The 46,456-nt window shown below is 58.8% G+C and carries 43 protein-coding genes (1 of these 43 running past the window's edge); 24 read left to right on the forward strand and 19 right to left on the reverse strand.

What is annotated here, in order from left to right; translation table 11 throughout:
- From ACNA0J_RS06660 to ACNA0J_RS06705, 10 genes are all read left to right on the forward strand, one after another.
- Positions 1–693, forward strand: the 3' portion of a protein-coding gene (locus tag ACNA0J_RS06660; protein WP_415817650.1) for a LacI family DNA-binding transcriptional regulator. The gene continues 375 nt to the left of window position 1, outside the view; 693 of the gene's 1,068 nt are visible here — the last part of the coding sequence; the start codon falls outside the window, past its left edge; the stop codon is at positions 691–693.
- A 3-nt stretch (positions 694–696) separates the two neighbouring features.
- Positions 697–1,710 (forward strand): NAD(P)-dependent oxidoreductase, encoded by a 1,014-nt coding sequence (locus ACNA0J_RS06665; RefSeq protein WP_415817653.1) that lies wholly within the window; start codon positions 697–699, stop codon positions 1,708–1,710.
- Positions 1,711–1,727: 17 nt separating this feature from the next.
- A complete protein-coding gene (locus ACNA0J_RS06670) occupies positions 1,728–2,558 on the forward strand; it encodes an amidohydrolase family protein (protein WP_415817656.1) in 831 nt (276 codons plus the stop codon).
- Between the two features lie 19 nt (positions 2,559–2,577).
- The gene (locus ACNA0J_RS06675; protein ID WP_415817658.1) at positions 2,578–3,018 is read left to right on the forward strand and encodes a DUF6314 family protein; all 441 of its coding nucleotides are present in this window, start codon (positions 2,578–2,580) and stop codon (positions 3,016–3,018) included.
- 119 nt (positions 3,019–3,137) lie between these two features.
- Complete coding sequence (locus ACNA0J_RS06680; RefSeq protein ID WP_415817660.1) at positions 3,138–4,682, forward strand: acetolactate synthase large subunit; 1,545 nt, start codon at positions 3,138–3,140, stop codon at positions 4,680–4,682.
- A 63-nt stretch (positions 4,683–4,745) separates the two neighbouring features.
- The gene (locus ACNA0J_RS06685; RefSeq protein WP_415817662.1) at positions 4,746–5,726 is read left to right on the forward strand and encodes a Bug family tripartite tricarboxylate transporter substrate binding protein; all 981 of its coding nucleotides are present in this window, start codon (positions 4,746–4,748) and stop codon (positions 5,724–5,726) included.
- Between the two features lie 159 nt (positions 5,727–5,885).
- Positions 5,886–7,037, forward strand: coding sequence for a metallophosphoesterase (locus ACNA0J_RS06690; protein WP_415817664.1), 1,152 nt, complete (start codon positions 5,886–5,888; stop codon positions 7,035–7,037).
- A gap of 67 nt (positions 7,038–7,104) precedes the next feature.
- A complete protein-coding gene (locus ACNA0J_RS06695; protein ID WP_415817666.1) occupies positions 7,105–7,761 on the forward strand; it encodes a response regulator in 657 nt (218 codons plus the stop codon).
- Position 7,762: 1 nt separating this feature from the next.
- Complete coding sequence (locus ACNA0J_RS06700; RefSeq protein ID WP_415817668.1) at positions 7,763–9,169, forward strand: sensor histidine kinase; 1,407 nt, start codon at positions 7,763–7,765, stop codon at positions 9,167–9,169.
- Positions 9,170–9,310: 141 nt separating this feature from the next.
- Positions 9,311–9,736 (forward strand): YgiW/YdeI family stress tolerance OB fold protein, encoded by a 426-nt coding sequence (locus ACNA0J_RS06705; protein WP_415817670.1) that lies wholly within the window; start codon positions 9,311–9,313, stop codon positions 9,734–9,736.
- 84 nt (positions 9,737–9,820) lie between these two features.
- On the opposite strand, the gene ACNA0J_RS06710 is transcribed toward ACNA0J_RS06705, so the two are convergent.
- Positions 9,821–11,260 carry an NAD-dependent succinate-semialdehyde dehydrogenase gene (locus ACNA0J_RS06710; protein WP_415817672.1) on the reverse strand — a complete coding sequence of 480 codons (1,440 nt, stop codon included), beginning with the start codon at positions 11,258–11,260 and terminating at the stop codon, positions 9,821–9,823.
- Positions 11,261–11,548: 288 nt separating this feature from the next.
- A complete protein-coding gene (locus ACNA0J_RS06715) occupies positions 11,549–12,475 on the reverse strand; it encodes an AraC family transcriptional regulator (RefSeq protein WP_415817675.1) in 927 nt (308 codons plus the stop codon).
- A gap of 167 nt (positions 12,476–12,642) precedes the next feature.
- Between ACNA0J_RS06715 and ACNA0J_RS06720 the strand changes: the two genes are divergently transcribed.
- The 4 genes from ACNA0J_RS06720 to ACNA0J_RS06735 all read left to right on the forward strand — a co-directional run bounded on the left by ACNA0J_RS06720 (position 12,643) and on the right by ACNA0J_RS06735 (position 17,948).
- The gene (locus ACNA0J_RS06720) at positions 12,643–13,692 is read left to right on the forward strand and encodes an NAD(P)-dependent alcohol dehydrogenase (RefSeq protein ID WP_415817677.1); all 1,050 of its coding nucleotides are present in this window, start codon (positions 12,643–12,645) and stop codon (positions 13,690–13,692) included.
- A gap of 117 nt (positions 13,693–13,809) precedes the next feature.
- The gene (locus ACNA0J_RS06725) at positions 13,810–14,301 is read left to right on the forward strand and encodes a (2Fe-2S)-binding protein (RefSeq protein ID WP_415817679.1); all 492 of its coding nucleotides are present in this window, start codon (positions 13,810–13,812) and stop codon (positions 14,299–14,301) included.
- Positions 14,298–16,553: a xanthine dehydrogenase family protein molybdopterin-binding subunit gene (locus ACNA0J_RS06730; RefSeq protein WP_415817681.1), complete on the forward strand. Its 2,256-nt coding sequence runs from the start codon at positions 14,298–14,300 to the stop codon at positions 16,551–16,553. Before ACNA0J_RS06725 ends, ACNA0J_RS06730 begins: the two co-directional genes overlap by 4 nt.
- 33 nt (positions 16,554–16,586) lie before the next feature.
- Entirely contained in the window at positions 16,587–17,948 is a 1,362-nt protein-coding gene (locus ACNA0J_RS06735; RefSeq protein WP_415817683.1) for a c-type cytochrome, read from the forward strand.
- 22 nt (positions 17,949–17,970) lie between these two features.
- Here ACNA0J_RS06735 and ACNA0J_RS06740 read toward each other — a convergent pair whose 3' ends face one another.
- Entirely contained in the window at positions 17,971–18,639 is a 669-nt protein-coding gene (locus tag ACNA0J_RS06740; RefSeq protein WP_415817685.1) for a carboxymuconolactone decarboxylase family protein, read from the reverse strand.
- Between the two features lie 97 nt (positions 18,640–18,736).
- Positions 18,737–19,228 (reverse strand): (R)-mandelonitrile lyase, encoded by a 492-nt coding sequence (locus ACNA0J_RS06745; RefSeq protein WP_415817687.1) that lies wholly within the window; start codon positions 19,226–19,228, stop codon positions 18,737–18,739.
- A 189-nt stretch (positions 19,229–19,417) separates the two neighbouring features.
- On the opposite strand from ACNA0J_RS06745, the gene ACNA0J_RS06750 reads away from it, so the two are divergent.
- The gene (locus tag ACNA0J_RS06750) at positions 19,418–20,314 is read left to right on the forward strand and encodes a LysR family transcriptional regulator (RefSeq protein ID WP_415817689.1); all 897 of its coding nucleotides are present in this window, start codon (positions 19,418–19,420) and stop codon (positions 20,312–20,314) included.
- Positions 20,315–20,363: 49 nt separating this feature from the next.
- Here the strand turns inward: ACNA0J_RS06750 and ACNA0J_RS06755 are convergent, their stop codons facing one another.
- On the reverse strand, positions 20,364–21,650 hold the full coding sequence (locus ACNA0J_RS06755) for an MFS transporter (RefSeq protein WP_415817691.1): 1,287 nt from the start codon (positions 21,648–21,650) through the stop codon (positions 20,364–20,366).
- A 336-nt stretch (positions 21,651–21,986) separates the two neighbouring features.
- On the opposite strand from ACNA0J_RS06755, the gene frmR reads away from it, so the two are divergent.
- Positions 21,987–22,262: a formaldehyde-responsive transcriptional repressor FrmR gene (gene frmR / locus ACNA0J_RS06760; RefSeq protein ID WP_094822875.1), complete on the forward strand. Its 276-nt coding sequence runs from the start codon at positions 21,987–21,989 to the stop codon at positions 22,260–22,262.
- Positions 22,263–22,316: 54 nt separating this feature from the next.
- Positions 22,317–23,426, forward strand: a complete 1,110-nt coding sequence (locus ACNA0J_RS06765; protein ID WP_415817694.1) for an S-(hydroxymethyl)glutathione dehydrogenase/class III alcohol dehydrogenase — start codon at positions 22,317–22,319, stop codon at positions 23,424–23,426.
- Positions 23,427–23,501: 75 nt separating this feature from the next.
- Here ACNA0J_RS06765 and ACNA0J_RS06770 read toward each other — a convergent pair whose 3' ends face one another.
- Genes ACNA0J_RS06770 through ACNA0J_RS06800 form a run of 7 tightly spaced genes read right to left on the reverse strand, consistent with a single transcriptional unit; the run spans position 23,502 to position 31,229 of the window.
- Positions 23,502–24,224 carry a carboxymuconolactone decarboxylase family protein gene (locus ACNA0J_RS06770; protein WP_415817766.1) on the reverse strand — a complete coding sequence of 241 codons (723 nt, stop codon included), beginning with the start codon at positions 24,222–24,224 and terminating at the stop codon, positions 23,502–23,504.
- The gene (locus ACNA0J_RS06775; protein WP_415817696.1) at positions 24,221–25,399 is read right to left on the reverse strand and encodes an SDR family NAD(P)-dependent oxidoreductase; all 1,179 of its coding nucleotides are present in this window, start codon (positions 25,397–25,399) and stop codon (positions 24,221–24,223) included. The genes ACNA0J_RS06770 and ACNA0J_RS06775 overlap by 4 nt, the downstream gene beginning before the upstream one ends.
- A 1-nt stretch (position 25,400) precedes the next feature.
- The gene (locus ACNA0J_RS06780) at positions 25,401–26,159 is read right to left on the reverse strand and encodes an SDR family NAD(P)-dependent oxidoreductase (protein WP_415817698.1); all 759 of its coding nucleotides are present in this window, start codon (positions 26,157–26,159) and stop codon (positions 25,401–25,403) included.
- 9 nt (positions 26,160–26,168) lie between these two features.
- On the reverse strand, positions 26,169–27,113 hold the full coding sequence (locus ACNA0J_RS06785) for an acyl-CoA dehydrogenase family protein (protein ID WP_415817700.1): 945 nt from the start codon (positions 27,111–27,113) through the stop codon (positions 26,169–26,171).
- Entirely contained in the window at positions 27,110–28,315 is a 1,206-nt protein-coding gene (locus ACNA0J_RS06790; RefSeq protein WP_415817702.1) for an acyl-CoA dehydrogenase family protein, read from the reverse strand. Before ACNA0J_RS06790 ends, ACNA0J_RS06785 begins: the two co-directional genes overlap by 4 nt.
- Positions 28,316–28,323: 8 nt before the next feature.
- Positions 28,324–30,456: an acetate--CoA ligase family protein gene (locus tag ACNA0J_RS06795; protein WP_415817704.1), complete on the reverse strand. Its 2,133-nt coding sequence runs from the start codon at positions 30,454–30,456 to the stop codon at positions 28,324–28,326.
- 2 nt (positions 30,457–30,458) lie between these two features.
- Positions 30,459–31,229: an enoyl-CoA hydratase/isomerase family protein gene (locus ACNA0J_RS06800; protein ID WP_415817706.1), complete on the reverse strand. Its 771-nt coding sequence runs from the start codon at positions 31,227–31,229 to the stop codon at positions 30,459–30,461.
- Between the two features lie 276 nt (positions 31,230–31,505).
- Here ACNA0J_RS06800 and ACNA0J_RS06805 point away from each other — a divergent pair, with 276 nt between their 5' ends.
- On the forward strand, positions 31,506–32,384 hold the full coding sequence (locus ACNA0J_RS06805) for an SMP-30/gluconolactonase/LRE family protein (RefSeq protein WP_415817768.1): 879 nt from the start codon (positions 31,506–31,508) through the stop codon (positions 32,382–32,384).
- On the opposite strand, the gene ACNA0J_RS06810 is transcribed toward ACNA0J_RS06805, so the two are convergent.
- Complete coding sequence (locus ACNA0J_RS06810) at positions 32,381–33,328, reverse strand: LysR family transcriptional regulator (protein WP_415817770.1); 948 nt, start codon at positions 33,326–33,328, stop codon at positions 32,381–32,383. The two genes, ACNA0J_RS06805 and ACNA0J_RS06810, sit on opposite strands and share 4 nt — an antisense overlap.
- 109 nt (positions 33,329–33,437) lie before the next feature.
- Here ACNA0J_RS06810 and ACNA0J_RS06815 point away from each other — a divergent pair, with 109 nt between their 5' ends.
- Both ACNA0J_RS06815 and ACNA0J_RS06820 read left to right on the forward strand, forming a co-directional pair.
- Positions 33,438–34,502, forward strand: a complete 1,065-nt coding sequence (locus ACNA0J_RS06815; protein WP_415817708.1) for an LLM class flavin-dependent oxidoreductase — start codon at positions 33,438–33,440, stop codon at positions 34,500–34,502.
- A gap of 11 nt (positions 34,503–34,513) precedes the next feature.
- The gene (locus ACNA0J_RS06820; protein WP_415817710.1) at positions 34,514–35,311 is read left to right on the forward strand and encodes a flavin reductase family protein; all 798 of its coding nucleotides are present in this window, start codon (positions 34,514–34,516) and stop codon (positions 35,309–35,311) included.
- A gap of 95 nt (positions 35,312–35,406) precedes the next feature.
- Here the strand turns inward: ACNA0J_RS06820 and ACNA0J_RS06825 are convergent, their stop codons facing one another.
- The 5 genes from ACNA0J_RS06825 to ACNA0J_RS06845 all read right to left on the reverse strand — a co-directional run bounded on the left by ACNA0J_RS06825 (position 35,407) and on the right by ACNA0J_RS06845 (position 39,613).
- On the reverse strand, positions 35,407–36,081 hold the full coding sequence (locus ACNA0J_RS06825) for a tripartite tricarboxylate transporter substrate binding protein (protein ID WP_415817712.1): 675 nt from the start codon (positions 36,079–36,081) through the stop codon (positions 35,407–35,409).
- Positions 36,038–36,370 (reverse strand): Bug family tripartite tricarboxylate transporter substrate binding protein, encoded by a 333-nt coding sequence (locus ACNA0J_RS06830; protein WP_415817714.1) that lies wholly within the window; start codon positions 36,368–36,370, stop codon positions 36,038–36,040. Before ACNA0J_RS06830 ends, ACNA0J_RS06825 begins: the two co-directional genes overlap by 44 nt.
- Before the next feature lie 244 nt (positions 36,371–36,614).
- A complete protein-coding gene (locus tag ACNA0J_RS06835) occupies positions 36,615–37,556 on the reverse strand; it encodes a 2-hydroxyacid dehydrogenase (RefSeq protein WP_415817716.1) in 942 nt (313 codons plus the stop codon).
- Between the two features lie 165 nt (positions 37,557–37,721).
- Positions 37,722–38,627 (reverse strand): amidohydrolase family protein, encoded by a 906-nt coding sequence (locus ACNA0J_RS06840; RefSeq protein ID WP_415817718.1) that lies wholly within the window; start codon positions 38,625–38,627, stop codon positions 37,722–37,724.
- A gap of 20 nt (positions 38,628–38,647) precedes the next feature.
- On the reverse strand, positions 38,648–39,613 hold the full coding sequence (locus tag ACNA0J_RS06845; RefSeq protein WP_415817720.1) for a Bug family tripartite tricarboxylate transporter substrate binding protein: 966 nt from the start codon (positions 39,611–39,613) through the stop codon (positions 38,648–38,650).
- Positions 39,614–39,958: 345 nt separating this feature from the next.
- Between ACNA0J_RS06845 and ACNA0J_RS06850 the strand changes: the two genes are divergently transcribed.
- Positions 39,959–41,038, forward strand: a complete 1,080-nt coding sequence (locus ACNA0J_RS06850; protein ID WP_415817722.1) for a mannonate dehydratase — start codon at positions 39,959–39,961, stop codon at positions 41,036–41,038.
- A gap of 18 nt (positions 41,039–41,056) precedes the next feature.
- A complete protein-coding gene (gene araD, locus ACNA0J_RS06855) occupies positions 41,057–42,790 on the forward strand; it encodes an L-arabinonate dehydratase (RefSeq protein WP_415817724.1) in 1,734 nt (577 codons plus the stop codon).
- An 82-nt stretch (positions 42,791–42,872) separates the two neighbouring features.
- Here the strand turns inward: araD and ACNA0J_RS06860 are convergent, their stop codons facing one another.
- On the reverse strand, positions 42,873–43,877 hold the full coding sequence (locus tag ACNA0J_RS06860) for a LacI family DNA-binding transcriptional regulator (RefSeq protein ID WP_415817726.1): 1,005 nt from the start codon (positions 43,875–43,877) through the stop codon (positions 42,873–42,875).
- Between the two features lie 143 nt (positions 43,878–44,020).
- On the opposite strand from ACNA0J_RS06860, the gene ACNA0J_RS06865 reads away from it, so the two are divergent.
- Together ACNA0J_RS06865 and ACNA0J_RS06870 are read left to right on the forward strand one after the other, a co-directional pair.
- The gene (locus tag ACNA0J_RS06865; protein ID WP_415817728.1) at positions 44,021–45,001 is read left to right on the forward strand and encodes a Bug family tripartite tricarboxylate transporter substrate binding protein; all 981 of its coding nucleotides are present in this window, start codon (positions 44,021–44,023) and stop codon (positions 44,999–45,001) included.
- A 36-nt stretch (positions 45,002–45,037) separates the two neighbouring features.
- On the forward strand, positions 45,038–46,234 hold the full coding sequence (locus ACNA0J_RS06870) for an L-talarate/galactarate dehydratase (protein WP_415817730.1): 1,197 nt from the start codon (positions 45,038–45,040) through the stop codon (positions 46,232–46,234).
- Positions 46,235–46,456: the final 222 nt, after the last annotated feature.

Genomic DNA, 46,456 nt, shown 5'->3' on the forward strand with positions numbered 1-46,456 from the left:
TCACTGAATGACGAGCGGCATATTGAGGCTGCGATCGACAAGGGGCTGGCTGTCGTCAGCTACGACTTGGGAATAGATCCGTCAAAACCGGCCAAGCATGATCACGTATTGCCCGACAATCGCCTGGCAGGCCGGCTAGCCGCGAATCATCTGATCGCGCACGGCCACAAACGCATCGCTTTCGTTAAGCCCAAAGGGGCGACGATCAGCCGCAGAGAGAAAATCGAAGGCTTCCTGGGTGCTGTGGGCGAAGCCGGCCCAGAATATTCTGCCCAGGTTATTGATATCGATGGCGGTTCGAGATTCGGTGACAACGAGCTTGGACAGCTGGGCTTTGAGGCTGCACAGCAAATCGCCGCAATGGCACCGCGGCCGACCGGTATCGTGGCAGTCAATGACATGACCGCGATTGGCGTCATGGCGGGGCTGCGTCATTGCGGCTTGTCCATTCCCGAGGATGTGTCGGTAGTGGGGATGGACAATGTGACGGTCTCGGAATACGTGTGGCCCCCGCTGACCACGGTTGCAACGCCAGTCCAGGAGGTCGCGGAAACCATGGTTGAGCAAGCCATCGCGCGTGTAAATGAGCCCGGGACACCTCCGCGAGAATTCAGTTTTCCTCCGCGTCTGGTCGAGCGCCAATCCGTGTCTGAGCCCGGAAAACCTTTTCAACCCAACATTTCATCCGACTAAATCATGACGCGGATTTTTCTCACGCATAACCGCGCCGCGCTGCGCCATTACTACGGCGATCGTGCCTTTCAATTGCTGACGGCCTTGGGCGATGTGAGGTTTCACGACAGCGATGCCGAGACGACTCGGGACGATGTCATTCGCCAGGCCCGCGATTGCGATATTTTGGTGAGCTTTCGCGTTCCGGCTATTGATGCCGAGTTGATGCAGGCTTTGCCCAATCTGGCCGCAGTGTGCCGGGTCGCCGTGGATATCCGGAATATCGATCTCGAATGCGCGAATCGTCTCGGTATTCTGGTGACTCGTGCCACACCGGGTTTTGGTCCGTCGGTGGCGGAATGGATCATTGGCGTCATGATCAGCATGGCGCGCCATATCGACGCGGCATCGGCAGCGTACCGCGCTGGCCGTGAGCCTGTGCCGTTGATGGGACGAGAGCTGCGTGGTGCGACGCTAGGTATCATCGGCTACGGGACGATCGGCCAGTACTTGGCCAACCTGGCCAGCGGCTTCGGCATGAATGTTCTCGTTAATGATCCATACGCTGTTGTTGAGCCTGACTCGGATGTGCAGCCGCGTTCACTCGAAGACCTGCTGGCGCAGTCGGACTTTGTTGCGTGCTTGGCGCCGGCAACAGCGGAAACGGCCAATCTGATTAATCTATCCCGCTTTCAGCAGATGCAGCGGTCTGCCTACTTTATCAACGCGTCGCGAGCGGAATTGGTCAATGAACAGGACTTGCTGCAGGCTCTGGATGAGGGTCTGATCGCAGGATGTGCCCTGGACGTTGGGTCGTCCAAAGACCAAATGCCTCCCCTGAGGTTAGCCTCGCATCCCAGGGTCCTCGCCACACCTCACGTAGGGGGCCTGACGCCGGAAGCCTCGGAACACCAGGCGATGGATTCGGTACGGCAGGTGCAGGCCCTGATTTTGGGCCAGCTCCCCGAGCCCAGTATCAATGCCGCTCATGCCAGCCGAGCCCGTGACCGTTTTGGCTTGGTACTGCCGCAGACTTGATCACACAGGAGGATGCCATGATCCAGGCGCGCTGGCCGGTTCCCGTCGATGGCTGCGATTGTCATCAGCATATCTATGACTTGGATGCCTATCCATTGCCGCAGCTGTCTCCTGTTTCGCCGCCCAGGGCCAGTTGGGCTGATTATCTGGCTTTACGTGCGAAACTCGGTATCAGTCGCTGCGTGATTGTGCAGCCCATGGGCTACGGGTTTGACAATCGCTGTACGCTCGACGCGCTGAAGGCCGCTGCAGGATCGGCTCGCGCCATTGTTTCCATGCCGCCAGCGGCAACTGACGAGGCGCTGGCAGTGTTGGGGCAGGCCGGCGTGGTGGGCGTGCGGTTCCAGATGGTGCCCAATAGCGGCAACATCATGACATGGGACGATTTGTCGCCGATCGCACAACGTATTGCCCCATTGGGATGGAATATCAATCTGCAGTTGGACGGCCGCACGCTGCCTGATTACGAGGCGTTGATCGCCAGGCAGCCTTGCCGCATCGTGATTGATCATGTCGGAAAATTCCTGGAACCCGTGACTCCTCAGGACCCTGCCTTTGCCGCATTGAGACGGCTGTTGGACACCGGCAATGTCTGGGTCAAACTCTCGGCTATGTACGAAACATCGCGTACGGGCGCACCGGAATATCGTGACGTGGGTTTGTTGGCAGAAACGTTGGCCCACCATTATCCAGAGCGTTGTCTATGGGCCAGCAACTGGCCCCATCCCGGCCAGCTGCAACGTCCCGATGACCGGTCTCTGCTGGCCTTGCTGGATAGCTGGTGCCCGTCGCAAGCCGTGAGAGATCAGATTCTCGTACATAATCCGGCTAATCTATACAGGTTTTGATAGTCGGCAGACGGGCGTTATGGGTGTTTCCCAGTTATTGGACCAATTCGAAGGGCGCTGGCAACTCAGTCGCCGCATCGAGCAAGAGCACGCGACGATGCGAGGCAGCGCGACGTTTTCCCGGGCGGAGAATGACGTCCTGCTCTATCACGAAGAGGGCTTGTTGACCCTGCATAACGGTCAAACTGTCCGGTGCACGCGCCGCTACAAGTTTCTCGCGCAGGGCGAGTCTCTGGTGATACGGTTCAATGATGGGCCGGACGATGGAAAGACCTTTGTCGAACTGGCTTTCAGTGGCGGTGCAACTGGGATATTGACTGCCGCGGACAAGCATTATTGCGGCAAAGATATCTATTCGGTGGTGTATCGATTGAATCTGCCGGATTCGTACGAGACGGATGTGCGTGTCTCTGGGCCGAATAAGGATTATCGGGCAGTGACCCGATATACCAGGGGCTGAACGAGACATAGGCCTACCGCTTTACCTGACACCAGATCAACATGGTTTAATGGCTCTACGTCGCCGCTTATCTCGTAAGAAACGACGCGTCTAGCGATAAAACTCGATGGAGATCATGCATGAATGGTGCTGAAAGTCTGGTCAGGACGTTGTTGGCTTCCGGTATAGACACTTGTTTCGCCAATCCCGGGACGAGTGAGATGCACTTTGTCGCGGCCCTGGACCAGGTTCCAGGCATGAAATGCGTGCTGGGTCTGCAGGAAAACGTCGTGACAGGGATGGCGGACGGCTATTTCCGCATCGCTCGCAAGCCAGCATGCACGCTGTTGCATTGCGGCCCTGGCCTGGCCAATGGTATGGGCAATCTGCATAACGCACGCCGTGCTCGTAGCGGCATCGTGAATATTGTCGGCGACCAGGCGACCTTTCATCGCCCCTTTGATGCGCCGCTGACGGCTGACACGGCCGGCATGGCGCAAACTGTGTCTCAATGGGTTCGCACGAGCGTGCAAAGCGAGCATCTCGGTCGCGATGCGGCAGAGGCGATTGCAGCGGCTCAAGTGTTCCCGGGGCAGATCGCCACATTGATTCTTCCGGCGGACGTGTCGTGGAATGCCGGTGGTGCGGTCGGCGCTCCGTTAAGCGTGCCTGCCACACCCGAGGTGGACGGCAATGCTGTTGAGAATGCTGCACGAACACTGCGTTCGTACGGCCCAGAGACGCTGATCCTGGTAGGAGGGCCTGCTGTATTGAGCGAGGCCCAGAGCCTGCTCTGGCGCGTGGCACAGGCTACGGGGGCGACGTTGATGGCAGACTTTGTCACTGCACACGTGGCGCGAGGCCGAGGGCGTTTACCGCTTGAGCGTACTCCTTATGTCATGGAGGCGGCTATGAAGGCGCTCGAGCGATTCAAGCACATTATTCTGGTGAACGCCAAGGCGCCGGTCGGCTTTTTTGGTTACCCTGGAATGCCGTCGACGCAGTACTCGCCTGATGCACACATTCAAGTGTTGACGCGGCCGGACCAGGATCCTGTGAGGGCCCTGCAGTCGTTGGTGTCTGTACTGAATGCGCCCGAGGTCGAAATCCCCGATCCAGGTCCGCGTCCAGAGGCGGCGACGGGATTGCCCACGCCCGAAGGCCTGGCACAGACGGTGGCGGCATTGATGCCTGATAACTCCATTGTGTCGGACGAAAGTGTTTCTTTCGGACGTGGGTTTTATAAATTTTCTCACGCAGCGCCTGCAAACGATTGGCTGCATCTGGCGGGCGGCGCCATTGGCGATGGCTTGCCGGTCGCGACCGGAGCGGCGATTGGCGCACAGAAACAGCGGCGCGTCATCAGTTTGCAGGCAGACGGCTCGGCGATGTATTCCCTGCAGTCGCTGTGGACACAGGCGCGCGAACAACTGCCGTGCACCACGATCATTTTGAACAACAGCAAATACAACATCCTGATCGGCGAATACAAGAACGTGGGAGCGACGCCCGGTGAGACAGCAATGAGCATGCTGGATCTGGGTAATCCCTCGCTGAATTGGGTTGGCCTCGCGAATGCGATGGGGGTCGAGGCAGCGCGGGCGAACACGCTGGAACAGTGTGGCGATCTGATGAAGAGCAGCTTCGGCAAGCAAACTCCTTTTCTGATTGAACTAATGGTGTAGCGGTCAATAGCCCGGTTCGAGGCCCGGGCATTTCCAATAGGCCTCAGATGGAGACGAGAAGCGATGAAACGACGTCAGCTGTATAAAGCCCTGGGCGCGATGGTCATTGGCAGTATGGTCTTTGCCGCACACGCGGATACGTATCCATCGAGGCCGATTACGTTGATTGTTCCTTATCCAGCCGGTGGCACGACTGATTTGGCGGCACGTACGATAGGCCAGGCCATGGGGCCTTTTCTAAAGCAATCCATTGTCATTGACAATCGCCCTGGCGCGACGGGAAACATCGGGATGGGAATGCTCAAACGTGCGGAGCCGGATGGCTACACCATCGCCATGGGGACCGTGAGTACGCAATCCATCAATCAGTTTTTGTTCAACGACATGCCCTATGATCCGGGCAAGGACTTTGTTCCTCTGGCGATGGTGTTCACGACACCGAATGTCATCGCGGTACGTAAAGACTCAAATTTGAAGACGTTGCAGGATATGGTTGCCCAGGCCAAGCAAAGCAAGGACAAGCCCGTTTCGTATGCATCGCCAGGGGTCGGGTCGTCGGTGCATTTGACCGGGGCCTATCTTGAACAAGCCGCGGGTATTGACATGCTGCATGTGCCCTTTAAAGGCGTGTCGGGGTCGATGCCGGCCCTGATCGGCGGGCAGGTCGACGTGTTGATGGACAACCTGCCTAGCACGATCAGTCAATTGAAAGACGGCTCTCGTATTCGCGCTCTGGCCGTTACCTCGGCAGAGCGCTTGCCGTCTTTGCCTGATGTGCCGACCGTTGCAGAATCTGGCTTCAAGGACTTTGATGTGACAGCGTGGTTTGCGTTGTACGCGCCAGCCGGTACCCCTGATGCTGTCCGGGCAAAGCTGATCGATGCTGCGACGCAGGCACTTGCTACGCCCGCGGTGAAAGCGCAGTTCGAGGCGTTGGGCGCGACGGCGGGTACGGTCAGCGGGGAGCAGCTCGCCGCATTCGAGCAGACAGAGCGCCAACGCTGGAGCCAGCTCATCAAAGAACGCAAGATCACGATCAACTGAAACCCCGTTGCAATGCCGGCGGGCGCCGGCAACGCAGACATCGCGTTGTCATCGTCAAGGGCGGCATTGTTGCGGGCAAGCGCGTAAGATGGCAACCGGTTCTCTTCCAATTGCTGCGTTGCCGTGATGGTCATGGCGGCGCGGCGTGCGTCGCTGATCATGCCTAGAGTATTCTTTCTGCTGCGTCTTGTTGCCATAGTGGCTGTGGCCCACGTCTACGTCGGGTTGCGGCTGATTCCCGATCTGCATCTGACGAGCGGCCAGCAGTGGGCTGCGTGGGGTGTCCTCGTCACGTCTTGCATCCTGATGCCTGTTTCCTTGGTCATTCGGCCGTTTGCGGCGCGTCCCTGGGCCGATTGGGTGGCTGGGATCGGGCTGGTGATGATGGGCCTGTTCTCGTCGACATTCGTGTGCACCCTGCTGCGGGACGCCGTATTGACGATCGTCTTTGTCATGGGAGACCTGACATCCGCAACCTTGCCGCTCACTCAGCTCAAGTTCATCAGCGCCGTGGCTGTCGTGGCCTTGGCGTTGGCCGCCACGCTGGTGGGTGCGTTCAATGCGAGGCGATTGGCGCGTGTGCGGCGAGTCGATGTGCCTATCGCCGGCCTGCCTTCGGCACTACAAGGGTTTGCTATCGCGCAGATCAGCGATATTCATGTCGGCCCCACGATCAAGCACGGTTATGTCGAGCATATTGTGCAGGCCGTCAATGCGCTGCAACCCGATTTGATCGCGGTGACTGGGGACGTCGTCGACGGGCCGGTGGTGCAATTGTCCGCACACACTCAGCCGCTGGGCCAATTGACGGCGCGTCACGGTACGTATCTGGTGACAGGCAATCACGAGTATTACTCGGGCGTGAATGCGTGGGTGGCTGAGTTTCGCCGTTTAGGGCTACACGTGTTGATGAATGAGCATGTGGTATTGCGGCATGCGGATGCGCAGCTCGTTGTTGCTGGTGTGACAGACTATAGCGCCGGCGCTTTCGATCCGGCGCAGGCCAGCGATCCGGTCAAAGCGCTGGCGGGGGCGCCTGCCGGCAGCGTCAGCGTGCTGCTGGCGCATCAGCCGCGCAGTGCGTCGGCGGCTGTGCAGGCGGGTTACGCCTTGCAGTTGTCGGGGCACACGCATGGCGGGCAGTTTTTCCCCTGGAATTTATTCGTGCGTTTTCAGCAGCCTTTCGTTGCCGGTTTGCATCGTGTCGAGGAAATGTGGGTTTATATCAGCCGTGGTACGGGCTATTGGGGGCCGCCCAAGCGGTTGGGGGCGCCCTCCGAGATTACTCTGCTGAGGTTGGTGGCTGCTTGAAGCAGATGATGTCTGGGCAGCCGTGTCATTTTAAGATTCACTTCATCTCCCGGCGTATAGTCGACGAATGCGTATCCTCCTGGCCGAAGACGATATTTCATTGGGCGAATCCATCGAGTCATGGCTGGCTCTCGATGGCTATGTGGTCGACCGTGTCACGCGCGGTGATTTGGCGCAAACCGCCTTGAGCACGCACGATTATCAATGCTTGCTGCTTGACCGTGGTCTGCCGGGCTTGACCGGCGATGCGCTGTTGCGCGCACTGCGGATACGTAGAGAGACCATTCCCGTCATCATGATTACTGCGCGCGATGCCGTGCGAGATCGCATCGAGGGACTGGACCTAGGGGCCGACGATTATCTGGTCAAACCCTTTGATCTGGAGGAGCTATCGGCCAGGATACGCGCGGCGATGCGTCGACACGATGGACGTCCGGATGGGGGACTGTCTCATGGTGCGTTGACGATGGATCTGGCTGCCAAACACGTCACGTTCCAGGGGCGGCCCGTCGAGTTGACCGCTCACGAGTTCGCCATCCTGCATGCGCTGCTGCGCCGTCCAGGCCATGTCGTCTCGCGGGCTCAACTTGAGGAGTCCCTGTATGGCTGGGGCGATGAAGTAGAAAGCAACACCATCGAGGTGCATATCTATAACCTGCGCCGCAAACTCTCGGCCGAGTCGATCAAGACAATCCGGCGCCAGGGTTATCGGTTGGCGGATTGATATGCGTTGGCGCCGTACCCATAAAGGCTCACCGGCCGATTCTCCTCGCGGTTATTCATTGCGCCGGCGGCTGATTTCGACCACACTGGGTTCGAGTATCGCGGTGGGTGTGATCAGTACGGTCATCGTGCTGGCTCTGGCCTGGAAAGAGGTCAGTGATACGTTTGACGATACGCTCGAAGAAGGCGCCCGGCTCGTGTTGGCGTTGGGCGAGGGGATATCAGCAGGAGGATTGCCTGCGCGCAGTCGCGATGACGATGCGCAACCTGCGCTGCGGCTTGATTATCAGATCATTTCGCGTGAGGGTGTCGTGATCCGCCGAGGTGAGGACGCGCCAAAACGTCCTTTTGTAGATCCGGGCAAGCGTGATGATCGTTTTTATGATGTCAAGGCGTCTGGAAAACGTTGGCGTGTTTATATACGCAAGCATGATTCCATGGGGGTTTCCGTTCAGATCGGTCAGGAATGGGAGGATCGTACCGATCTCATCGTCGATATGCTGGAATCATTGGCCTGGCCGTTGATCGGGTTGTGGCTCTTGTTGGGTCTGGTCAATTGGTGGTTGATCCGGCGCCTGGTTGCCCCGTTCGAGCGGATGGCCCGCGAAATGGAGACCAAATCCCCCTCGGATCTGTCAGCCTTGATGTATGACGGCAACGCACGGGAGGTGCGCACGGTGGTCGTTGCCTTGAACCGCCTGTTGTCGCGTCTGGCTCAAGCACTCGAGGGCGAGCGCCGGTTTACCGCCGATGCCGCGCATGAATTGCGTACGCCTTTGGCTGCACTGGCCTCGAGGATTCAGGTGATGCAACGCCGCCTATCTACCGAAGGGGCGCAATCTGTTGCGACAGATCTGCAACGGCTGCGAGACGATGTCGCCCGCAGCACCGCCTTGGTCGAGAACTTGCTGCAGCTCGCACGTCTGGACCCAGAGTCGGCTGACGCTCTGGTCTCGGATACGATCGATACCCGAGCGCTGCTGGACGAGGTGGCCAGAGCCTGTGCACCTCAGGCCGCTGCCAGAAATATCACGATGTCTGTCCACTGCGACGTCGCGACGCTTGCAGGAAATCGCGATGCGTTGTTAACGGCATTGCGCAATCTGGTGCACAACAGTATTAGCTACGGGCGAGTGGGCGGCAAGGTCGAGATCACTGCCGGGCGTGTCGGCGACACGATTACCCTGGCTGTCCGTGATGATGGCGATGGCGTTTCGGATGCTGACCGTCAACGGCTGACGCAACGCTTCTTTCGCGTGCTGGGTAGCGGGGTGCAGGGCAGCGGCTTGGGGTTATCGATTGTGGCCAGAGTGGCAGAGCTGCATCATGCCGATTTGCAATTCGGTCCTGGATTGGACGGCCGCGGATTAGGGGTAGTGTTGGCGTTTCCGCTGAAGTCCCCGCGCTGAGGGGGCAGATCTCCGCGCATTGAGCGCTGGCGAATGGGCCTTGACGTGTTGAGTGATGCGGCTCAGATTCGCTTAATCTTCGTTGTATCTAATAGTGCTGTGTTCAACAATGATCGCGCAATGCGCACTAGGAGCCATGCTATGACCCATTCTTTTCGTCTTATGACTCTGCCCCGTACTTTGCTGGCCAGCGCCGCTCTCGCCGGGGCGTTGGCGGCTGGTGGTGCTTCCGCTCAGGGCTACACCGGACCGAGCTCCGTGCCCGCTGACGCACAACGGGGCTATGCGGGGCCGTCTTCGGTTGCCGTGACGTCGGTCAAGACCCTGATCGAGACCGGGCGAGATGACCAAAAGGCCATATTGCGCGGCCGCATTGTGTCGCACGATGGCGGGGATCACTACACCTTCGACGACGGCACCGGGCGTATTCGCGTCGATATCGACGATCACGATTTTCCGGCTGGCGTGAAGATCGACGATAAAACGACGGTCGAACTCCATGGGGAACTCGATCTTGATCGCAAGGGGATTGAGTTCGATGTGGACGTGATTCGAGTGGTGCAATAGCAGATATCTGCACTGCCAAAAGCACACCGCCCGCCGATCAGCAATGATCGGCGGGCGGTGTTTTTCAGGCGTTAGCGATGGATGTTAGACGCCGACCACAGAGACCGCCTTGGTTACCAGATAGGCTTCGAGAGCCTCGGGGCCGCCTTCGGAACCATAGCCGGAGTCCTTGACGCCGCCAAAGGGCAGCTCGGCCGATGGCGAAGCGGCTTGGTTGATCCAGACCATGCCGACTTCGAGGCGGCGCGACAACTCGGTGACCGACTTGAACGAGCGCGTGTAGGCGTAAGCGGCCAGGCCATAGGGCAGGCGGTTGGCTTCGCGGATGGCTTCGTCCAGGGTCTCAAAGCTGCGGATCGCGGCGATGGGGCCGAACGGTTCTTCGTTAAAGACGTCGGCATCCAGCGGTACGTCGGCCAAAATCGTCGGGGCGAAGAAGTTGCCGGCAGTACCGACGCGCTCGCCGCCTGTGGCGACGCGTGCGCCTTTTTCGCGGGCATTGCTGACAATCTTGTCCATGGCAGCCAGGCGGCGATCATTGGCCAGGGGGCCCAGGGTCGTGCCTTCGGTCAAGCCATCACCCAATTTGAGCTTTTCGGCGTGGGCAATGAAAGCCTTTTCAAAGTCGGCCTTGACGGCGGAGTGCACCAGGAAGCGGGTCGGCGAGATGCAGACCTGGCCGGCGTTGCGGAACTTGGCGCCGCCAGAGGCCTTGACTGCCAACTCGACGTCGGCGTCTTCGGCCACGATCACCGGGGCGTGGCCGCCCAATTCCATGGTGACGCGCTTCATGTGCTGGCCCGCCAGCGCGGCCAATTGCTTGCCGACCGGGGTGGAGCCGGTGAAGGTCACTTTACGGATGATCGGGTGCGGAATCAGGTAGCTGGAAATCTCGGCCGGCGAGCCGAATACCAGGCCGATTACGCCCTTGGGGATGCCGGCGTCGACGAAGCAGTTCAACAGCGCGGCCGGCGAGGCAGGTGTTTCCTCGGGAGCTTTGACCAGGAACGAGCAACCCGATGCCAGCGCAGCGCCCAGCTTGCGTACGATCTGGTTGACCGGGAAGTTCCACGGCGTGAATGCAGCGACCGGGCCTACGGGCTCCTTGAGCACCATCTGCTGGGCAGCGGTATTACGGGCCGGGATGATACGGCCATAGACGCGCAAGGCCTCGTTGGCGAACCAATCGATGATTTCCGATCCTGCCAACACCTCGACACGGGCTTCGCCCAGCGGCTTGCCTTGTTCCTGGGTCAGCAGGCGGGCGATGTCGTCGGCACGCTCACGTACCAGCACAGCGGCGCGGCGCATGATGCTGCAGCGCTCATGGGCAGACATGTTGCGCCAGGTCTCGAATCCACGCTGCGTGGCGGCCAGAGCGTCGTCCAAGTCTTCGCGCGACGCGTTGGCGACTTGGCCGATCTTGGCGCCAGTCGCGGGGTTGACCACATCAATGCGCTTATTTCCTTTGGCTTCGCGCCATTCGTTGTCTATCAACAGGAGAGTGTCGGGATAACTGCTCATGAATGCTCCAAAGGGAATGTTGTGATCGACTTGACCGGTATTCGGACCCCGAGAAAGACCATGAGGACTTATCGGGAAATGACTGCCGGAGAAAACGACGGCCGTCTCGCGGCCATGTGAATATACGAGTTAACTACTGCTAGCGTTCTATGTCAAAAACCCAGCCGGAAATTGTATAAGGAGAAAGGCCGGAAAACGGCCGGTTTGCCGATTGTTTGTTCCGTTACAAATCCGTGCGAAATGGCTGACCGCAGATATCGGGCCAGGGCGTACTGCCTGTTGAACGCGTCAAGCCGCCTTGGCCTGCTGTCGCAATTCGCTGATATCGCGTTTGGGCGGTGCCCCGAACAGCCGGCTGTATTCCCTGCTGAACTGAGAAGGGCTTTCGTAGCCGACTTTGAATGCCGCACTGGCTGCGTCCAGGTGCTCGTTCAGCATCAGGCGTTTCGCCTCGTTTAATCGAAGCCATTTTTGGTATTGCAAAGGGCTCATCGAGGTGAGTTGACGGAAGTGATGGTGAAACGTTGCGCTGCTCATTTGCGCACGCGCGGCCAGTTCGTCCACGCGCAGTAATTGCGCATAGTTATGTTTCAGCCATTCGATCGCCTTGGCGATCCGGTGGCCCTGGCTGTCTACAGAGGCGATCTGACGCAGCCTGGCCGTCTGGTCGCTTTTCAACAGTCGGTAGTGAATTTCTCGTTGTATCAACGGCGCGAGGACCGGGATGGAATCAGGCTCGTCCAGCAATTTCACCAGGCGGCAGAAGGCGTCCAGGATCTTGGGAGTGACGTCGCCGATGCCTGCGCCGGCGCCGACCGCGCGATCTCGCGAGGGTGGCAGGTTGCCTTGAGCGATCAGCTCGGCCAGGATGCGCAGGTCGAGTTTCATTGCCAGGCCAACACAAGGGGTGGCGGGGCTGGCGGCCAATACCTCTGATGTCGCTGGCAGATCCAATGAGGTAATCAGAATACGCGAGCAATCATAGGGATAGGCCTTTCCGCCGATCCACATCTGCTTTGCACCCTGTGTCACCAAAACGATGCTGGGTTCGACCACGCAGACGCACGGGGGAGCGGGATTGTCGCGTCGAAAGAGGCCAAGATTGTCAATGGCGGTTTTGTGGTCGCCCTCGTGAGAGGCGCGCGCGCAGATCATATGCGTCATGGCTTGTTGCGGTGACACTGGCTGCGCTAAGGTGCGAGATGTGGATGCCATATCGGTTGGGATTCTCCTGCAGCAACTTTACCGCGTACGGCATACATCTTGCCACGTGTAATGCTCGCTTCTCGGAGAATCAGGCAAGAAATCCAGCGAAATGCGCTATCGATCCGCTGGTGATACCTGGAAAATGCTCATCTAACCCGATGCATAAAGGAATCAACATGCTCGTTCACGCCTATGGTGCCCACGCGGCCGACAAACCTCTCGAATTTCTGCAGATCACCCGCCGGACACCGGGGACACACGATGTGCAGATTGATATTGCTTTCTGCGGCGTCTGCCATTCCGATCTGCACCAGGTGCGCGCGGAATGGGAAGGCACGCAGTTTCCTTGTGTGCCGGGTCACGAAATCGTAGGACGTGTGTCGGCGGTCGGTGCACATGTATCGGATTTCAAGATCGGCGATCTGGTCGGTGTCGGCTGTATCGTGGACAGCTGCAAGCACTGCGCCGATTGCGAAGCGGGTTTTGAGAACTATTGCGACGGCATGGTTGGCACCTATAACGCGCCGACCAAGGACGAGCCCGGCTGGACGTTGGGCGGGTATTCGCAAAAAATTGTGGTGCATGAGCGATTCGCCTTGCGCATCCGGCATGCCGAGGATCAGTTGGCGGCGGTGGCGCCCTTGCTGTGCGCCGGTATTACGACGTATTCCCCGCTGCGTCATTGGGAAGCAGGTCCAGGCAAGAAAGTCGGCGTCGTCGGGATTGGCGGGCTCGGGCATATGGGTATCAAACTAGCCCATGCTATGGGCGCGCATGTGGTGGCGTTCACGACGTCGGACTCCAAACGCGAAGCCGCAAAAGCGTTGGGGGCTGACGAGGTTGTCGTATCCCGCAATCCCGGAGAAATGGCCGCCCATGCCCAGAGCTTTGACTTCATCTTGAATACGGTGGCCGCTCCACACGATCTGGATGCATTCCTGGCGCTGCTAAAGCGTGATGGCACGATGACGCTGGTAGGCGCGCCCGCTACGCCGCATCCGTCGCCCAATGTATTCAACCTGATTACGAAGCGCCGCTCGATTGCCGGCTCGATGATCGGTGGCATTCCCGAAACGCAAGAGATGCTGGACTTCTGCGCCGAGCATGGAATTGTGGCGGATATCGAGTTGATTCGTGCCGACGAAATCAACGAAGCCTATGAGCGCATGCTCAAGGGCGATGTGAAGTATCGCTTTGTGATTGATACGGCGACGTTGGCGGCTTAAGTCGCGTTACTGATCCGGCATTACCTATTCGATATGACCGCGGCTGCCGGTGGCTACCGGCAGCCGGGCCTGCGTCATCGTCGGTGTACTTTCCTCCAAATACAGGGTTGGAGAAGCATGCAGCTTCAAATCAATGGCAAGACCCATGATGTCAATACTGACGCCGATACACCGTTGCTATGGGTGATTCGCGATGAACTCGGGTTGACGGGCACAAAGTATGGCTGTGGGCTCGCTCAGTGTGGCGCCTGTTCCGTCTTGGTGGACGGCGTTGCGATGCGTTCCTGTGTGACACCTGTCGAGGGCGTGGCAGACAGACAGATCACGACGATCGAGGCTATCGAAGACGACGAGATTGGTAAACGCGTGGTCGCAGCCTGGGTAAAGCATCAGGTGCCGCAATGCGGCTACTGCCAATCCGGTCAGGTGATGGCGGTCACGGCGCTGTTGAAGCAGACGGCCAACCCCACGGACGAGCAAATTGCGGCGGCGATGGTCAATCTTTGCCGTTGTGGCACGTACAACGCCATTAATGAGGCGGTGCATGATCTGGCGGGTAACCCGATGGCGCCAAGCGCGGCCGTGGTTGTCAAAGGGAGTGCATCATGACGATCGTGGCGGAGAAAAACTTCAATGGCGATGCGTTTCCTACACGGGAACCCACGAACATTTCTCGCCGTCGTTTTTTGCTGGCTTCGGCCGGCGCTACGGCGGGGGCACTCGTCATCGGGTTCGGCCTGCCAGTGCGTCCGGCTCGCGCCCAAGGTGCGCCTGCGGCTGTGCCGGGTACACAGGTGCCTGCGTTTCTGGAGATCCGGCCGGATAGCACGGTTCGTCTGCTGAGCCCGTTCATAGAAGGGGGGCAGGGAACGTTCACGGCGATGGCTCAGATTGTCGGCGAGGAACTCGATGCCGATCCCGCAGGCTTCCTGGTTGACAGCGCGCCGCCGGGGAAAGAATTTGTGGTGATGGCCAACGGCATGCGGATTACGGGCGGCAGCATGTCCGTCCGTTTCGGCTATCCCGCGATGCGTCGTCTAGGCGCGTTGGCGCGTGCGATGTTGCTGCAGGCGGGCGCGCAACGATTCGGGGTGCCGGTTGCTGATTTGACGACGGAGCCGGGGCGCGTCGTCCACCGCGCATCGGGCCGGTCATTGAGCTATGGGGAGCTCGCGGCGCAGGCTTTGGATCTGCCTGTCCCTGATCCCGATAGTGTGAAGCTGAAGGATCCCAGCCAGTTTCGCTGGATTGGCCAGCCCGTTCCTCGTGTGGACGCCTTCGATAAGTCGACAGGCAAGGTGATCTACGCTATTGATGTCCGTGTGGACGGCATGTTGCACGCAGCCGTGCAGCATGCCCCGCGGTTGGGGATGACCATCGGCGCCGTTCGCAACGAGGATCAGGTCAAGGCCATGAAAGGTGTGCATTCGGTGCATCATCTGCCCGGTGCCGTCGCTGTCGTGGCTGAGCGCTGGTGGCATGCCAAGCGTGCCGCCGAAGCGCTGCAGGTCGATTGGCTGGAGCCGGCGGCGGATTCGCCGTTGCGTATCATGCCGGCCGATTTTTCGACCGAGGCTTTTCGCGAGCGGCTGGCTAACGAGCCCGGGCAGGGCGACGAGGCCGAAAAGGAAGGTGATGCCGAGGCTGCGCTCAAGAGCGCACATACCGTTGTGAATGCGACCTATGCCAGTCAATATGTGAATCACGCACAGCTGGAGCCGCCGTCCGCGTTGGCTCGCTTTAACGACGATGGGTCGTTGGAGGTGTGGCTGCCGAATCAGGCACCGGACATGTTCCGCGCCGATATTGCCAAACGCGCCGGATTGGATCCCGAGAAAGTGGTTCTTCATTCGCCGATGCTGGGCGGGTTTTTTGGACGTCACTTCTTGTATGACTCGGCGAATCCCTATCCTCAGGCCATTCAATTGGCCAAGGCGACCGGACGGCCGATCAAATTGATCTGGAGCCGGGAAGAGGAATTCCTGCGCGATGTCTTGCGGCCTATGGCCGTGGCTCGCTTCCGCGGTGGGCTTGATGAAAGCGGCGTACCCGTTGCGCTCGACGTGGTGTCCGCGACCGAAGGCCCGACTGAGGGGATCAGTAATAAGCAGGGCGACAAAATCGATCCGACTGCTATCGAGGGATTGGCAGGGAAGGCCTATGCCATCCCCCACAGGAGGATTGCCCAGCTCTATGTGAAGACGCCCGCGATGCTCGGCTATTGGCGCTCGGTCGGCAACTCGATGAATGACTTTCTCTACGAGTCGTTCTTGGATGAGCTGGCTGACAAGGGTGGTCAGGATCCCTACGAATTGCGCATGCGGTTATTGAAAGGGAATGAGCGGCTCAGCAATCTCTTGCGTGCAGTAGGCGAGATGTCGGGTGGGTGGAAGCGAGGCCCATTTACTGCGGAGGACGGCACGCGCCGCGCGCGCGGCGTGGCGATGGCGTCGCCATTTGGATCTCATGCTGCTGTGATTGCCGAGGTGTCGATCGAGCGCGGCCAGGTCAAGGTGCACGATATCTGGGAGGCCATTGACCCAGGCAGTATCGTCAATCCCGCGATTGTGAAAGCACAGGTCCAGGGCGCAGTTGCGCTGGGGCTTTCTCAGGTTTTACTTGAGGAAACCGTTTACGAGAACGGCATCCCCGCGGCTCGCAACTATGACCTATATCCCATCCTGCCACCTGATCGTATGGCGCGTGTTCACGTGCGCGTGATCGAGAGCGGGGCGACGATGGGAGGGATAGGCGAGCCGCCGTTGCCGGCTGTGCCGCCTGCCGTCGCGAATGCTGTGTCTCACCTCACGGGCCAGCGCATTCGTACCATGCCGCTGTCGCGCTATCGCTTTGACGTGTAGCACCCGCCGTATCCTCGACATTGCGAAACCTATATGACAAGCAGTCTAAAGAAACGTGTCGCCATCTCGCTGTCGGCATGCCTGATCGCAGCAGCGGGTGTGCTTTGGTTCGTAACCCGCACACCCTCATCACCTTTTGACGGTGCGGCAAACCCATCGTCTGACTCCGCGCGATTGATTCAACATGGGGAGTACGTGGCGCGGCTCAGCGATTGTGTGGCATGTCACAGTACGCCCAGCAGCAAGCCATTTGCAGGGGGGCTGGAAATGGCCACCCCGATGGGCTCTATTTTTGCGACGAACATTACGCCCGACAAGGAAACCGGCATAGGCTCCTATAGTCTGGCGGATTTCGACAGGGCGTTGCGGCATGGTGTCGCGCCGGACGGCCGCCGGTTGTATCCGGCGATGCCTTACCCTTCCTATGCCAAGCTCAGTGACGACGATGTGCAGGCACTGTATGCCTATTTCATGCACGGAGTGCATCCCGTTGAACAAGAAAACAAACCCAGCGATATTCCTTGGCCCTTGAACATGCGTTGGCCTCTGGCGCTATGGAATGGGTTCTTCACGGAGTCAGGCGCCTATCAGGCAAAAGATTCCGAGGGCATGCTGTGGAATCGTGGCGCCTATATCGTGCAAGGCGCGGGCCATTGCGGCAGCTGCCATACGGCACGGGGATTCGCGATGAACGAAAAAGCGCTCGACGAGGGCAGCCCACATTATCTGGCCGGCGCGTTGCTGGATGGCTGGTACGCGCCTAGCTTGCGGTCGGATCCGAATACGGGAATTGGCCGCTGGACCGAGGATGACATCGTCCAGTTTCTGAAGACTGGACGCAATCAGCATGCGGTCGTGTTCGGTTCGATGGCCGAAGCCTTTAATAATTCGACGCAGTTCATGACAGATGACGACCTGAAAGCGGTGGCGCACTATCTGAAGTCGTTGCCTGGCGATCCTGAGCGTGACGGCGAACCGTGGCGGTACGATGCCGGCAGCAATGCGGCATTGGCGCTCGATCAGCGGCTGAAAGTGCCAGGCGCACAGACTTTCATGGCTAAGTGCAGCTCCTGCCATGGTGTGGACGGCCGCGGCCAGGGACAGTGGATACCTCCGTTGGCTGGGTCGTCGTCGTCCATGGCAAAAGAGAACGCGTCCTCGATCAATGTGACGTTGAACGGGTCGGCACGAGTCGTGGCAAACGGCGTGCCGGACGCTTATCGCATGCCGCCGTTCCGTGGGCAACTCTCCGATCAGGAGATCGCAGACGTCTTGAGTTTTATCCGTACGTCCTGGGGCAACCGTGGTGGTGCGGTGAAGCCCGAGGAAGTGAAACACCTGCGTGATCGCACGGACCCCGCGAGCAGCAACGTCATCGTTTTGCAGATGCGCTGATCAGAGAGCGAATGGCGTAACGCTAGCCTCGGCCCGATAGGTGTGACTTCAACGCCTCTCGAGCCCGTTGGCTGCTGATGGCGTCTACGCGATCAGCCAACACCTGGACCAACTGCTGCAATTGATCCGCTGTCAGACCCACGTTCGTGCTGATGCGGATGTGAGCCTGCAGTTGCGGTTCGACGCCGGACATGGCCGAGAGCATTGCGACCGTGGCCAGTTCGCGGTCTCTCCAATCCAAGTTGTCGCGTTCGAAGATGTCGCCAAATAAATGCGTCTTGAGGTATTCATCGACGGCGGGGGCGAAATCAAATAGTGCGCCTTTGACCGGTGCGCCCGACAATTTGGTTTGATTGGCGGTGCCAGCCTCCAGCAAGGCCTTGCCCGTTGGAATTGCTTGGCTGGGCTCCTGGCCTACCTCGTCCGTCAGGCCGCGTTGCTTGCGCGCTTGCAGCACTTTCATCAGCTCGCTCAGTGCATTGAGGCTGCGCGGAAAGCCGGCGTAGGCATAGAGCTGAGAGAGGATTTCCTTGTTGTCGTTGACAGTCAGGCCGGCATCCAGTCCCTGGTTTAACGCGTCGTTCAGTTTAGACAGGTCACCGGCGGCGGCGAATGCCGCTATGGGGACGATCGCCTGCTGACGAGCAGTCAGCGTTTGGGAAACACCAGATTCGTGAGTGGTACGAGTCATTGGCTTGGCCTGAGTCGTCGTGGTTACGATCTCGCTTGCAGCTGCGCTTTGAAGGGCCATCGCTAATACGCTGGCTACGACGGCGGCGCTGCGTGGTTTAGCGGGCGTTGTATTGTTCATCAGTGACTTTCTCCATCCAGTCTACGTTTTTGCCGTCTACGGTGCCGGTCACGGCCAAGTGGGTCATGGCGGTGTTGGGGGCGGCGCCATGCCAGTGTTTGACGCCTGGGGGACACCAGATCACGTCGCCAGGGCGAATGATTTGAACCGGCTTGCCCCATTCCTGGGTGAGTCCCACGCCGGATACCACGACGAGCTGTTGTCCAGCAGGATGGGTATGCCATGCCGATCGGGAGCCGGGCTCAAAAGTGACGAGCCCGCCTGAGGCGTTGAGGGTCTCGCGAGCGGGCCAGACTGGGTCAATGCGTGCCGGTCCCGTAAAGAAGGTTTCCGGCCCCGCAACAGACGCTTGATCGCCGGTACGCGTGATCTGCTGGGCGTTGCCGGGGGAGGCGGCCTCGGCAGCGCCGATCATCGCGGTTTGCAGATGGAAGGCGCAGCAGGCGAATTTTAGAAATGAGGATGCCATGATGTGTTCCTGTAGGCTGGCGGTCACTGGTGAGCGGCAAGATCTGAATAGCCCGTCCGCCGGCCAGGGCCGTTGCGAGAATTTGCCGTGCGCATTGTGCGGCGCAGCGGCCTGCAGGTAACTTTATGGGCTGACTCATTAGATGAGAAGACGGTAATATCGGCATGCTCTAGTGCAAAAAATTCACCAATGGCAAAAGAGAACCTCAATGACCTGCGGGCATTTTTGGTCGTGGCCCGCGAGCGCAGCTTTACGCGCGCAGCCGCGCAGCTCGGCCTGTCCAGGTCGGCGCTGAGCCACGCCATGTCTGCGCTGGAGGCGAGGCTGGGTGTCCGATTGTTGACGCGCACAACGCGCAGCGTATCGACGACCGAGGCAGGGGCTCGTCTATTGAGTACGATCGGTCCACGGCTGTCGGAAATCGACCAGGAGCTCGAGTCGCTGAGCGCCATGCGTGAAAAGCCGGCTGGCACCGTGCGTATTACCGCGCATGACCATGCGATCGTGACGGTGTTGTGGCCGCGTTTGCTGCCCCTGCTGCAGCAGTATCCCGACGTCAATATCGAGTTCAGCGTGGACTATGCTCTCACCGATATTGCGGCCGGCCGCTTTGATGCGGGCGTGCGCTCGGGTGACCGGGTCGACAAAGACATGATCGCCGTATGCATTGCGCCAGCGCTGCGCATGGCTATCGCGGCGTCGCCTGCCTATCTGGCCGGCAGGTCATTGCCTGCCGTTCCCGATGATCTGACCCGGCATCGATGCATCAACTTGCGTCTGCCTACTCATGGGGGTCTATATGCGTGGGATCTCGAAAAGGACGGCCGCGCAGTCAATGTGCGGGTGAACGGCCAGACCGTGTTCAACAACACGTTTTTGATGCTGCGCGCCGCGTTGGACGGCATGGGGTTGACCTATGTGCCCTACGATCTGGTGCAGCCCCATATCGAGCAGGGCCGCCTCGTACCGGTACTGCAGGACTGGTGGCCGTCGTTTCCCGGATATCACATCTACTATGCCAATCGGCGCCAGATTTCACCAGCATTGTCGCTGGTGATTGAGGCATTGCGTTATCGGCCGGAGTGAATGTGATGGTGATCGCGCGTATGGGTTCGTTGGGGTTTTACCGCGTTCCTCAACCAGCCGGTTGTTCCACTTTTTCTAGTGTTTCGACCATCTCGTGGTCCAGCGCGCCCTGAACCAGATCTTCAGTGACGCGCAATTCCACACCGACCGGTGACATCTGCGCTGCCGCAGTAAACGGCGCGATAGGTGCCGGCGCAGGGCGCGTTTTACGGCGCATGACGAAATAGGCGGTCAGCCCGATATTGAGCACCAGGAATGCCCAAAATAGACCGGGTGCGCCCATTTTTGTCATGACGGGCGAGATCAGCAGGGGGCTGATGGCGGACCCGAGCGAGTTGATCAGCAACAGGCCCTGGATCATGCGCACTAAGGCATCCGCCGGCGCCCGGTCAGCCGCATGGCTCACCGCTACTGGATAAATGGCGAATACACCACCACCCAGCAAGAACAACAGAATCATCAATAGCGATGATGAGTTGGGCAGCAACAGGATCGCCAGAGACAGTATGGCGCAAGCAGCGCTCAGCACGATAAGCGTGACCTGGCGGTCCTTGAGGTCAGACCAGCGGCCTACCGGGTATTGCAGCAGCATCGCGCCCAGAATGACGATACTCATCATCTTGCCGATTTCGTCGACATTGAGGTCGATGCGCTGCAGATAGAGCGGCAGCAGCGTGTAAATCGCTGCGATGGCGACGCCCGAGCCAAAGCAGCCCATGACGCCGGTGGGTGTCATGCGCAGCAGTTGCCTGGGAGATAGCGGTTCGACACGTTCGACCAGGGGGGATACGCGAGGAATCATCACCATGGGCAGCACCGAGAGCGAGGCCAGCATGCCTGCCACCATATAGGGAGCCATGGCTCCCCATTGTGTGATGGTGCCGAGCTCCAGTTGTCCCAACATCCCGGACCCGTATAGGGCGATCATGTATATCGCCAGCAGCCGGCCGCGTATTTTCGGGTCGCTGGCCAGCAGCAGCCAGCTTTCGACCACGAGATAGACGCCGACGCTGGCCCAGCCGTTGATCAATCGCAGGATGAACCACGCGGTGTGGTTGAAGATCAGGCCTTGTAACAGGACCGTCACGGCAATCAGCGATACGAAGCCGCTGTAGGCCCGGATGTGGCCGATGCGCACGATCAGGCGGTCGTGAAAAATCGCCCCGATCGTGAGGCCCACAAAGTAGGAGGAGGAAATGATCCCGATGACAGTGGCTGAAGCACCGGCGGCGTCCAGCTGTAACGTGGTCAATGAGGAAATAAACGCGTTGCCGATACAGACAACAAACAAACCCAAAATGGGAGCCAGCACCAGGGCCAGCAACTGCCGCGACATGATGTCCTCGTAAGAAGCGACTGAGTAAAACACCTCACCCTGTTGGGGAAGACTGGGCGTAGTGGGGGAAACAAGGGAGGTGTGCTTCGCGAGGGGTCCTGACGCCAGGTGATCGGCCCGGCGTGCGTAGTCTGCTGGCTCACACGGCCTGTCAAAACGACGGGGATTGTACTGCGGCGGTGAAACGGTTGAGGCAGGCATACTGCGGGATGATGGGTCATTACAACGCTCCGGGTATTCGCCTCGCATTACACGGAGCTCAGTACGGGGGCTTGCCTCATCTGGCACATGTTCAATATACTCCCCACTAGTATATTTTTATGGCCATTTTTCGCCATGCCGCATTCCCCTGACGAAAAAAAGCGCGTGCTCGCACGCGTGCGCCGTGTCCGTGGACAGTGCGATGCCCTGGAGCGAGCCCTCGAGGCAGGGGCGGATTGCGGCCCCGTGCTGCAGCAGATCGCCGCGATTCGCGGGGCGATCAACGGACTCATGTCAGAAGTCCTGGAGTCGCATATTCGCGAGGGCTTTAGCCAGCCGTCCGAATCCGAGGCCCAATACGACCAACGCGTACAAGAGCTCTTGACTCTGGTCCGCACTTACCTGAAATAATCAATGCGTCAGCCAGACTGACGCAGTTTGCCTTTTCTCTTTACGGAGCTACCCATGAAATCACGTGCCGCCGTCGCTTTTGCCGCAGGCCAACCCCTGCAGATCGTCGAGCTCGATGTCGAACCTCCCCGTAAAGGAGAAGTGCTCATCAAGATTACGCATACCGGTGTTTGCCACACCGACGCCTTTACGCTGTCTGGCGAGGATCCCGAGGGTTTGTTCCCGGTCGTCCTGGGCCACGAGGGCGCGGGTGTCGTGGTCGAGGTGGGCGAGGGCGTCACCAGCGTCAAGCCAGGTGACCATGTCATTCCGCTCTATACCGCCGAATGCGGCGAGTGCCTGTTCTGCAAGTCGGGCAAGACCAATTTGTGTGTGGCCGTACGCGCCACGCAAGGCAAGGGCGTGATGCCCGATGGGACGACGCGTTTTTCGTACAACGGCCAACCCGTCTATCACTACATGGGCTGCTCGACGTTCAGCGAATACACGGTGGTGGCCGAGGTGTCGCTGGCCAAGATCAATCCCGACGCCAATCCGGAACATGTTTGTCTGCTGGGTTGCGGCGTGACCACGGGTATCGGCGCTGTGCACAATACCGCCAAAGTCCAAGAGGGCGATTCGGTCGCGGTATTTGGCCTGGGTGGTATCGGGCTGGCCGTGATTCAGGGGGCGCGTCAGGCCAAGGCAGGCCGTATCATCGCCGTCGATACGAACCCCGATAAATTCGGTCTGGCGAAGGTCTTCGGTGCGACTGATTGCTTGAACCCGAAGGACTTTGACAAGCCTATCCAGGAAGTCATTGTCGGCATGACCGGCTGGGGCGTGGATCATTCGTTCGAATGTATCGGCAACGTCAATGTCATGCGTGCCGCGCTCGAGTCCGCGCATCGTGGTTGGGGGCAGTCGGTGGTGATCGGGGTGGCTGGCGCCGGCCAGGAAATCTCGACGCGTCCGTTCCAGTTGGTGACGGGGCGCCGTTGGCTAGGTACTGCATTTGGTGGCGTGAAGGGGCGTACGCAATTACCGGGCATGGTCGAAGACGCGATGTCGGGCAAGATCGAGCTGGCGCCGTTTGTGACGCATACCATGGAGTTGGACGAGATCAATAGTGCGTTTGATTTGATGCACGAAGGCAAGTCGATTCGTAGCGTCGTGCACTACTAAGCCGACAAGAAAAGGCAGGCATTCGACTGAGTGAGCGAGTACCTGCCTATTTGCGATCCGGCGCCGCCGATGTAGTCATTCTGCAGGCTGCGATATTTTTGCATGTACGGTCGCTCCCAATGCTGCGCCATGTATCGCGAGATGTCCTCCTAGTTGCATGCTTTGCAACAGCTCGGCGCGGGTCAGTCCAAGCGCCAGTCCCTGGTTTATCAATGCGCGCACGGATGCCATATCACCGTGAGTAAAACACGCATGTAGAGCAAGGCGTACCAAGAGGCGTTCGGAATCGCTCAATCCTTTCTCGGGCAGTCCACCTTCTGCAAAATCCAGCAATACCGATACGTACCCCGGGTCTTGGCTGGCCAGGCGTCGTAGGCGCTTCGCCTGCTCGGGCCATTGTTTCTCGATGCGAACGCATAACGGGTCACCGTCGGGCAACGCAGGCAGAGGGGCTGCCTCATGCAGCAGGTCGGCTGCGTGCAGAATGGCGCTGACGCCCTGCAATGTCACCTGGTGCAGTACGTCGAAGATATCCGCCTCGCTCGCGCCGGCTTGCTGGGCGAGACGCATGTGAGTGGCCAGGCCTGGCTCGTATAGGTGGGTCGCTGACGCGTCCAGCGCCACGTAGATCAACTCGACCATGCGTGCGGACAGGGGGCCGGTCTGTGCCGGATAACCCGCGTATTCGGCGTAGTGAACCAGAAACGCCGGATTGGCTTGCAATAGGCTCTCTGTCCATGGGCGCCAATAACCCCGGAGCGCGATAAACCGTGACTTGATGGCCTCCAGGTCGTTCATGGTGCGCACAGTGTTTGTCCTGTCAGATATTGCGCTTTGGGGCCGGCGATAAAGTGCAGCAGCGGCGTCAATGTTCCGGGTGTACTGCGCTGCGTGATTGTTACGGCATTAATGCGCCGCCCAGAGGGACCCCATTCGCTGGCCAGAGTGGATACCAGCATTCGCGTTGACGCGAGATCGCCGGCGTGTTCCCAATCGTCACTTTCTTCGCTGGGCAATAACAGTGTCAGGCTGCCCGGCCGGTCGAGATCGAAGCGACGGGCAGCATCGAATGCTGCGTTCAGACGCTGCCCTGCCGGGCTGACCAGAATGGTTGCGTCAACGGTGGCAGGGTAGCCGTGAGCTAACGGGTCGCTATGCAGGCCGTTCCATTCTCCCTGCATGCTCAAGGACAGGGGCAGATCCGCCGGGATCAGGGCACGATGGGCGGGGGTATATGCCTGACTGCCTCCAAACACTGACGACCCGCCGTCCATGGAAAGAATGCCTCCCGAAATCGGGGCAGCCTGAGGACTGGCAAGAAATGCTAATGCGTAGGCCATTTCTTCGGGCTCCGCCATGCGTCCCAAAGGGATTTTCGATATGGCCTTTGCGGGATCGAGGCGTCCGGAAGCGATCAGTGCATCGACTAGTTCGGTACGCACGAATCCGGGGCACAGAACGCTGACGCAATACTCCGGATGCGCTTTAGCCAGAGCCTGAGTCTGTGCGATCAGGCCTGCTTTGCTCGGACTATAGGCGCCACGCCAAGGAATCGCATGCAGGCCGGCGCCTGAAGCGACGTTGACGATACGTGCCCCTTTGGCGAGCTGCCCTTGCAGAGCACGGACCAGGAGAGCGGGGGCGTGAAGGTTCAGCGCCAATAATTGCTGCCAATTGGCGGGATCCTGGTCAACGATCGGAAGATTGCTGCGATCGGTCATCCCCGCGTTATTGATGATGGCATCCAGCGTTGGCAACAGATGAGCCAACGCCTGGATTTGGTCTGCCTGAGTCAGATCGGCCGTCAATGCGAGATGAGGGCCGCCGGCAACAGCCGGCAGCGCATCACGTAGCGCTTCTATCGCCGCGGTGTTGTGATCCACGAGCGCGCACCGTATCCCGTTGCGGGCTAGTTCATGCGCCGTGACGCGGCCGATACCGCTGCCTGCGCCCGTCAGCAAATAGGCGCCCATGTCAGAGCGTCGTGAACGTAATGCCGCCGTCTACCACCAAGGCTTGGGCAGTGATGAAACGGGCCTCATCACTTGCCAGAAACACGATACCGCTGGCGATATCTTCAACGGTGCCCAAACGCCCGAGCGGGGTGCTGGCAACACGTTTCGCGTCGCGTTCCTCGTTGCGATTGCGCTGTGTACCTTCAGTGGGAACAGCCGACGGGCAAACGGCGTTGACGCGAATGCCTCGGCCGCCCAGCTCGGCGGCGGCTGCACGGGTAATACCCAGGATGCCGGATTTGATGCCCGAGTAGACCACGGAGAGCGGCGCCGATTTCAGGGCCGCTGTGGAAGCCACGTTGACGATGGCGCCGCCACGCTCGGGGTCCATGACTTCGGTGGCCGCCTGGATGCCCCAGATCACTGCCTTGAAGCCGATATCCAGCATCCGGTCCACCGTTTCCGTCATGATGTCCGGCACGCCCTGGTAGCGGACCCATGCGGCATTGTTGACCAGGATATCAAAGCGAGAGCCGTGTTCCGCAGCCATTCGTACTGCCTGGGTGATGCCTTCGCGCGAGGCCACGTTTTGCACGACAGGAAAAACTTTCCCTCCCTCAGCGGAAATGTCTGCTACTGCAGCGGCGACCAATTCCTCTTTCAGGTCATTGATCCCGACGAGGGCGCCGCGTGCTGCGAGCAAACGCGCAGTTGCGCGGCCTATACCGGCGCCTGCACCGGTGACGAGCGCAACGCGCCCAGCCAGATCTTGTTGCATGATGTCTTCCTATACAGATTGTATGTATGCCCGGCCGTTCTCCTGTGCCAGGCTGTCGAATGCTGCGCTGAGCTTGCGTACCGCTCGCAATGCACGGTGCAGCGGCAGTTCCCAGGTGAAGCCCATTCCACCGTGCAGATGGATCGCTTTTTCGATGACGAATACAGCGTTGGCAATGGCGCCGGCGAGAGCAGGACGCGTGTCGCGCGCCTGGCCGAACTCATCGCTATGGATGGTGCGGCGAACGGCAGCGCTCGATACTTCTTGCAAGAGCCGCATGCGCGCCAGCAAATGCCGCACAGCTTGTTTGGCTGACAAGGGGCGTCCGAATTGCACGCGCGTTGCCATGTAGTTGGCCGTCTCTTGCAGTGCGCCTTCTGCCGCGCCATTGGCGAATTCGGCCAACAAGATATGAGCCTGACGTTGTAATACCGACCAGGATTCCGAATCAAGGCGTGCCAGTACTCGTGCGTCTTGCGTTGCAATCCACGTCTGCGGATGATCCGGATCCAGCGTGGCCTGCTCCTCGCGCGACAGACCTTCGATGTCGATCAGCACCGCGCCGTTGTCATCAGCCACGAGTGCCCAGTCCGCATTGCCGTGATCGATACGAATCCATGCGTCATTCATAGTGCCTTGCCAGGCGATCGTCCCAATGCGCTCGCCAGCGGCCAGCGCCTGTCCTTCGGCGGAGTTGGCAAGCGTATGACCAAGCAGAATCTGCTCTGGCAGGGGAAATGGCAGACGAAGCCGGCCCGCGGCATGCACGATGGGTAATGCAAAGCTTATATCTAATCCCAGGCCTCCGTCGGCCTCAGCCGCCATCACGCCACACAGGCCGGCTTGGGCCAGAGTCTCTGCAGTTTTGCGCAGGTCCTGGTGGCTGAGGGCATCGGTGATCGCCGCATCGGCCGCTTGTGCGAATTCTTCTGGTTGCAGGTCTTCCATAGTCATGCCAAGTCCTTGGGCAGATTCATGACGCGCTGTGCAATCACGTCCAATTGCACCTCTGTCGTGCCGGCGTAGATCGTTTCGGCACGAGAGAAGAGATAAGCTTGGGTAAAGGCTTTTTGCGCCCGGCGAGCCAGTGGACTGGATTGCGGGCCGATTTGAGAAACCAGCGACAGGGCGAAACTGGCAAAGGCCTGATGGCATTCCGACCAATACAGCTTGGTCAGTGAGCCGCGCGCGCCGATGGATTCGCCTTTCGACAGACGGTCCACCGTGACCTCGACCAGTCCTTTCATCCCATCGATCTCAGCGATCAAATCGCCGACGCGGCGTTGAACGTAGCCATCGTCCAATACCCGGGATAAGCGAGCGTCGGATTTGCATGCTGCGATCAATTGGCGCAGTTCGCATTCGAATCGCCATGGACGGTACATGCGATTGGTGGCGCGTTCAATCGACAGCACACGAATGGCGGCGCTCCAGCCTTCATCGGGCGAACCGAGGCGAGCACTGTCGGGAACGACGACATCGTCGAAGAAAACTTCGGCGAACGATTCTTTACCATCAATGGACTTGATGGGCACGACGCGAATGCCCGGGGTATTCATGGGAACGGCAAACATCAAGAGGCCGCGATGCTTGTCCGCCACGGTGCCGGTGCGGGTCAGCAACAGGCAGTAGTGGGCCTTGGCCGCGCCGCTGGTCCAGATCTTCTGGCCGTTGATGCGCCAATGGTCGCCTTCCTGGACGGCTTTCGTGCGCAGGCGCGCCAGATCCGATCCGGCATCCGGTTCGGAGAACCCTTGGCACCAGTACTCGCGCATAGCCAGAATGGCGGGCAGGAAACTTTGTTTTTGCGATTCGGTGCCCACCGTCATGATGATAGGACCGGCCAGTTCTTTACCGATAGAGCTGACGCTCTCCGGCATGGGCAGGGCGCCGATCTCTTTATTGACAGCGAGGTGTTCGCGCAATGTCAGGCCGTGGCCGCCATAGGCTTTGGGCCACGTCATGCCGGCCAGGCCGGCTTGGTACATGGCGGCTTCCCACTCGCTGCTTTCAGCGAGCGTGGCGGCTCGCCAGTTCAGACTGTCGTTACGCATGAAGTCGGGAAGGTTTTTTCCCAGCCACTCGCGCGCGTGTCGGCGGTAAATATCTGGCCCAGCGGAGGGATCCGGCACAGCCACGTGTTGGTCAAGATGCATGCTATTCCTCAGCGAGCAGATGCAGAAACAGGGATCATCAACGCGTCGAGCACCACTGTGCCCTGGCCCTGCGGGCGGACCAGAATTGGGTTCATATCGATCTCCGCGATATCGTCGCGATGCCGATAGGCATATTCCGATAACCGCGCCACCGTGCGCGCTGCCGCAGCTATATCGGCTTTGGCTTGCCCGCGCGCCCCATCCAGCAGCGGGAACATCTTCAGTGAACGAATCATGTCCGCGGCTTCGTCTTCGCTGACCGGTGCGGCCTGCAACGCGACGTCTTTCAGGACCTCCGCGTAAATACCGCCCATACCGACCATGACCACTGGGCCAAAGACAGCGTCCTGAGAGATGCCTGCGATCAGCTCCGTTCCGCCCTGGACCATTGGCGCAACCAGTATGCCCTCGATACGGGCGTTAGGCACATGCTCGCTGACGCTATGGAGAATATTGGCGTACGCCGTTCGGACTGCTTCTGCATCACGCAGATGTAGTACAACTCCGCCGACTTCGGTTTTATGTGCGATGTCTTCCGAGACAATCTTCAACACAACGGGATAACTGGTCGATTCGGCAGCGCGGACTGCGTCCTCGGCGGAGGTGACGATGGTTTCGCTGGGAACGTCGATGCCAATCGCTGCGAGTGCTTGTTTGGCGTGATACTCACTGCGAAATACGGCGGGGTCGACCGGGTCGGCAGCCGATCGCGCCGGGATGTGGATCGGTGCATGCGCGAGCTGCCCCAGTTTCACCAACCCGGCCAGCCCGCTGGCCGCCGCGTCTATCGAAGGGAACACGGGGATGCCCAACGCATTGATCTGTTCCACCGCCTCGGCCGGGCCTTGGCTGATGATCATCAGCAGCCGGTCGGGATGACTGAGGCGTACTTGCGTGAGGGCTTCCAGGTAGACGCCTCGCAGCCGCTTGTTGTAGAGCGAGAGCGACAGCAGCAGCACCAGCGTGCTTTCAGCAGGATCCTCTAACAGGGCAGTCAACATCTTCAGCAGGATGTCGGGGCGGGCCGACATTTGCGCCGACGCATCGACAGGGTTGCCTGTGCTGGCTGTTGGTACGGCTTCGCGGATCCGTGATTTCGTCGAGTCTGCCAGTGCCGGCAATTGCAGGCCGGCTTCGCTCATGGCATCGGCCATCATGATGCCAAAGCCTCCCGAGGCGGCCACGAGTGTCACGCCGTTTGTCTGGGGCAGCCGGTTGGGCATCAAGAGCGACGCGGCATGACCGATGTCTATCAAGGCTTCGACCGAGCGGACGCGCAGTACGCCCTGACGGCGGAACACCGCGTCGAATACGGCGTCTGAGCTGGTCAGTGCGCCAGTGTGCGAGGCGGCGGCAGCCTGGCCTGCTGCGGTTGAGCCGATTTTCAATACGATCACGAGCTTGCCGCGTTCGCGGGCGATACGCAAGGCTTCAATCAAGCGATCGGCGTGGCGGCATGTTTCCATGCAGCACAGGATGATGCGCGTGCCGTCATGCTCGGCCAGCGCCGCAATCCCGTCTGCGACATCGACGTCTGCTTCGTTGCCCGTCGCGATAAAGCGGCTGACGCCCAAGCCGCGGCGGGCCACGCTTTGCATGGTGTAGCTGCCGACATTCCCTGATTGCGAAACAATGCCCACCTGTCCGACAGGAGGCATGTTTTCTTCCAGGGCAATCGAAAAGGACCCAATCAGCTTGTCGGCCACATTGACCGCACCCAGGCAGTTCGGCCCGAGAACACGCATGTTGTATTCCTGGGCGATTGCGATCAGTTCTGCCTGCAGCGCCGCGCCTTCGGCGCCCGCTTCGGTGAACCCTGACGACAATACGATGGCTGCTTTGACGCCGCGTTCACCGCATTCACGTAACGCAGCTGGCGTCGCTCCTGCAGGCACAGCCAGGATGGTCAGATCAGGTGCTGCAGGCGTTGCCAACACAGACTGGTATGCCGGCAATCCCTGAATCGTTCCTCCCTTGGGATTGATGGGATAGATGGGACCGGCATAACCGTATTTGATGAGCATGCTGACGGGGCGGCCGCCGATCTTGGTAGGATCATCCGATGCGCCCACAATGGCAATGCCCTGGGCTTCAAAGAACGGCACCAGACCCAGTCCTGGCCGTTGGGATGGTTGCAGCATGTTCAGCGCCCCTTGAACTGCGGCTGGCGCTTTTCCAGGAAAGCCATGCGGGCTTCCTTGGCGTCCTCGGTCTTGGCCAGCGCCATGGTGAAATCTTGTTCGAAACGATACGCGTCGCGCTGCGGCATGAGATCGACCATATTGGCTGCGCGTTTTGCGTAGACGACTGCCAATGGGGCTTTCGACGCTATTTCGTGAGCCAAGGCCAACGCTGCGGGCAACAGCTCATCGGGGGGGAGGACGTCTTCGAGGACATTGCGGTTCAATAAATCTTGAGCGCTGAGCCGCTGGCCGGTAAAGAACATTCTGCGCAGAGTCGAGCGGCCGAACAGCGTGCGCAACATGGACGCGCCGCCTGCCAATCCAACGTTAATCTCGGGCATGCCGAACGTGGCATTGTCGGATGCGTACATGATGTCGCACGCTGCCATCAAACCCAGCCCTGCGCCCAACGCGGTACCATTCACTGCCGCAATGACGGGCTTGGTGCACTCGCGAATCGCATTTCCGGTCTCACGAGTGATGCGATTGTGTTCCAGAAAGTCGCCAGCGATATCAGCGCTGGGGCGATCTTTCAGATCGGCGCCTGCGCAAAATACTTTGCCTGCGCCGGTCAGTACGGCGCAGCGGATGTCTTCGCGCTCTGAGATCTCATCGAAAATCGCGACGATACGGCGACGCATGTCGCGGTTCAATGCGTTGACCGGGGCACGATTCAGCGTGACGAGCGCTACCCCTTCGTTGACTTCAAGTGTGACGGATGTATCGCTCAATTTTGCGCTCCTGGTCTGAGGAGAACGCATGGCGAATCGCTTGGATCGGGAATACGCAGCATGAGGTCTCCTTATTCGAAATCACATGAGCTGCCAGGCTACGCGTCGGGCCAGCAGCGCTTTTTTTTGATTATATGGACGTGATTTGCGCAGATTTACATCGGAAAGGTTGGTTGTGTTCTGCGCAAAAGTGGCATATTCCCGCGCGCTCGCAGCCGATACGATATGCGCTCCGAAGCCCCTTCAAGGCCGTTCGAAATGGAGACAGACAAGCAGATGCAGATCACGCGCGTTGGACAATGTCGGGCCGCTCTGGGGGAGTGCCCAGTCTGGGACGCGGAAAACGATCGATTGTGGATGGCGGATTGCCGCAAGGGGTGGATTCACAGTGTCGATGTGCAGACTGGGGCAATGGAAACCTACGAATTGCCCGCTCCCATCGGGTCTTTCGCGCTCAATGCGGCGGATGAACTCGTCGTGGCACTGAAATCGGAGTTCGGGCTGTATCGATTGGCTGACCGGCGTTTGCGGATACTCGGTCATATCGGGGACAGTCATCCCAACCTGCGGCTCAATGATGGGGTGCCGCTGCCTGACGGCAGTTTTGTTGCCGGCACTATGCATATATTCCGGCAGCCAGGCGAGGAACCCTTAGGCGGATTGTTTCATGTGAGCAGACAGGGACAGTTGACGCGCCTGGCGCGAGAGTTCGGCGTAGTCAACGGGCCGGTGGTCCATCCGCTGTTGCCATTGTTTTTTGTGGCTGATAGCAGTCAGCGAAAGATCTACCGCTACAACATTGGGCACAACGCCGCTCTGAGCGATCGCCGTGTCTTTGTCGATACGGACGGCTTGGGGACGGCTCCAGACGGCTGTTGTTTCGATAGTAGCGGAGGGCTATGGACCGCTTTGGTTCACATAGGCGCCATTGCACGCTTTGACGCGGCAGGCGTGCTGACCGATCGTATCGATCTGCCAGTCAAGCATCCCGCTTCGCTATGTTTTGGTGGCCCCGACTTGGCAGATATTTTTGTCACGACAATCAGTGACAGTGGCCGTCTGAAAGCGGACGGCATGCTCGATGGTGCGTTGATACGCGTCCAGGGCAGCGGCTACCGCGGCGCGCCGCGGCCGCGGTGTTCTATCGGGATCTAGTCGCCATCTGCCGCTATGGATTTACCGTAGGCGGTAAATCGAAGCTCGTCTCCCGAGACATGAGAGGCCACAAAGTCCAGGAATAGCCGTATTTTGGCGGGAATCATCGCCGTGTCCAGTATGGTCGCGTACATGCCTTCTTCGAAGGTCGTGTTCGTCACACGGTAGTCCGGATACAGCCGGATCAGTGTGCCGCGCTCAATATCATGGTGCACGGTGTAGTCGTCGAGCAAGGCTATGCCCTCGCCAAGGCGGGCTAATTCCAATAGCGCCACGCCGTTATTGGTGACGTGCCGGGGTTTGATGAGGACCTCTTCAATGGCGTCAGCCTGCTTGAATCGCCAGTGATATTGATCACCGGGTAACAGATAAGCGAGGCAGTCATGCTCGGCGATATCGGCGGGCTGCTTGGGCAACGCGCGTTTGGCCAGATAGGCTGGAGACGCCACGAGATAACGTTCGCTTTTGAACAAAATGCGCCGTTTCAGACTCGCCTCTACAGGGGGCGAGATCCGAAAGTCTATGTCGAAATTGTTTCGTCTGAGGTCTGTTTTGGCTTCGGAGAGGACGAGCTCGATATGGATGTCGGGATACTTTTGCCGAAATGCCGCGACCAATGGTGGCAGCACGCCCAAACCGAACATCATTCTGGAGTGCACGCGCAGGATGCCCTTGGGCGCAGCGCGGATTTCCGTGATGTTTCGGTGGGCCTGGTCTATGTTCCAGAGGATGCCTTCCAGCTCGCGCGCGTATTCCTGGCCGGCTTCGGTCAGCACGACCTGGCGAGTGGAGCGCAGCAACAGTTTGACGTTCAGTTCACTTTCAAAATCCGTGATCATGCGAGAAACGGAGGTGGCCGAGACACCAAACTGCCGCGCGGTTTCAGAGAAGCTCTCTGTTTTTGAAATGGATAAAAAAAGCTCCATAGCGCGCAATCTGTCCATCATTCCTCCATTTTATGCATCACAGAACGCCGCTTTTCTTGTATTCCAGTAAGGGATGCCCGGCATCTAGAATTTCCTCAAAGCATCATGCGATTTTTGAGGAGGCATTATGGAATTCGGCGTATTCATCCTGGCGCAGCAGCGAGGTTACCACCAGTCGTCCAAGCAGGTCATCAACAATTCTATCGAGCAGACCGTGGTAGCTGAGCAAGCAGGATTCAATAGTGCTTGGTACGCGGAGCACCATTTCAATAACTACTCTCTGTCACCGTCGCCCTTGATGACTATCGCCCATGCGGCGGCCAAGACGCAACGTATCCGCCTGGGAACGGCGGTGTGTATCCTGCCTTTGTATCACCCGGCTCGTTTCTTGGCCGAAGTAGGTTTTGTAGACACGGTGTCGAATGGCCGTTTGGATCTGGGCGTCGGCTCGGGTTACCAAGAGTTCGAGTTTGAGCGATTCGGCGTGAAAATTGCCGAATCCGGTGCAATTTTCAACGAATTCCTGGATCTGATCCCCAAAGGTTTGACGCAAAAGATTTTCGAGCATGATGGTGAGCACCTGAAGATCCCGCCCAGCTCCATCGCGGTGCGTTGTCTGCAGGATCCGATGCCTCCACTGTGGATCACGTCGGGGAATCCGGTCACGTTGGGCAGAGGCGTGCGCGAGGGACATAACCTTTTCGTGACTGCGCTGCTCAAAGGCAATGACGGGATTACGGAATTGCGCGGACGTTTGGAAGGCGTCGCTCAAGCCAATGGCAAGGATCTCGACCGCGATGTGAAATTCGGTTTCTTGCGTTGCGGCTACGCTTCGGACAATAAGGCGGAGATCGACGCCTATCTGGATTGCGCCCGTTTCCAACGACGTATCTCGGAGAGCCTGAAGTATCGCCGTGCGCAGAGTGACGATGGCTATATGGTGAAAGAGGTCCCATCAGAGACTGATCCGACCTTTGAGCAACTCCGCCAAAACCTGCCGGTAGGTTCGGTCAATGAGGTCATCGACAAGATGCTGGAGGAAATCAGCATCTTGCGGCCCAAGCATATTGCGCTGCAAACACAGCTGGGCGATTTCGACCAGAAAACCATGCTCAAGCAGATCGAGCTCTGGGGCGACAAGATCATCCCGGCGATCCGTAAAGAGATTGAGCAGCCGGCAACGGTAGCCTGAGGAGGCGAATCATGCGGATATACCTGAGTAACGCGGGATCGATCAGTCTGCGAGATCCTGCCGATTTCAAACGCTTGGACGTGCTTGTAGACCCACAGCCTCAAGAACGTTTGGAACAGGCGATTGCGAGGGTAGGGCGTCGGGAGGATGATCAACATATTCGTCTGTCGCCGTCCGTATTGCGATTCCTGTCGCAGCACGCAGGTGACCCCGAGTGGGAGGCCGGATTTTCGGCCATGGTGCGATACGCATCGACTCATGGCTGGGTAGACGAGCGTGGCGACATTCGTGCGCATATGGTTCTCAACGAGCGCGATGATGTTGTGTCGTTGGACGATTTCAAGGCGGCTATGCGGGCGTTGCCTGCAGGCATCAGTGCGGTGACGACGGGTGACGGTGAAGCGCCGGCTGGATTGATCGTTTCCAGCTTGACGTCAATTTCCGCTGACCCTCCCATGGTGGGATTCTTTTTACAGCAAACGTCTTCGGCCAGAAACAGCCTGCTCAACAGCGGACGCTTTGTGGCGAACATTCTGGGCGAAGATCATGGTGATGTCATCGAGGCCTTTCTGAGGCAACCTCAAGGGACGCCGCGATTTTCACAAGGCAGCTGGGTCGCGGGCGAGCAAGGGGGAATGGTGCTCACCGATGCCGTGGCCAGTATTGAGTGTGAGATCGTGTGCACCGAGGTGCTGGGCACGCACGATTTTATCGTCGGCAAGATTCGCAAGACCTCGTGCCGTCAGGCGCAGCCGGTCATCAATTTCAATGCGAGCACGCATCGTATTGCGCCAGCGTATCTGCAGTAGCCCATCGCTAAACAGGGAAAGGCCCGCCGTTTTATCGGTGGGCTTTTTTTCGTTGGCGAACTGCCCCCGGACGTCACCGACGGGGGGCGCTGTTATCACTCCAACACGATGTGATTTTCGGTAATGACTTTACCCCAATAATCACGGTCAGCCTGGAGTTGTGCGTTCAGTTTTTCGGGGCCTCCCGCTTTTTCTGTTTGACCGTTGCTCACAAGCATCTTTCGAAAACTGTCGGATTGGACCGCTTTGATGGCCGCCGCCGAATAATCCTGAATGAGATTGCCGGGTGTGCCTTTGGGGGCGTGCAGGGCGGTCCAGTAACTGGCCTGCAATTGGGGGTAGCCCAACTCGGTGACGCAGGGAACCTCCGGCAAGGCTGGATCGCGATGATTGGTCGTCAGGGCCAGGATCCTTACCGCGCCCGATTTTTGATGATCGGCCAGCGCGATAGGCGTCATATAGGAAAGATCATTGCGCCCGGCAATGAGATCGAGCAGGCTGGTAGGGGTGCTTTTATAGGGCACCGATGTCAGCGGTATCCCCAGTGCTTTAGACAATATCAGGCCATACAAATCTGTTACGCTGCCCGGTCCCAGAGACCCATAGGTCAGAGAGCGCTTGGCACCCTGGGCATAGGAGACGAGTTCCTTGAGCGAGTTGACGCTGATCTTCGAAGAGACGGTGATTGTCAGAGGGCCGTCAAACAGCATGGCGACGGATTCAAAGCTATCGAATCCGTATGGCAGTTGCGGGCGCAGAAGAATGTTCAAAGAGACCGGTCCCGATCCCCCCCATCAGCAGTGTGCTGCCGTCCGCGGGAGCACGCGCAGCGAAAGTCGCACCTATGATGCCGTTAGCGCCGGGCTTGTTTTCAACGATGAACGAGCGCCCGAGTTGCGCGCCCATGCTTTCGGCCAGCAAGCGGGCGAAGTTGTCGTTAGGGCCGCCTGCCGCATAAGGAACGATCAACGTTACTGGCTTCGGCGCTGCCCGCAGCGGGCGGGTAAACATCATCATTGTGCCGGCCGTGATCAGGCTGCGGCGCATGGGCTTGAACATTGTCTCTCTCCTTGGTCTCGCCGCTGCTCATTGACTGTGCCTGGGGCACGAGAGCCTGGTGGGCGAAACGGTTCGACGCTTGTGCGCCGATTTTGGGTTGTCTCAGGAGAGGATGATAAGTTTTATCAGGGCGGCCGATTACCCCGTTATTGCGCAAAACAGTTCTGCGAAAGTGTCCGGGTCTGCCGCCCTATATCGCGCATTATCGAAGCGCCATGGCTTGTCGAGGCGTACTGGTGTGATGTTAGATGGGAGTCAGCAATGGCTCTCCAGCATATAGGCGGCGCGCATTTTCTAGAAATTTATCGACAGTGAGCTGGATGGCTTCGGGCGACCAGCCGGCGACGTGGGGTGTCAACACCAAATTGGTCAGGTCGAATAGTGAGGGCGGGACATGGGGCTCGTCTTCGTAGACGTCCAGGGCGGCGCCTTTGATGATGTCGTGACGCAGCGCATGTTCCAGCGCAGCAGTGTCGACTACACTGCCGCGGGCAATGTTGACCAAATAACCGTCGCTGCCGAGTTGTTTGAGTATCTCTGCGTTAACGAGATGTTGAGTGCCGGGGCCGCCGGGGGTGGCCACAACGAGAATATCCGCCCATTCGGCCAGTGCATCAAGCGAGGGGAAATACGTGTGTGCACCATCCGCGCGCTGCCGGCGATTGTGGTAGCCGATTGCCATGTCGAAGGCTTGAGCCCGTTTGGCGATTTTTTCGCCAATGGCGCCCAGACCTAGAATGCCCAATTTTTTGCCCGATACATGAAGCGGCCATGGGATTTCCGTGCGCCAGAAACCTTTGCGAGTGAGTTGATCCAATTGAGGAACGTTGCGAATCATGGCCAGTATCAGCGCCATGGTGTGGTCCGCAACGCAGGTGTCATTGGTACCCGCTCCATTCGAGGTAGCAATGCCGCGCTGTTTGGCATGAGCCACGTCAATTTTTTCGTAGCCCACCCCCAATGCGTGCGCCAGTTTCAGTCTGGGCAAGGCATCGATCTGTGCAGCAGTGAGCCCGATCGAGCCTATGCTCAGTGCGACTTCGATGCGATCTGCTGCTGCCGCGATGGTTTCAGCGGCCAGCTCCGGCGTGGGGGCGTACAGAACCTCGAAGTGTTCGGCAATCTGTTCTCGGTGCGCTTCCGAGACGGGGTTGAAGATGATCAGAGCGGGCTTTGAGGATGGCATATTGGATCGTGATGGCAATGGAGTATCGGACTGACAGTCACCTGAAAGTAGCCGTCGGACCAAGGATCGTCAATATGCCAAGTGTAGTGGACACGGCGTATTAACGTGAGTATCCATTGCGTAGGGAGACCACGACTGCCGGCAAGCCCGGGCACTGCTTAATTATCAACGATCAAAACCATATAACTGGGCGGGATTACTGACCAGAATGCGTTCGCGTGTCGAGGCATCGGGAATCCACTCGCAAAAGCGGTCGATCAGATTGCCGTCGTCTGGCATGACTGCGGGGGCAAACAATGCCGGATGCGGCCAGTTGGTCCCAAATACCAGACGATCCGAACGCGTTTTTACCAAGGCTTGGACAATAGGCGCCATGTCCTCATAGTGAGGCGCAGCCCCGGATGAACGGCGATACCAGCTGGAAATTTTTGTCCAGCAATCTTCGCGCTCGCGCAGGATACGTAATAGGGTCTGAAAGCCAGGGTTCTCTACCCCTTGACTGCCTTGTACTGCGCCCATGTGGTCGAATACCAGTGGTACGGGTATGCGCAGGAGCTCATCTGCGAGGGGCACCAGTTCTTCGATATTGGCGACGTGCACTTGAATATGCCAGCCAAAGTCCCGTATGCGTTCGGCCATCGCTTGCAGCCCTTGTGTACCGCCATAGCCTTTGACATGTGTGGACAGCCGTACACCGCGCATGCCGCCGTCGTGCAACCGGCGCAGTTCATCACGTGAGACATCTGAGGCCAGGCCTGCAATTCCACGGGCACGATCCTGGCCCAATGCCGCAATCACGTCGAGTGTCAGCCTGTTGTCGGTGCCGTAGACACTGGCGCTGACCTGTACAGTGCGTTGAATACCGATCTGCTCACACATCTCGAGGTACTGCTGTAGTGTGGCCGAGACCGGTGTATAGGAGCGCTGCGCAATCAACGGATAGCGTGCCGGATCCTGATAAACATGGCAGTGGCAGTCCGTGGAGTTGGGCGGCAACTGGTGGCGTGGCCGCGATGCGCTACGCTGGGGAGGCAGACATACCGGAGCAGAAGACGTGTCGTAATTGTGCATGGAGTAGGTAAGGCGTGTATTTAATCCAGGGGCTTGATGCCGGCCTCGGTGATGACGTTATTCCATTTCTTGGTTTCGTCGTTCAGGATGCGGTCAAAATCAGCACCCGTGCCAATCAATACATCCGAACCCAGCTCGCGGAATTGGCGTTGCACGTCAGGCTGGTTTAACACGTCCTGCACGGCGGCATTGACTTTGGTGATGATCTCGTTGGAAGTCCCTGCGGGAAATAATAGGCCGGTCGTGGTGCTGGCCTCAAAACCAGGCAAGCCGGATTCGGCCAACGTAGGCAGTTCCGGCATGACGCTGGAACGCTGAGCCGTGGTGACGCCTAATGCGCGCAGCTTGCCAGCCTTGATCTGGCTCAAGGTCGAGGCCAGTTGATCAAAGGTCAGATCTACATGGCCGCCGAGCAGATCGGCCACTGCCAGGCTGCTGCCTTTGTAGGGAACATGCAGAAAGCGGGTGCCACTGAGCTTTTGGAACAGTTCGCCCGTCAGATGGGCGGCCGTGCCTACGCCTGCGGAAGCCAAGGTCAAGGTATCAGGCTGTGCTTTGGCGTACGTGATGAACTCGGCCAAGGTCTTTGCGGGGACTTTGGGGCTGATGACCAGCACGAGTGGTGCGCGCGCCAGAGGGGCGGCGGCAGAGAAATCCTTTGTGGGCTGTAGTTGCGCTTGCGGATGCAGGGCGCGAACGGGTGCTAATGCACCGGTCGACCCCAGCAGCAGGGTGTAACCATCCGGTTGCGCGCGGGCTACGTATTCCGAACCTACGATGCCTGCGGCACCAGCGCGATTCTCCACGATGACGGTTTGCCCCAGGCGTTGGCTCAACCCACCGGAAATGATGCGCGCGGTGGCGTCGATGTTACCGCCCGGCGGGAACGGCACGACTAGGCGTACTGGCTTTTCGGGGTATTGGGCATGGGCGGCAACGCCGACGCAACAGGCCAGCATGGCCAGGGTCTTGAGTAGTCTCTTCATTTTGGGGTCCAGTTGATGGCTGGCTGGATGGCTTATGGGGGCTAGTGTAGGGATGAGCGATGATCTGGAATAGCGATGTTATTTGACAGATTTGATAAAAAAATTTGATGAAGCGCGGCCGGTCGGACCGTTCGGGCTTGGAAAGAATTTGCGCTCAGGCACAGATCGGTGCTGGCGTCGAAAGCCGGGCGATGCCGATTTTTCGAGACGGCGACGGTTTGCGTGCCACACCCTTGGTGTTTGTCTCACACTGTGGGACGGTCTGCACACTGCAGGCGTGATGGTCTTGAGCTGTGCGGCATCTCTCTACAAAATGGACACGTGCCAATTTCGCGTGAAATCTCCATGTACATCAGCGAGCAGTTGTTAAACCCTGATGAGCGCCGTCTGCGCTTATCTACCCAGTTGGGCGTACAAAACGTGGTGCTCGACAATCGCGGCACCGAACTGGTCTCCGCTGCGGGAGGGGTGAATGCCTGGGATGCGGGCAGGTTGCGCCGCTATCGCGAATGGATCGAAGGCTTTGGTCTGAAGCTGGATGTCTTTGCGCTTGATGTCGGCAGCATTCTGCTGGATTCGTTGGTAGACCTGGATAGCGCTCGCCGGCAGCGCGATGTGCTGGCGCAGAATATTCAAAAGGCTGCGGATGCGGGCATTACCTGCTTGAAATATAACGTCCAGATGGTGGGGATCACGCGCACTGGCTTGAAGCCCGGACGGGGCGGGGCGCGTAACTCCGGCTTCGTGCTGGCGGAGTATTCGCCGGAAGATGACAGCAAGCACTCTTATTGGGGTGTGGGCTATCCCAGTAATCAAGAGGAGGGCGGTTCGGCCTCCGCCATGTTATGCGGCCAGAAAATGGCGCGCGAGGTGCCGCCCGTCAGTGCGCAGGCAGGGTGGGATGCGATCGAGTTTCTCGTGGAAGGCTTGGTGCCGGCCGCGGACGCTGCGGGAGTGCGGTTGGCCTGTCATCCGCATGATCCGGCATATCCGATAGGCGGCTTGAATGGTGTCGAGCACGTGGTCGGGTCGGCGGATGGGTTGCGGCGTTTCCTGTCACTGTCGTCCAGTCCTAATCACGGGCTTAATTTTTGCCAGGGGACCGTAGCGGAAATGTTTAAAGAGCCTGCGCAGCATATGAGTGCGGTCATTGAGGAGTTCGCGGCGACGGGGCGCATTTTCATGGTGCATTTCCGCAATATCCGCGGCGGCTATCTCGATTTTCAAGAGGTGTTTCCGGACGAAGGAGACGTGGATATGCTGCAGGCGATCAAGGCGTATCAACGGGGCGGCTATGCGGGGCCGCTATGCCCGGATCATGTGCCCGTGTCGGACATTGACGAGGGGCGTGAGCGCTTTATGGCTTTTGCCTTGGGATACACACGAGGACTCCTGCAGGCCGCAGGCGTGTGGTCGGTGCGATAGCAAACAGGGACGTGCATCATGGAAAAGCCGTTGAATTGGCGCAGCCAGCGCTGGTTGGCGCGAGAGGATTTTCGCAGCTTCAACCACCGCAGCCGATTTATGCAGATGGGCTACGAAGAGCAGGATTGGGCTGGCAAACCGATCATTGCGATATTGAATAGCTGGTCGGAATTCAATCCCTGCCATCAACATTTCCGGGATCGCGTCGAGGACGTCAAGCGCGGCATTTTGCAAGCGGGTGGTTTCCCTCTGGAAATGCCGACGATGTCGCTGAACGATGCGATCGTCAAACCCTCGGCATTGTTGTATCGCAACCTGATGGCGATGGAGGTCGAGGAAATGATCCGATGCCATCCGGTGGATGGCGTGGTGTTGATGGGAGGCTGCGACAAAACGACGCCAGCCATGTTACTGGGGGCGATCAGTGCGCAAGTCCCCGCGATTTTCTTGCCTGCAGGCCCAATGCTGCGCGGCAATTCGCGTGGCCAGACACTGGGTTCGGGTTCCGATGCGTTCATGTTCTGGGATGAGCGGCGAGCCGGGCGGATATCCGAATCTACGTGGGAAGGCATCGTGGGTGGCATTGCGCGCAGTCCCGGGACCTGCATGACGATGGGAACCGCCAGCACGATGACTGCCATTGCAGAGGCATTGGGCATGGCGTTAAACGGGGCCAGCAGCATGCCGGCGGTCGATGCGGGTCATCGGCGTATGGCGGCGCGCTGCGGCCGTCGTATTGTGGAGATGGTGGGCGAAGACCTGCACCCTGGGCGTATCCTGAGCCGGGATGCTTTCTTGAATGCCATTGTGGTGGCCATGGCGATGGGTTGTTCCACCAATGCCATCATCCACGTGATTGCGCTGGCGCGCCGTGCTGGACATACCGATATCGGGCTGGACGATTTCGATCGAATCAGCCGCGAGGTGCCCGTTCTGGCAAATATCCGGCCGAACGGGGACAGCCGTTATTTGATGGAAGATTTTCATTATGCCGGGGGACTGCCTGCATTGATGACACGCTTGTCACGGTATTTGAGGTTAGAGACGCTGACGGTGACTGGCCAGTGCCTGGGGGAAAATATCCGTCAGGCTCAGATCTATAACGACGAGGTGATTCGTCCCTGGGATCGTCCGATCTATGCGGAGGGTGCGTTGGCTGTGTTGCGCGGCAATCTCGCACCCGATGGTTGCGTGATCAAGCCCAGTGCGATGAGCGAGCAGTTTCTCAAGCACTGCGGACCTGCTGTGGTATTTGACGACTATCCCAGTCTCAAGCTGATGCTGGATGATCCACAAGCGGACATTACTGCCGATCACGTCATCGTGTTGCGCAATGCGGGCCCCAAAGGCGGGCCGGGCATGCCCGAGTGGGGCATGATTCCTTTGCCACTGAAGCTCGTACGCGAAGGCGTAAAGGATATGCTGCGTATCAGTGATGCGCGGATGAGCGGCACGAGTTATGGTGCCTGCGTGTTGCACGTGGCGCCAGAGGCCTATGTGGGCGGGCCGCTGGGGCTGGTGCGTACCGGCGATCTGATTTCGGTGGATGCGGCCGCGCGCAGTATTCACCTGGATGTGGACGAGAACACATTGATGCGCCGTCGGGCTGAATGGACATCGCCGCCTCCACGCTATGCGCGAGGTTATGGCCGCATGTTGCTGGATCACATTTTGCAGGCGGATCAGGGTTGCGACATGGATTTCTTGTTGACGCAGGCGGGGCCGGCCGTGGGCGAGCCAGATATTTTCTGATTGCTGCGTGTGGTCGCGGCATCGGCGAACTGGCCGCGCGCGAAACCATGATGCTGGCGACATTCGCAGTACGCGCCGTCAGTCATGTGCTGGCTCGTTGAATGACTTCGAAGCCGATATCACAGGGTTTGCCGCTCTTGCGGCCCTGAGTCAGGCGTTCCAGCAGTAAACGGCCAGCTTGTGTCCCTATTGCCGCCCGGTCAATACGCAGTGTGCTGAGGGCGGGGTGAGCTGCACGCGCAATAGGCAGATCGCCAAAACCCATCACGGCCAGATTTCCCGGCACGGTCCAGCCGCGTTGTTGACAGGCAAACAGCACGCCGGCTGCGAGCAGGTCGTTGTTGCAGAAGACCGCAGTAATCTCAGGGCGGCGTGCTATCAGACGGTGCAGGCTGTCGGCGGCAGCGTCTACCTGCACTGGGGGAGCAATCAACTCTGCCTCGACCTTGCGGCGCGTTGCCGACGCAAAACCTGCCAGGCGTTCGCGAGCCCTGGGCTCGTCAGCACCGATAAACGCCAACGTACGGTGCCCGCGTTGCAGTAAATGGTCCGCTGCGGCAGCCCCTGCGTCTCTGTTTGAAAAACCGACAAGCATGTCGATCGCGCTGTTTCCATCCTCGGCAGGCAAGTCCCAGGTCTGTACGACGGGAATACCGGCGCGGCGTAGTTTGGTGCGCATCGCCGTGGAGTGGTTTGTGCCTGTGAGGACGAGGCCATCGACGCGACGCCCCAGAAAGGCGTCGATCAGGGCGGCTTCTGTATCCAGGCAGTAGCCGCTTTGGCCTAATAACAGCTGGTACCCGTCCTGGGTCAGTCTTTGTGCCAGCGCCTCGATGGTTTCAGAGAAAACCAGATTAGAGATGGTCGGCACGATAGCCGCAACGATGCGTGAACGATTGGACGCGAGGCTGCCGGCAGTCAGATTAGGGACATACCCCAATTTATCGACCGCTGCCTTGACTGCTGCCAAGGTATCGGGGGCCACCAGGTCTGGCGTGTTGATGGCTCGAGATACGGTTACCAGTGAGACGCCAGCAGCATGGGCGACGTCACTCATGCGGGCTTTGGCAGAGGGTTGGCGCGGCATGGTGGGTGAAATTTCCAAATTATGGGACTGTTGACGGTCAGGAGCAGAAATCGGGATTGCGAAATTTCCGCCAATCGTCAAAATGAAAGCGCTTTCAAATTCTACATAAAACTACGGCGATCAGCCGAAAAAAGGAGACCACAATGAATCGCAGAACCCTGTTGGTTGCGCTCGGCCTGGTAGCCAGCGTGGCGAGCATTCCTGCCACGGCATTTGGGCAGAATGATGACTATCCGTCCCGTCCAGTCACGATCATTGTGCCGTTTCCTGCTGGCGGCACCAGCGATCTGATGGGACGTTTGATGGCAGATGTGCTGGGACGGCAGCTAGGAAAACCATTCGTGGTAGAGAACAAGGGTGGCGCGGGCGGCGCCATCGGTACCGATCAGGCGGCACGCGCCAAGCCTGATGGCTATACCTTGTTGCTATCCGGCATTGGCAGCAATGCCATTATTCATGGCTTCAGCCCCACGCCGCCCTACGATTCCGCAACCGACTTTGTTCATATTTCTCAGTTGGCGGCAGGTCCCAATGTGCTGGTGGTCAATCCGTCGTTTCCAGCCAAGACGTTTGGCGAGTTTGTTGCATGGGTCAAGGCGAATCCTGGCAAATTCAATTTTGGCCAGGTCAACGCCTCGTCGGGGCATGTGACGACCGAGTACCTGAAACAGGTTGCCGGCCTGGACATGGTAGGGATTCCGTACAAAGGCGGCGCGCCCGCGTTGAATGATGTGCTGGCCAATCAGATCAACGGGATGTTCACCAATCAGGACGTGGTGTTGCCTCATGTCCAGGCAGGCAAGCTGCGCGCTCTGGCGGTGACCAGCGAGCAACGTAACCCGCTTTATCCCGATGTGCCGACGGTTGCCGAATCCGGGTATCCCGGCTTCAGCGCGGTGTCGTGGACGGGTTTGTCTGCCCCCAAGGGGACACCGCCTGCCATCGTGAAGAAACTGGAAACCGCCATGATCAAAGGATTCGCGGATCCGGCGGTACGTCAAAAACTGGAGGTGGCCGGGTTTGTCGTGGTCACCTCGAAATCCGAGGATTTCACTCGTTTTGTCGACAGCGAGATTGCTCGTTGGGGGCAGGTGGTACAGAAAGCAGGCATCAAGTTGAATTGAGTGGACGCTCGTTAATCCGATATTGGAACACCCATCATGAAAGCTGTTGAATCGAATATTGTTTCTTACGCCAAGGCCGATGCGAATGTGCGCACCGCTGCCGAAAGTGGTGATCGCATTGACTGGATCAAGGTATCGTTAATCTATCTGCCATTGGATACGCCTGTCAGTGACGCAAAGGTCCTGACTGGCCGTCAAAAGCCTTTGACGGAAATCGCCTTTATTTTTGCGGAGATTCGCACGCGTGATGGGTACGAGGGGATCGGGTTCGGTTATTCGAAACGCGCGGGTGGTCCCGGGATGTACGCACATGCCAAGGAGATCGCCCCGAATTTGCTCGGCGAGGATCCCAGCGATATTTCGCGTCTGTTTACCAAGCTGCTCTGGGCTGGCGCTTCCATGGGACGCAGCGGCTTGACGACTCAGGCGATTGCGCCGTTCGATATCGCGTTGTGGGATCTCAAGGCCAAACGTGCGGGACTGCCGTTGGCCAAGTTGTTGGGGGCTCATCGTGATTCGGTGCAGTGCTACAACACGTCGGGGGGCTATCTGCATACACCGCTGGATCAGGTGCTGAAGAATGTGCAGATTTCCCGGGAAAGCGGTATCGGCGGGATCAAGTTGAAAGTCGGTCAGCCTGATCTGTCCATTGATATTCATCGCGTGGGCGAGGTTAGAAAACTGTTGGGTAATGATTTCCCGCTGATGGTGGATGCCAATCAGCAATGGGATCGCCAAAAGGCGACGCGGGCGTGCCGTGCGTTGGAGCAGTTCGATTTGACCTGGATCGAAGAGCCTCTGGACGCGTATGACTTTGAGGGCCATGCTTTGCTGGCAGATCGTTTCGATACGGCAATCGCGACGGGAGAGATGCTGACCAGCGCCGGTGAGCATGCTCAATTGATCATGGCGGAGGGCAGTGATTTCATTCAACCCGATGCGCCGCGTGTGGGTGGCATTACGCCATTCCTGGAAATCATGGCGCTGGGTGCGTTCAAAGGGCGCAAGCTCGCGCCGCATTTTGCGATGGAAATCCATCTGCATCTGGCCGCGGCGTATCCGATTGAGCCGTGGCTGGAACATTTCGAATGGCTGGGTCCGATGTTCAACGAGCAGATGCAGCTGAAAGATGGCCGCATGTATGTGTCGGACCGGCCGGGATTGGGATTTTCGTTGAGTGAGCAGGCTTTGCGGTGGCGTGCGGATTCGGAGGAGTTCGGGAAACGGCCTTAAGGCGATTCGTTGGGAGATGGTGCTCTTTGCGGATTTCGTCAGAGGTTTAGGCGTGGCTGAGGTTGATGTGCTTATTGGACGTCGAGCCGAGGCAATCGGGCCGTGGGGGCTTCACAAAGCCGGTCCGGCCCGCNGGGGCCGGACACCGTGTTCGCTCGTCTCGTCCGCGCCTTCGCGCTACCTTCGACTTCCGCTCCACTCGGCTTTGAGGCGCCCCCACGG

Source organism: Bordetella tumbae, from assembly GCF_965139195.1.
Lineage (GTDB): Bacteria > Pseudomonadota > Gammaproteobacteria > Burkholderiales > Burkholderiaceae_B > Bordetella_A > Bordetella_A tumbae.

Coding starts and splice junctions, on each gene's coding strand:
- ACNA0J_RS06665 (WP_415817653.1), top strand. CDS start 697: ATGACGCGGATTTTTCTCACGCATAACCGCGCCGCGCTGCGCCATTAC.
- ACNA0J_RS06670 (WP_415817656.1), top strand. CDS start 1,728: ATGATCCAGGCGCGCTGGCCGGTTCCCGTCGATGGCTGCGATTGTCAT.
- ACNA0J_RS06675 (WP_415817658.1), top strand. CDS start 2,578: ATGGGTGTTTCCCAGTTATTGGACCAATTCGAAGGGCGCTGGCAACTC.
- ACNA0J_RS06680 (WP_415817660.1), top strand. CDS start 3,138: ATGAATGGTGCTGAAAGTCTGGTCAGGACGTTGTTGGCTTCCGGTATA.
- ACNA0J_RS06685 (WP_415817662.1), top strand. CDS start 4,746: ATGAAACGACGTCAGCTGTATAAAGCCCTGGGCGCGATGGTCATTGGC.
- ACNA0J_RS06690 (WP_415817664.1), top strand. CDS start 5,886: ATGCCTAGAGTATTCTTTCTGCTGCGTCTTGTTGCCATAGTGGCTGTG.
- ACNA0J_RS06695 (WP_415817666.1), top strand. CDS start 7,105: ATGCGTATCCTCCTGGCCGAAGACGATATTTCATTGGGCGAATCCATC.
- ACNA0J_RS06700 (WP_415817668.1), top strand. CDS start 7,763: ATGCGTTGGCGCCGTACCCATAAAGGCTCACCGGCCGATTCTCCTCGC.
- ACNA0J_RS06705 (WP_415817670.1), top strand. CDS start 9,311: ATGACCCATTCTTTTCGTCTTATGACTCTGCCCCGTACTTTGCTGGCC.
- ACNA0J_RS06710 (WP_415817672.1), bottom strand. CDS start 11,260: ATGAGCAGTTATCCCGACACTCTCCTGTTGATAGACAACGAATGGCGC.
- ACNA0J_RS06715 (WP_415817675.1), bottom strand. CDS start 12,475: ATGGCATCCACATCTCGCACCTTAGCGCAGCCAGTGTCACCGCAACAA.
- ACNA0J_RS06720 (WP_415817677.1), top strand. CDS start 12,643: ATGCTCGTTCACGCCTATGGTGCCCACGCGGCCGACAAACCTCTCGAA.
- ACNA0J_RS06725 (WP_415817679.1), top strand. CDS start 13,810: ATGCAGCTTCAAATCAATGGCAAGACCCATGATGTCAATACTGACGCC.
- ACNA0J_RS06730 (WP_415817681.1), top strand. CDS start 14,298: ATGACGATCGTGGCGGAGAAAAACTTCAATGGCGATGCGTTTCCTACA.
- ACNA0J_RS06735 (WP_415817683.1), top strand. CDS start 16,587: ATGACAAGCAGTCTAAAGAAACGTGTCGCCATCTCGCTGTCGGCATGC.
- ACNA0J_RS06740 (WP_415817685.1), bottom strand. CDS start 18,639: ATGACTCGTACCACTCACGAATCTGGTGTTTCCCAAACGCTGACTGCT.
- ACNA0J_RS06745 (WP_415817687.1), bottom strand. CDS start 19,228: ATGGCATCCTCATTTCTAAAATTCGCCTGCTGCGCCTTCCATCTGCAA.
- ACNA0J_RS06750 (WP_415817689.1), top strand. CDS start 19,418: ATGGCAAAAGAGAACCTCAATGACCTGCGGGCATTTTTGGTCGTGGCC.
- ACNA0J_RS06755 (WP_415817691.1), bottom strand. CDS start 21,650: ATGTCGCGGCAGTTGCTGGCCCTGGTGCTGGCTCCCATTTTGGGTTTG.
- frmR (WP_094822875.1), top strand. CDS start 21,987: ATGCCGCATTCCCCTGACGAAAAAAAGCGCGTGCTCGCACGCGTGCGC.
- ACNA0J_RS06765 (WP_415817694.1), top strand. CDS start 22,317: ATGAAATCACGTGCCGCCGTCGCTTTTGCCGCAGGCCAACCCCTGCAG.
- ACNA0J_RS06770 (WP_415817766.1), bottom strand. CDS start 24,224: ATGAACGACCTGGAGGCCATCAAGTCACGGTTTATCGCGCTCCGGGGT.
- ACNA0J_RS06775 (WP_415817696.1), bottom strand. CDS start 25,399: ATGGGCGCCTATTTGCTGACGGGCGCAGGCAGCGGTATCGGCCGCGTC.
- ACNA0J_RS06780 (WP_415817698.1), bottom strand. CDS start 26,159: ATGCAACAAGATCTGGCTGGGCGCGTTGCGCTCGTCACCGGTGCAGGC.
- ACNA0J_RS06785 (WP_415817700.1), bottom strand. CDS start 27,113: ATGACTATGGAAGACCTGCAACCAGAAGAATTCGCACAAGCGGCCGAT.
- ACNA0J_RS06790 (WP_415817702.1), bottom strand. CDS start 28,315: ATGCATCTTGACCAACACGTGGCTGTGCCGGATCCCTCCGCTGGGCCA.
- ACNA0J_RS06795 (WP_415817704.1), bottom strand. CDS start 30,456: ATGCTGCAACCATCCCAACGGCCAGGACTGGGTCTGGTGCCGTTCTTT.
- ACNA0J_RS06805 (WP_415817768.1), top strand. CDS start 31,506: ATGCAGATCACGCGCGTTGGACAATGTCGGGCCGCTCTGGGGGAGTGC.
- ACNA0J_RS06810 (WP_415817770.1), bottom strand. CDS start 33,328: ATGGACAGATTGCGCGCTATGGAGCTTTTTTTATCCATTTCAAAAACA.
- ACNA0J_RS06815 (WP_415817708.1), top strand. CDS start 33,438: ATGGAATTCGGCGTATTCATCCTGGCGCAGCAGCGAGGTTACCACCAG.
- ACNA0J_RS06820 (WP_415817710.1), top strand. CDS start 34,514: ATGCGGATATACCTGAGTAACGCGGGATCGATCAGTCTGCGAGATCCT.
- ACNA0J_RS06830 (WP_415817714.1), bottom strand. CDS start 36,370: ATGTTCAAGCCCATGCGCCGCAGCCTGATCACGGCCGGCACAATGATG.
- ACNA0J_RS06835 (WP_415817716.1), bottom strand. CDS start 37,556: ATGCCATCCTCAAAGCCCGCTCTGATCATCTTCAACCCCGTCTCGGAA.
- ACNA0J_RS06840 (WP_415817718.1), bottom strand. CDS start 38,627: ATGCACAATTACGACACGTCTTCTGCTCCGGTATGTCTGCCTCCCCAG.
- ACNA0J_RS06845 (WP_415817720.1), bottom strand. CDS start 39,613: ATGAAGAGACTACTCAAGACCCTGGCCATGCTGGCCTGTTGCGTCGGC.
- ACNA0J_RS06850 (WP_415817722.1), top strand. CDS start 39,959: ATGTACATCAGCGAGCAGTTGTTAAACCCTGATGAGCGCCGTCTGCGC.
- araD (WP_415817724.1), top strand. CDS start 41,057: ATGGAAAAGCCGTTGAATTGGCGCAGCCAGCGCTGGTTGGCGCGAGAG.
- ACNA0J_RS06860 (WP_415817726.1), bottom strand. CDS start 43,877: ATGCCGCGCCAACCCTCTGCCAAAGCCCGCATGAGTGACGTCGCCCAT.
- ACNA0J_RS06865 (WP_415817728.1), top strand. CDS start 44,021: ATGAATCGCAGAACCCTGTTGGTTGCGCTCGGCCTGGTAGCCAGCGTG.
- ACNA0J_RS06870 (WP_415817730.1), top strand. CDS start 45,038: ATGAAAGCTGTTGAATCGAATATTGTTTCTTACGCCAAGGCCGATGCG.